General features: G+C 70.1%; 55 protein-coding genes, 1 tRNA gene and 1 pseudogene (1 of these 57 only partly in view). 23 read left to right on the top strand and 34 right to left on the bottom strand.

Features of this window, described 5'->3' with window-relative positions; all coding sequences use genetic code 11:
* Positions 1–529 carry the 3' portion of a nucleotidyltransferase domain-containing protein gene (locus DVK07_RS11270; protein ID WP_121597157.1) on the top strand. The gene continues 332 nt to the left of window position 1, outside the view, so the window shows 529 of its 861 coding nt (coding positions 333–861); the start codon falls outside the window, past its left edge; the stop codon is at positions 527–529.
* Here DVK07_RS11270 and DVK07_RS11265 read toward each other — a convergent pair.
* Together DVK07_RS11265 and DVK07_RS11260 are read right to left on the bottom strand one after the other, a co-directional pair.
* Positions 526–1,617: a hypothetical protein gene (locus DVK07_RS11265; protein WP_121597156.1), complete on the bottom strand. Its 1,092-nt coding sequence runs from the start codon at positions 1,615–1,617 to the stop codon at positions 526–528. The genes DVK07_RS11270 and DVK07_RS11265 overlap by 4 nt on opposite strands.
* A 63-nt stretch (positions 1,618–1,680) precedes the next feature.
* On the bottom strand, positions 1,681–2,952 hold the full coding sequence (locus DVK07_RS11260; RefSeq protein ID WP_121597155.1) for a twin-arginine translocase subunit TatC: 1,272 nt from the start codon (positions 2,950–2,952) through the stop codon (positions 1,681–1,683).
* A 181-nt stretch (positions 2,953–3,133) separates the two neighbouring features.
* Here DVK07_RS11260 and DVK07_RS11255 point away from each other — a divergent pair, with 181 nt between their 5' ends.
* Together DVK07_RS11255 and uvrA are read left to right on the top strand one after the other, a co-directional pair.
* Positions 3,134–5,359, top strand: coding sequence for a twin-arginine translocase subunit TatC (locus tag DVK07_RS11255; RefSeq protein WP_121597154.1), 2,226 nt, complete (start codon positions 3,134–3,136; stop codon positions 5,357–5,359).
* Between the two features lie 107 nt (positions 5,360–5,466).
* On the top strand, positions 5,467–8,418 hold the full coding sequence (gene uvrA, locus DVK07_RS11250; protein WP_121597153.1) for an excinuclease ABC subunit UvrA: 2,952 nt from the start codon (positions 5,467–5,469) through the stop codon (positions 8,416–8,418).
* 731 nt (positions 8,419–9,149) lie between these two features.
* Here uvrA and DVK07_RS11245 read toward each other — a convergent pair.
* Genes DVK07_RS11245 through DVK07_RS11235 form a run of 3 tightly spaced genes read right to left on the bottom strand, consistent with a single transcriptional unit; the run spans position 9,150 to position 13,372 of the window.
* Complete coding sequence (locus tag DVK07_RS11245) at positions 9,150–10,301, bottom strand: ABC transporter ATP-binding protein (protein ID WP_121597152.1); 1,152 nt, start codon at positions 10,299–10,301, stop codon at positions 9,150–9,152.
* Positions 10,291–12,090 (bottom strand): iron ABC transporter permease, encoded by a 1,800-nt coding sequence (locus tag DVK07_RS11240; protein ID WP_121597151.1) that lies wholly within the window; start codon positions 12,088–12,090, stop codon positions 10,291–10,293. Before DVK07_RS11240 ends, DVK07_RS11245 begins: the two co-directional genes overlap by 11 nt.
* Before the next feature lie 28 nt (positions 12,091–12,118).
* Complete coding sequence (locus DVK07_RS11235; protein WP_121597150.1) at positions 12,119–13,372, bottom strand: thiamine ABC transporter substrate binding subunit; 1,254 nt, start codon at positions 13,370–13,372, stop codon at positions 12,119–12,121.
* Positions 13,373–13,456: 84 nt separating this feature from the next.
* Here DVK07_RS11235 and DVK07_RS11230 point away from each other — a divergent pair, with 84 nt between their 5' ends.
* The 3 genes from DVK07_RS11230 (at position 13,457) to hisB (ending at position 16,774) form a co-directional block, all read left to right on the top strand.
* The gene (locus DVK07_RS11230; protein ID WP_121597149.1) at positions 13,457–14,296 is read left to right on the top strand and encodes a hypothetical protein; all 840 of its coding nucleotides are present in this window, start codon (positions 13,457–13,459) and stop codon (positions 14,294–14,296) included.
* Positions 14,297–14,847: 551 nt separating this feature from the next.
* Positions 14,848–15,588, top strand: coding sequence for a 1-(5-phosphoribosyl)-5-[(5-phosphoribosylamino)methylideneamino]imidazole-4-carboxamide isomerase (gene hisA / locus DVK07_RS11220; protein ID WP_121597147.1), 741 nt, complete (start codon positions 14,848–14,850; stop codon positions 15,586–15,588).
* 589 nt (positions 15,589–16,177) lie between these two features.
* Complete coding sequence (gene hisB / locus DVK07_RS11215) at positions 16,178–16,774, top strand: imidazoleglycerol-phosphate dehydratase HisB (protein ID WP_121597146.1); 597 nt, start codon at positions 16,178–16,180, stop codon at positions 16,772–16,774.
* 35 nt (positions 16,775–16,809) lie between these two features.
* Here the strand turns inward: hisB and DVK07_RS11210 are convergent, their stop codons facing one another.
* Entirely contained in the window at positions 16,810–17,031 is a 222-nt protein-coding gene (locus DVK07_RS11210; protein ID WP_121597145.1) for a hypothetical protein, read from the bottom strand.
* A gap of 104 nt (positions 17,032–17,135) precedes the next feature.
* On the opposite strand from DVK07_RS11210, the gene DVK07_RS11205 reads away from it, so the two are divergent.
* Complete coding sequence (locus DVK07_RS11205) at positions 17,136–18,032, top strand: YkgJ family cysteine cluster protein (protein WP_121597144.1); 897 nt, start codon at positions 17,136–17,138, stop codon at positions 18,030–18,032.
* Positions 18,033–18,090: 58 nt separating this feature from the next.
* On the opposite strand, the gene DVK07_RS11200 is transcribed toward DVK07_RS11205, so the two are convergent.
* The 8 genes from DVK07_RS11200 to larE form a co-directional block, all read right to left on the bottom strand.
* Positions 18,091–18,405: a hypothetical protein gene (locus DVK07_RS11200; protein ID WP_121597143.1), complete on the bottom strand. Its 315-nt coding sequence runs from the start codon at positions 18,403–18,405 to the stop codon at positions 18,091–18,093.
* Positions 18,402–19,049, bottom strand: coding sequence for an N-acetyltransferase (locus DVK07_RS11195; RefSeq protein ID WP_121597142.1), 648 nt, complete (start codon positions 19,047–19,049; stop codon positions 18,402–18,404). Before DVK07_RS11195 ends, DVK07_RS11200 begins: the two co-directional genes overlap by 4 nt.
* 71 nt (positions 19,050–19,120) lie before the next feature.
* On the bottom strand, positions 19,121–20,341 hold the full coding sequence (locus DVK07_RS11190) for a Brp/Blh family beta-carotene 15,15'-dioxygenase (RefSeq protein ID WP_121597141.1): 1,221 nt from the start codon (positions 20,339–20,341) through the stop codon (positions 19,121–19,123).
* A complete protein-coding gene (locus DVK07_RS11185; RefSeq protein ID WP_121597140.1) occupies positions 20,334–21,164 on the bottom strand; it encodes a lycopene cyclase domain-containing protein in 831 nt (276 codons plus the stop codon). Before DVK07_RS11185 ends, DVK07_RS11190 begins: the two co-directional genes overlap by 8 nt.
* 105 nt (positions 21,165–21,269) lie before the next feature.
* A complete protein-coding gene (serB, locus tag DVK07_RS11180; protein WP_121597139.1) occupies positions 21,270–21,920 on the bottom strand; it encodes a phosphoserine phosphatase SerB in 651 nt (216 codons plus the stop codon).
* Positions 21,921–21,994: 74 nt separating this feature from the next.
* Positions 21,995–22,183: a hypothetical protein gene (locus DVK07_RS11175; RefSeq protein WP_121597138.1), complete on the bottom strand. Its 189-nt coding sequence runs from the start codon at positions 22,181–22,183 to the stop codon at positions 21,995–21,997.
* An 89-nt stretch (positions 22,184–22,272) separates the two neighbouring features.
* On the bottom strand, positions 22,273–22,476 hold the full coding sequence (locus DVK07_RS11170) for a hypothetical protein (protein WP_121597137.1): 204 nt from the start codon (positions 22,474–22,476) through the stop codon (positions 22,273–22,275).
* A 93-nt stretch (positions 22,477–22,569) separates the two neighbouring features.
* Entirely contained in the window at positions 22,570–23,616 is a 1,047-nt protein-coding gene (larE, locus tag DVK07_RS11165; protein WP_121597136.1) for an ATP-dependent sacrificial sulfur transferase LarE, read from the bottom strand.
* Positions 23,617–23,778: 162 nt separating this feature from the next.
* On the opposite strand from larE, the gene DVK07_RS11160 reads away from it, so the two are divergent.
* Positions 23,779–25,836: a helix-hairpin-helix domain-containing protein gene (locus tag DVK07_RS11160; protein WP_121597135.1), complete on the top strand. Its 2,058-nt coding sequence runs from the start codon at positions 23,779–23,781 to the stop codon at positions 25,834–25,836.
* A gap of 80 nt (positions 25,837–25,916) precedes the next feature.
* On the opposite strand, the gene DVK07_RS11155 is transcribed toward DVK07_RS11160, so the two are convergent.
* Positions 25,917–26,297, bottom strand: a complete 381-nt coding sequence (locus tag DVK07_RS11155; protein ID WP_121597134.1) for a RidA family protein — start codon at positions 26,295–26,297, stop codon at positions 25,917–25,919.
* 160 nt (positions 26,298–26,457) lie between these two features.
* On the opposite strand from DVK07_RS11155, the gene DVK07_RS11150 reads away from it, so the two are divergent.
* A complete protein-coding gene (locus tag DVK07_RS11150) occupies positions 26,458–26,706 on the top strand; it encodes a hypothetical protein (RefSeq protein ID WP_017343601.1) in 249 nt (82 codons plus the stop codon).
* Positions 26,707–27,101: 395 nt separating this feature from the next.
* Complete coding sequence (locus DVK07_RS11145; protein WP_121597133.1) at positions 27,102–27,359, top strand: hypothetical protein; 258 nt, start codon at positions 27,102–27,104, stop codon at positions 27,357–27,359.
* Between the two features lie 46 nt (positions 27,360–27,405).
* Here the strand turns inward: DVK07_RS11145 and DVK07_RS11140 are convergent, their stop codons facing one another.
* On the bottom strand, positions 27,406–29,784 hold the full coding sequence (locus DVK07_RS11140; RefSeq protein WP_121597132.1) for an amino acid permease: 2,379 nt from the start codon (positions 29,782–29,784) through the stop codon (positions 27,406–27,408).
* Positions 29,785–30,015: 231 nt separating this feature from the next.
* On the opposite strand from DVK07_RS11140, the gene DVK07_RS11135 reads away from it, so the two are divergent.
* Positions 30,016–31,125, top strand: coding sequence for an alanine--glyoxylate aminotransferase family protein (locus DVK07_RS11135; RefSeq protein ID WP_121597245.1), 1,110 nt, complete (start codon positions 30,016–30,018; stop codon positions 31,123–31,125).
* Between the two features lie 32 nt (positions 31,126–31,157).
* On the opposite strand, the gene DVK07_RS11130 is transcribed toward DVK07_RS11135, so the two are convergent.
* From DVK07_RS11130 to DVK07_RS11120, 3 genes are read right to left on the bottom strand one after another with little or no spacing between them, the layout of a single operon-like run.
* The gene (locus DVK07_RS11130; protein ID WP_121597131.1) at positions 31,158–31,445 is read right to left on the bottom strand and encodes a hypothetical protein; all 288 of its coding nucleotides are present in this window, start codon (positions 31,443–31,445) and stop codon (positions 31,158–31,160) included.
* Positions 31,446–31,505: 60 nt separating this feature from the next.
* Complete coding sequence (locus DVK07_RS11125; protein ID WP_121597130.1) at positions 31,506–31,805, bottom strand: DUF424 domain-containing protein; 300 nt, start codon at positions 31,803–31,805, stop codon at positions 31,506–31,508.
* Complete coding sequence (locus DVK07_RS11120) at positions 31,806–32,741, bottom strand: tetratricopeptide repeat protein (protein ID WP_121597129.1); 936 nt, start codon at positions 32,739–32,741, stop codon at positions 31,806–31,808.
* Between the two features lie 109 nt (positions 32,742–32,850).
* Between DVK07_RS11120 and DVK07_RS11115 the strand changes: the two genes are divergently transcribed.
* Together DVK07_RS11115 and DVK07_RS11110 are read left to right on the top strand one after the other, a co-directional pair.
* On the top strand, positions 32,851–33,561 hold the full coding sequence (locus tag DVK07_RS11115) for an SdpI family protein (RefSeq protein ID WP_121597128.1): 711 nt from the start codon (positions 32,851–32,853) through the stop codon (positions 33,559–33,561).
* Positions 33,562–33,720: 159 nt separating this feature from the next.
* On the top strand, positions 33,721–34,389 hold the full coding sequence (locus tag DVK07_RS11110; protein WP_121597127.1) for a hypothetical protein: 669 nt from the start codon (positions 33,721–33,723) through the stop codon (positions 34,387–34,389).
* 14 nt (positions 34,390–34,403) lie between these two features.
* On the opposite strand, the gene DVK07_RS11105 is transcribed toward DVK07_RS11110, so the two are convergent.
* The gene (locus DVK07_RS11105) at positions 34,404–35,759 is read right to left on the bottom strand and encodes a M20/M25/M40 family metallo-hydrolase (RefSeq protein WP_121597126.1); all 1,356 of its coding nucleotides are present in this window, start codon (positions 35,757–35,759) and stop codon (positions 34,404–34,406) included.
* 105 nt (positions 35,760–35,864) lie between these two features.
* Between DVK07_RS11105 and DVK07_RS11100 the strand changes: the two genes are divergently transcribed.
* Positions 35,865–35,938, top strand: a tRNA-Lys gene (locus DVK07_RS11100).
* A gap of 393 nt (positions 35,939–36,331) precedes the next feature.
* On the opposite strand, the gene DVK07_RS11095 is transcribed toward DVK07_RS11100, so the two are convergent.
* The 4 genes from DVK07_RS11095 to DVK07_RS11080 form a co-directional block, all read right to left on the bottom strand.
* Positions 36,332–37,153, bottom strand: a complete 822-nt coding sequence (locus DVK07_RS11095) for an alpha/beta fold hydrolase (protein ID WP_121597125.1) — start codon at positions 37,151–37,153, stop codon at positions 36,332–36,334.
* 144 nt (positions 37,154–37,297) lie between these two features.
* Positions 37,298–37,954 carry a lactate utilization protein gene (locus DVK07_RS11090; protein WP_121597124.1) on the bottom strand — a complete coding sequence of 219 codons (657 nt, stop codon included), beginning with the start codon at positions 37,952–37,954 and terminating at the stop codon, positions 37,298–37,300.
* Positions 37,955–38,243: 289 nt separating this feature from the next.
* Positions 38,244–39,896 carry a thermosome subunit alpha gene (gene thsA / locus DVK07_RS11085; protein ID WP_121597123.1) on the bottom strand — a complete coding sequence of 551 codons (1,653 nt, stop codon included), beginning with the start codon at positions 39,894–39,896 and terminating at the stop codon, positions 38,244–38,246.
* Positions 39,897–40,474: 578 nt separating this feature from the next.
* Positions 40,475–41,017, bottom strand: coding sequence for a KH domain-containing protein (locus DVK07_RS11080; protein ID WP_017343573.1), 543 nt, complete (start codon positions 41,015–41,017; stop codon positions 40,475–40,477).
* 180 nt (positions 41,018–41,197) lie between these two features.
* Between DVK07_RS11080 and DVK07_RS11075 the strand changes: the two genes are divergently transcribed.
* On the top strand, positions 41,198–41,569 hold the full coding sequence (locus DVK07_RS11075; RefSeq protein ID WP_121597122.1) for a helix-turn-helix domain-containing protein: 372 nt from the start codon (positions 41,198–41,200) through the stop codon (positions 41,567–41,569).
* The gene (locus DVK07_RS11070; protein WP_121597121.1) at positions 41,566–41,919 is read left to right on the top strand and encodes a type II toxin-antitoxin system PemK/MazF family toxin; all 354 of its coding nucleotides are present in this window, start codon (positions 41,566–41,568) and stop codon (positions 41,917–41,919) included. Before DVK07_RS11075 ends, DVK07_RS11070 begins: the two co-directional genes overlap by 4 nt.
* An 18-nt stretch (positions 41,920–41,937) precedes the next feature.
* Here DVK07_RS11070 and rio1 read toward each other — a convergent pair whose 3' ends face one another.
* The 4 genes from rio1 to DVK07_RS11050 all read right to left on the bottom strand — a co-directional run bounded on the left by rio1 (position 41,938) and on the right by DVK07_RS11050 (position 44,665).
* Positions 41,938–42,936: a serine/threonine-protein kinase Rio1 gene (gene rio1 / locus DVK07_RS11065; RefSeq protein ID WP_121597120.1), complete on the bottom strand. Its 999-nt coding sequence runs from the start codon at positions 42,934–42,936 to the stop codon at positions 41,938–41,940.
* 93 nt (positions 42,937–43,029) lie between these two features.
* On the bottom strand, positions 43,030–43,578 hold the full coding sequence (gene hjc, locus DVK07_RS11060; protein ID WP_121597119.1) for a Holliday junction resolvase Hjc: 549 nt from the start codon (positions 43,576–43,578) through the stop codon (positions 43,030–43,032).
* 90 nt (positions 43,579–43,668) lie between these two features.
* On the bottom strand, positions 43,669–44,040 hold the full coding sequence (locus DVK07_RS11055) for a rhodanese-like domain-containing protein (RefSeq protein WP_121597118.1): 372 nt from the start codon (positions 44,038–44,040) through the stop codon (positions 43,669–43,671).
* Positions 44,041–44,110: 70 nt separating this feature from the next.
* Positions 44,111–44,665 (bottom strand): NADPH-dependent FMN reductase, encoded by a 555-nt coding sequence (locus DVK07_RS11050; RefSeq protein ID WP_121597117.1) that lies wholly within the window; start codon positions 44,663–44,665, stop codon positions 44,111–44,113.
* Between the two features lie 558 nt (positions 44,666–45,223).
* On the opposite strand from DVK07_RS11050, the gene DVK07_RS11045 reads away from it, so the two are divergent.
* The 3 genes from DVK07_RS11045 (at position 45,224) to DVK07_RS11035 (ending at position 47,953) form a co-directional block, all read left to right on the top strand.
* Entirely contained in the window at positions 45,224–46,633 is a 1,410-nt protein-coding gene (locus DVK07_RS11045; RefSeq protein ID WP_121597116.1) for a phosphoglucomutase/phosphomannomutase family protein, read from the top strand.
* Positions 46,634–46,769: 136 nt separating this feature from the next.
* Complete coding sequence (locus tag DVK07_RS11040; protein WP_121597115.1) at positions 46,770–47,147, top strand: hypothetical protein; 378 nt, start codon at positions 46,770–46,772, stop codon at positions 47,145–47,147.
* Between the two features lie 62 nt (positions 47,148–47,209).
* Complete coding sequence (locus tag DVK07_RS11035; RefSeq protein ID WP_004599283.1) at positions 47,210–47,953, top strand: DNA polymerase sliding clamp; 744 nt, start codon at positions 47,210–47,212, stop codon at positions 47,951–47,953.
* Between the two features lie 51 nt (positions 47,954–48,004).
* Here the strand turns inward: DVK07_RS11035 and DVK07_RS11030 are convergent, their stop codons facing one another.
* The 3 genes from DVK07_RS11030 to DVK07_RS11020 are packed head-to-tail and all read right to left on the bottom strand — an operon-like array spanning position 48,005 to position 51,910.
* Positions 48,005–49,834: a histidine kinase N-terminal 7TM domain-containing protein gene (locus DVK07_RS11030; protein ID WP_121597114.1), complete on the bottom strand. Its 1,830-nt coding sequence runs from the start codon at positions 49,832–49,834 to the stop codon at positions 48,005–48,007.
* 58 nt (positions 49,835–49,892) lie between these two features.
* The gene (locus tag DVK07_RS11025) at positions 49,893–51,281 is read right to left on the bottom strand and encodes an MFS transporter (RefSeq protein WP_394338880.1); all 1,389 of its coding nucleotides are present in this window, start codon (positions 51,279–51,281) and stop codon (positions 49,893–49,895) included.
* Between the two features lie 35 nt (positions 51,282–51,316).
* A complete protein-coding gene (locus tag DVK07_RS11020) occupies positions 51,317–51,910 on the bottom strand; it encodes a hypothetical protein (RefSeq protein ID WP_121597113.1) in 594 nt (197 codons plus the stop codon).
* 132 nt (positions 51,911–52,042) lie between these two features.
* Here DVK07_RS11020 and mdh point away from each other — a divergent pair, with 132 nt between their 5' ends.
* The 4 genes from mdh (at position 52,043) to DVK07_RS11000 (ending at position 54,399) form a co-directional block, all read left to right on the top strand.
* Positions 52,043–52,957 (top strand): malate dehydrogenase, encoded by a 915-nt coding sequence (mdh, locus tag DVK07_RS11015; protein ID WP_121597112.1) that lies wholly within the window; start codon positions 52,043–52,045, stop codon positions 52,955–52,957.
* 205 nt (positions 52,958–53,162) lie between these two features.
* Positions 53,163–53,399 (top strand): DUF4242 domain-containing protein, encoded by a 237-nt coding sequence (locus tag DVK07_RS11010; RefSeq protein ID WP_121597243.1) that lies wholly within the window; start codon positions 53,163–53,165, stop codon positions 53,397–53,399.
* A 219-nt stretch (positions 53,400–53,618) separates the two neighbouring features.
* Entirely contained in the window at positions 53,619–53,807 is a 189-nt protein-coding gene (locus tag DVK07_RS11005) for a hypothetical protein (RefSeq protein ID WP_121597111.1), read from the top strand.
* A gap of 13 nt (positions 53,808–53,820) precedes the next feature.
* Positions 53,821–54,399 carry a 2'-5' RNA ligase family protein gene (locus DVK07_RS11000; RefSeq protein ID WP_121597110.1) on the top strand — a complete coding sequence of 193 codons (579 nt, stop codon included), beginning with the start codon at positions 53,821–53,823 and terminating at the stop codon, positions 54,397–54,399.
* 151 nt (positions 54,400–54,550) lie between these two features.
* On the opposite strand, the gene DVK07_RS23630 is transcribed toward DVK07_RS11000, so the two are convergent.
* The 3 genes and pseudogenes from DVK07_RS23630 to DVK07_RS10985 all read right to left on the bottom strand — a co-directional run.
* Positions 54,551–54,718 carry a hypothetical protein gene (locus DVK07_RS23630; protein WP_233565410.1) on the bottom strand — a complete coding sequence of 56 codons (168 nt, stop codon included), beginning with the start codon at positions 54,716–54,718 and terminating at the stop codon, positions 54,551–54,553.
* Complete coding sequence (locus tag DVK07_RS10990; protein WP_121597109.1) at positions 54,715–54,993, bottom strand: ribbon-helix-helix domain-containing protein; 279 nt, start codon at positions 54,991–54,993, stop codon at positions 54,715–54,717. The genes DVK07_RS23630 and DVK07_RS10990 overlap by 4 nt, the downstream gene beginning before the upstream one ends.
* Positions 54,994–55,130: 137 nt before the next feature.
* Positions 55,131–55,245 (bottom strand): annotated as a pseudogene (locus DVK07_RS10985) (IS6 family transposase); the annotation flags it as partial.

The following is a 55,245-nucleotide window of genomic DNA, read 5'->3' as shown; positions in this document are numbered from 1 at the left end:
CGTAACCGAGAGCGATATTGAATGCGGACGTTTTCACGACATCTTCAACACCAGCCGATTGGCGTACGCACTGGCACCGTGGCGGACGGTTCTGCGTGCGGTGTTCACGCAGACCGAAGCGATATACGGTCCGCGCGTAGCTCCGGACTGGTCGGGAGTCACGCCGCCCGAGGCCCGCCGCGGCCGTGAGCTGGCGCGAAGCGCGGGGATGTCGACGCTGTTGGCGGCTGCGCAACTGGTGTACGCGTTCGTCTCGCCACGGGCCGTTCGGTACGCGATGGAAGCGCACAAATGGACGTTGTACAACTGTGCGTTCCACCTCACCGGTAGCCGGGCGCCGACGCTCGCCGCAGCGTCGGACACCGTTCCGGGAATCGCCCGTCTTGATAAATGGTTACTCGACCTCCGAGAGACCCCGCGGGTCGACCGACTGTACCTTCTTTTCGTCGCCCCGTACGTGGCGCTCGTTCACGTTCGAACCCTCCTCGCGGTCGGGGACCCCAACGACGACGCCCGCGACCACGACTAGGGTCCGATAAGCAGCGGAGGAAGCTCGCTGAGCAAGCCGAAGTTCTGTATGAGAAACACGCTCACCGAGATGGCGATGCTGCTACCCAGCTGAAACAGCGAATATAGGTTGATAGGCCACATGTTCATCCGCCTGATCTCGTTGAACATCACCGTCATCGTCATGAGCTGGAGTGCTTCCGACTGGTTGTCGGTGTCGCCGTCGTCGTGGTTCTCCCAGTACTCCTGTTCGATACTGGAAAACTCCATCTGCATCCGAGACACCTTTCGGTCGCGGATAGCTAACAGTTTCATCCGAATAACCAGCGTGACGACGACCGTCCCAGCGATCAAGACGACGAGCTGGAGCAGGTAGATCAGGCCGACGACCTGCTGGAACTGGCTTGCGTCGGTGAAAGCGACGCTGGAGAGGATTACAAAGTCCAGCGTCACGAGGGAGATTCCATAGCTGACGAGGCGGACGAGCGTGTCGCCGATACGCCGGTACCCGCCGACACCGTCCGGATCGAGGAGATTGATATCGACGATATAGGATCGCGCTGCTGTGACGACAAACGCGAACGCACCGGCAGCCGGTGCGAGAAACATCCCATGAGCGGCGCCGAATGCGAAGTTCATCAGCCAGAACGGATAGTTTCCCAGCACTTCGAGCCACGCCATGATACTAACGACCAGTAGCCCTCCGAACAGTGCCCCGACGCCGACCATGGCAGGATGGTACGACTTGGCGAGGATGCGGTCCGTCTCTTGCTCGATGCGATCCGAGGATATCGTTGTCGGCAGCGCGACGCTGACGTCGTGGAGCTGCTGTTCGGTCAGTTCGATTAATTCTTGTTTGACATCCTGGAGACCGGTGTACGTCTGGCGGAGAACGACGGCGCCAGCGACGACGAGCACGATATCGAAGAAGAACGGGTAGTTGAACGGTATCGCCGTCTCCGGGAATCCGGACAGTGTCACGTCGAGGCTCGCACCAAGCACCGTCATCAGGACGACCGCTCGGACGAAGCTGAGCCGATCGTGAACGCGTCTGAACGCCGCGTCTAGCGGGAACGACGCCTCGTCTCTCGCTGCCAAGTCTCCGCTCACACCAGTCCAGTCGATAAGGGGTGGAAAAAAAGATTTTGTCCAGTCCCACAGCAGCGACCGGATCTAGTTTCCGGTCCAGCGCAGTATCGCGAGCGTCCCCTCGAAGAGGACGATCATCGTCAGCGTCACGATGATCGGCGCCATCCCGGTCGGGTCGGGGCTGAACAGGAAGGCGATCCCGAGGAACGACCCCCAGAAGATCAGCCGCTTCGCCTCTAACCACTGCCGCGTGACGAGGTTCATCATGATCGCGAGCATGATGAAAAGCGGGATCTGGAAGACGATCGCCATGAACGCGAGCATGATGACGATCAGGTTGAACGTCTCCGCGAGCCCGAAGGCGATCGTCGCCGCGTCGGCGGTGTAGGTGGTGAAGTACGAGAAGATCGCGGGCAACACGAGGAAGTGCGCGAACGCGATCCCGATCCCGCCGAGCACGAGACTCGTCGGCACCGCGGCGAGGTAATAGCGCCGCTCCGTCTGGTACAGTCCCGGCCGCATGAACCGGTACGTCTCGTAGACGAACGCCGGGAGCCCGACCACGACGCCCGCGAGCCCGGCGACCTTCAGCCGGGTGAGCGGGAGTTCGAGCGGGCCGTACAGCCGCGGCCGGTTCTCCATCGGCGCCGGGATGTGGTAGCTCCAGAAGTAGTTGATCAGCTCCGTCGACTCGGTGACGACGACGAGCGTCGCCAGCCCGCCGAAGAGGAAGACGACCGCCAGCCGGCGCATCATCTCCTCGATGTGGGCCGCCAGCGGCATCTCCTCGTCCGTCTCGGGGCCCTCGATCCCCTCGAACGGCTCGTCGTCGTCGGTCGCCGGCACGCCGGCGGTCGCGGGGTCCGCGGCGTCGGCGGTCGTCGTCGGGGCGCCGCCGTCGCCGAGGCTCTCGGCGCCCTCCGTCGTCGCGTCGTCCGCCGCAGCGGCGTCTGCCGACTCCTCGTCCGCCGCCCCAGCGTCGGGCTCGGCCGCGTCGTCGGATTCGTTCCCGTCGTCGAGCGCGGCCGACCGACCGGCGTCCTCGGCCTCGACCACTTCGTCCGGGTCCGAGAACGTGTCCGACGACTCGGAGTCGGATCCCTCCGCTTCGTCGCCTTCGTCGGAGTCCGCTTGGTCGCTCGCAGCAGACATCTCCGCGTCGCTCGCAGCAGACTCAACCTCGGGTTCGACCTCGGGAGCCACCTCGGATTCGACGCTCTCTGACGACTCCTCGTCGGCGGAGTCGCCGCTCTCGGACTCGGGGTCGACGGCGCCGTCGCTTTCGGGTTCGCCCTCGTCGGTCGACCCGTCAGCGGCGGCCGAGTCGTCGTCGCGCGACCGGTCCGAGTCGTCCATTCAGTTGCCCTACGCGACCGGGCGGTTATCAACCTTTTCGGATAGCGGCGCCGCGCGGGGTCGATCGGCCCCGTTCGCCGGCGCGTCCGGGGGCGTCGGCCGCCGGATCGACGGGGAGCGTCGTCGGCGGGAGCGCCCGCGGTCGAAAAGGTTGATAACGGCGACGGCCTTCGCCCTCCGTATGGCGAGCGCCCTCGACGAGGACACCCAACGGTCGATCGCGGAGGGCCAAGAGACGGCGAAGGCGTTCCTTCGGTCGATCCAGAAGGACCTCCAGAAGGTGTTCGTCGTCTTCCTGATCGGCTTCCTCGCGACGTTCTGGGCGCTCCGGACGTACATCTGGGACCGGCTCCGGGAGGTGACGGAGTCGAACATGAGCGCCGCGGTCGCCGAGGAGGCCGACATCATCGCGACGACCCCGTTCGAGGTGATCCTCCTCCAGGCGAAGATCGGGCTGATCGTCGGCGCGATCGTCGCGGTCCCGCCGCTGATCTACGTCACCCGCGACGAGCTCCGCGCCCGCGGCATGTGGCCGCAGTCCCCGATCGCCCGCTGGAAGCTCGCGCTCCTCGGGCTGCTCGCCGCCGGCCTGTTCTCCGCCGGCGTCGCCTACGGCGTGTTGGCCTTCTTCCCGCTGATGTTCGGCTTCCTCGCGGAGTTCGGCCTGGAGGCCGACATCCAGCCGACCTACGGGATCGTGATGTGGACGGAGTTCATCGTTTTCCTCTCGCTTTCCTTCGGGCTCGCCGGGCAGATGCCGATGGTGATCACCGGCCTCTCGTACGCCGAGATCGTCCCGTACGAGACGTTCCGCGACAAGTGGCGCTACGCGGTCGTCGCCATCTTCGTCTTCGGCGCCGTCTTCTCCCCGCCGGACCCGTTCACCCAGCTGCTGTGGGCGTTCCCGCTGGTCGCCTTATACGGCTTCAGCCTCTACCTCGCGAAGCTCGTCGTCACGGCGAAGCGGAGCTCCGACCGCATCGACGTGCTCGGCGCGGTCCGGAACCACTGGAACGTCGTCGGGGGCGCGACCGTCCTCGGCGGCGCGCTCGTGTACGGCTTCTACGAGTACGGCGGCCGGACCGCGTTCAACGACCTGCTGCGGCTCGCGGGGAGCAGCCGCCGCTTCCTCGCGCCGGGCGAGGGGCTCGGCCTCGACCCCGCGACCGCGCTCGCGATCTACGCCGCGCTGTGGGCGCTCGCGTTCGCCGCCGTCGCGACGCTGTGGGCGGTGTACACCGACCTCGACACGACGAGCGCGGGCCACCAGTACGGCGACCCGACCGCCATCGACGTGAGCGAACTCGACGCCGCGGGCGTCCGAGCGGCCCCCGCGGACGCCTTCGCCGAGATGGAGGAGGAGGAATCGCTCGCGCTCGCGCAGGCCGCGATCGACGACGACGACCCGGAGAAGGCGCAGGCGATCCTCGACCGCTTCGACGAGGTGAACGAGGGGAGCGACGGTGACGGCGACTCCGACGCGAGCGACGCGGCGGGCGCAGACGGCGCGAGAGGCGGCGACGCGGACGAGGGCGGCCTCGTCGGCTCCGTCCAGAACCGGACTTCGCGCGCGAGCTCGACGTTCCTCGCCGAGCTCACGGACGGCGAGGAGGAGGCGGCCGAGGACGACATCGGCGGCTACTACAAGGACCTCAAGTTCATCTTCGACTCGCTGCGCACGCGGTCGTTCCGGATCGTCGCGGTGTTCGGCGCCGTGATGGCGGCCGCGTTCACGTGGCTGTACCTCGGCGGCCTCGGCACGGTGCGCGGCGACCTCGAACGGCGCGTGCCCGCGGAGGTCGAGGGCGGGATCAACATCATCACCCTCCACCCGGTCGAGGCGCTCATCTTCATGGTGAAGTTCTCGGTGATGCTCGGGATCTTCGCCGCGTTCCCCGTGGCCCTCTACTACGCGTGGCCCGCGCTCCGCGAGCGCGGCTTCGTCGCGGGGCGGATCTACCAGGTGTACCTGTGGGCGGGCGCGCTCGGCGCCGGCATGATCGGCGGCTTCGTGCTCGGGTACACGACCATCGCGCCCGGGATCATCGGCTGGCTCGTCACCGACGCGCGCCTCGCCGACATGGTGATCACCTACCAGGTGAGCGACTTCCTCTGGCTCGTCATCTACACCACCATCGGGATCGGCTTCCTCGCCGACATCCCGATCGCGATGGTCCTGTTGAACAACGCGGGCGTCCCGTACCGCGTGTTCCGGAACCGCTGGCGCGAGGTGACGGTCGGGATCATGCTCATCGCGGCCGTGTTCACCCCCGCCGACGTGATCACGATGTTCCTCGCGACGATCCCCCTGATGATCGCGTACGGGCTCGGGGTGGGCGTCCTCTTCCTCGTCACCCTCGGCGGCCGGCGCGACCTCTCGCCGCCCGCCGAGTTCGTGACGCGCTGAGCCGTCCGGGTTCGGCGGCCTCCCCGCCGAGCGATCCCCGGTGCCGACGACAACCGACCCCCGCGACCGACGACTATTCCCGCGCGCGCCCGCAAGGGACGCGTGAAATGAGCAAGGACTACATCGAGGTCCGCGGCGCCGAGGAACACAACCTCAAGGACCTCGACGTCCGGATTCCGCGCGAGGAGTTCACGGTCGTCACCGGGCTCTCCGGGTCGGGGAAGTCGTCGCTCGCGTTCGACACCGTCTACGCGGAGGGGCAGCGGCGCTACATCGAGTCGCTGTCGGCGTACGCCCGCAACTTCCTCGGGCAGATGGACAAGCCGCAGGTGGAGTCCGTCGAGGGGCTCTCGCCCGCCATCTCCATCGACCAGAAGAACGCCGCGAACAACCCCCGGTCGACGGTGGGGACCGTCACGGAGCTCCACGACTACCTCCGGCTGCTGTACGCCCGGATCGGTACCCAGTACGACCCGGTCACGGGCGAGGAGGTCGGCGAGCAGTCGGCGCAGGACATGGTGAACCAGATCCTCGACCTCCCCGAGGACACCCGCGCGAAGGTCGCGGCGCCGGTCGTCCGCGACCAGAAGGGGGCCTTCGAGGAGCTGTTCGAGGAGCTCGTCTCGGACGGGTACAGCCGCGTCGAGGTCGACGGCGAGCCGGTCGATCTGACCCTCGACGACCCCGACCTCGACGAGAACTACGACCACACGATCGACGTGATCGTCGACCGCGTCACCGTCTCGCCGGACGCGCGCTCGCGGATCACCGACTCCGTCGAGACGGCCCTCGAAGAGGCCGACGGCGCCCTCAAGCTGATCGTCCCCGACCCGCCCGAGGACGTCCCGTTCGCGTCGAACGCGCGCTCGACGGGGTCGCTCGCGGCCGACGCCGACGGCGACGACCGGCTGGTCGTCGAGTTCTCCGAGGAGCTGGGCAACCCCAACTCCGACGTCCAGTTCTCCGCGATCGAGACGCGCTCGTTCTCCTTCAACAGCCCGTACGGCGCCTGTCCCGAGTGCGAGGGGATCGGCTCGACGAAGGAGGTCGACGAGGAGCTCGTGGTCGAGGACCCCTCGAAGCCGCTGAAGCACGTGTTCGAGCCGTGGAGCTACGACCGCACCTACTACTCGCGCCAGCTCGACAACGTCGCCGACCACTTCGGCGTCGACCTCGAGGCGCCCTTCGAAGAGCTGGACGAGGAGATCCGGCGGCAGTTCCTCTACGGCACCGACGAGATGGTCCACTTCGAGTGGACCACGAAGAACGGCACCCGCGAGAAGACCGAGCGCTTCGAGGGCGTGATTCCGAACTTGGAGCGTCGCCACGTCGAGACGGACTCCGAGCGCGCCCGCGACCACATCGAGGAGTACATGGCCGTGACGACCTGCCCCGAGTGCGAGGGGACGCGCCTGAAAGAGCAGTCGCGGCACGTCCTCGTCGCAGGCACGTCGATCACCGAGGTGAACGAGCTGTCCATCGCCGACGCCAGGGAGCACTTCGAGGGGATGGAGGCCGAGCTGACCGAGCGGGAGACGACCATCGCCGAGGAGATCCTCAAGGAGATCCGCGCGCGGCTCGGCTTCATGGAGGAGGTCGGCTTAGAGTACCTCACGCTCGACCGGGAGGCCTCGACGCTGTCGGGCGGCGAGAGCCAGCGCATCCGGCTCGCCACGCAGGTCGGGTCGGGGCTGGTCGGCGTCCTCTACGTCCTCGACGAGCCCTCCATCGGCCTCCACCAGCGCGACAACGACCGCCTGCTCGACACGCTCGAAGGCCTCCGCGACCTCGGCAACACGCTCCTCGTCGTCGAGCACGACGAGGAGACGATGCGCCGCGCCGACGAGATCATCGACATGGGGCCCGGCCCGGGCAAGCGCGGCGGCGAGGTCGTCGCGCAGGGCGACTTCGACGACGTGGTCGCGACCGACGAGTCGGAGACGGCCGACTACCTCGCGGGCCGGAAGGAGATTCCGGTGCCCGACGAGCGCCGCGAGCCCGACGGCGAGCTCGTGGTGCGCGGCGCCCGCCAGCACAACCTCAAGGACCTCGACGTGCCGATCCCGCTCGGCACGCTGACGACCGTCACCGGCGTCTCCGGCTCCGGGAAGTCGACGCTCGTCAACGACATCCTCTACAAGGGGCTCGCCCGGGAAATGAACGACAACACCTCGGTCGACCCCGGCGAGCACGACGCGATCGAGGGCCTCGACGAGGTGGAGACGGTGCGGCTCATCGACCAGTCGCCGATCGGCCGGACGCCGCGCTCGAACCCCGCGACGTACACGGACGTGTTCGACCACGTCCGCGAGCTGTTCGCGGAGACGAAGCTCTCGAAGCGCCGCGGCTACGAGAAGGGCCGCTTCTCGTTCAACGTCAAGGGCGGGCGCTGCGAGGAGTGCGGCGGGCAGGGCACCGTCAAGATCGAGATGAACTTCCTCTCGGACGTGTACGTCCCCTGCGAGGAGTGCGGCGGCGCCCGCTACAACGACGAGACGCTCGACGTCGAGTACAAGGGGAAGACGATCGCCGACGTGCTCGACATGAGCGTCGCAGAGGCCCACGAGTTCTTCGAGAGCCACCGCGGGCTCGAACGCCGCCTGAAGCTCCTGAAGGACGTCGGGCTCGGATACATGGAGCTCGGCCAGCCCTCGACCACCCTCTCCGGCGGCGAGGCGCAGCGCGTGAAGCTCGCCGAGGAGCTGGGCAAGCGCGCGACCGGTGACACGCTGTACCTGCTCGACGAGCCGACGACGGGGCTCCACAAGGAAGACGAGCGCAAGCTGATCGACGTGCTCCACCGGCTCGTCGACGCGGGCAACACCGTCGTCGTCATCGAACACGAGCTCGACCTCGTGAAGAACGCCGACCGCGTGATCGACCTCGGCCCCGAGGGCGGCGACGGCGGCGGCGAGCTGGTCGCGGACGGCACGCCCGAGGAGATCGCCCGCGAGGAGGCGTCCCACACCGGGCGCTACCTGCGCGACATGCTCCCGAAGGTCGACCTCGACGGCCCCCGCGACGACCGCCGGAAGCCCGCCGTCGCCGACGACGACTGACGAAAGAGGGGCGCGCCCAGTCGAGATTTGGTATCTCGAACCGAACGGAGACGCAACTGAGATTTCCGGTCGTTGAGCGATACCGAGAAGGGGTATCGCAGATCGCCGGCCGCGATGTGGTATTTAAATAGCCGTGAGCGACTGCGACGAGTGCTTATAAGAAGAAAGTGCGGTGGCGCGCCTGCGAGCGGCCGCCACCGGCGGCCGCGAGCCAGCCCGCGAGGGACGCCGCGAACGCCCGCAGGGCGTGAGCGGCGAGGTTGGGGAGGTGTGAGGCTGCGGTGCTGTGCGGTGTGGGGTGGGACTCAAAGGGGCAGCCGTCGTGGGCGGTGTAGGCGACGTAAGCACCGGAATGAGGGAGCGAAGCGACCGAATGAGGAGCGCAGCGAGCGTACACCGCCCACGACGGCTGGGGCTTTGGAAGCCCTCACCGCAGTAGCATCGATCACTTATAAACAACCGACGGCAACGTCGAGATTTCACTTATAAACTGCCCCACTAAAGATGGTCGCGTTAAGTTAAGCAGAAACGCAAGACGGCAAGAGTATCCCGCGAGTTTTGGAAAGCCGATTTATATACTCAAGATAGGTAGTAACTCCGGGAGAAACTGGATCTGCCTTCTCAGTTCTCCTTCTCGTTGATCCTCAGAACACGATCCGCTACAACATTCCAGAACACTACAAAAAATCGCATGACAGCAGCTAGGTGAGTACTAACTTAACGCGACCCGTTCACCGCGATTCGACCTCGATCACGTGCGCGTCTTCGGGGTCGAACCCGACCGCGACCGCGCCGTCGATCGGGTCGACGACGCGGACTACGAGCTCGCGGTCGCCCCAGTCGAGCGTGACGCGCGTCGTCTCGCCGAGGAACTCCGCGCTGGCGACGGTCGCTCGGAGGGCGTTCTCGCCCGCGGGGGACGCGGCGTCTCCGGGATTCCCGTCCGCGCCCGCGACGCGGAGGTTCTCCGGACGGACGCAGAAGGCGATCCGGTCGCCGACCGACGCGGCTGTGCCGGGGTCGGCGTCGGTTCGCACGCGGAGGGTCTCGTCGCCGCCGTCGACGTCGACCGCGAGTTCGTTCTCCGCGGGCGCGTCGACGACGCTGCCCGCGAACACGTTGTTGTCGCCGACGAACTCCGCGACGAACCGGGTCGCGGGCTCGCGGTAGACCGTTCTGGGGGGAGCCACCTGCTCGGGCGTCCCGTCGTTCATCACCGCGACGCGGTCCGAGACGGCCAGCGCCTCCTCCTGGTCGTGGGTGACGTATATCGTGGTGATACCCAGTTCGGACTGAATCCGCTTCACCTGCGCGCGCAGTCGCTCGCGCAGGCGGGCGTCGAGCGCGCTCATCGGCTCGTCGAGGAGGAGCACGTCGGGCCCGGGCGCGAGCGCCCGCGCCATCGCGATCCGCTGCTGTTGCCCGCCCGAGAGGCTCTCCGGGTCGCGGTCGGCGGCGTCCGGCAGGTCGACGAGTTCGAGCAGCTCCGCGACGCGCTCGTCGCGCGTCGTCCCTTCGGGCGGGTCGGCGAAGTTCAGCCCGTACGCGACGTTCTCGCCGACGGTCATGTGCGGGAACAGCGCGTAGCTCTGGAACACGACGCCCACGTCGCGGGCCTCGGGCGGGACGCCGGCCATCGACTCGCCGGCGAACCGGACCGTCCCCGAGGTCGGCTCCTCGAACCCCGCGATCAGCCGGAGAGTGGTCGTCTTCCCGCAGCCGGAAGGGCCGACGAGCGTGAAGAACTCCCCCTCGCGCACCCGGAGGGTCACGTCGTCGACGGCGGCCGTCTCGCCGTAACGCTTCGTCACGCCGTCGAGCTCGACGGCGACGGGGGCGTCAGTCTCGTCGCCTCTACCCCCCGTGCCGCGCTCAGAGCCCACGGTGTTCACCCCCGAGCCGCTCGATGACGACGAAGCTGAGGCCGGTGACGACCAGCAGGACGACGCCCATGGCGGTCGCCGGTCCGAGCCGCCGCCCGATGAAGCGTTCGATCGCGACGGGCATCGTGTACGCGTGGGCGCCGGTCGCCAGCACGACGGTCGACGTGAACTCGCCGATCGAGATGGCGAACGCGAACGCCGCGCCCGCGACGACCGCGGGCCAGACGAGGGGCAGCTCCACGTCGCGGATCACTCTCGCCCGCGACGCGCCGAGCGCCCGCGCCGACTCGACGAGCGACCGGTCTAACCCGGCGAGCCCGGGCGAGACGGTGCGCACGACGAACGGGTAGCCCGAGACCGCGTGCGCGACGACGATCGCGACCGCGCCGCTCGCGGCGATCCGCCACCCCGCGATCTCGACGCCGAAGACGAGCCCCCGGAGGAGCCCGAGCCCGACGATGATCCCGGACACCGCCAGCGGCGCCATCGCGGCCGCGTCGACCAGCGTCCGCCCGCGGTACCGCCGCGTGGTCAGCACCGCGACGACGACGCCCATCGGGAGCGCGAGCAGCGTCGCCCCCGTCGCGAAGACGAGCGAGTTCCGGATGGCGGGCCACGGCCGCACCTGAAACGCCGCGCCCGTCTGCTGGCGCTCGACGAGGAACCGGTAGTGGTCGAGGGTGAGCGCGCCGTCGCCGCCCGTGACGCTCGCGAGGACCATCGACGCGATCGGCGCGAGGAAGACGACTCCGGCGACGACCGCGTAGGCCCCGAGTCCGGCCCGCGGCAGCAGCTCGCGGAGGGTCGGCGCGGGCGGGAACAGCGGTCGCCGCGGCAGCGGCCGCGCGCCGCGGGTGTTCGTCGAGCTTCGGGCCTCGTACCGGAGGTACGCCAGCAGGACCCCGAGCGAGATCACGAGCTCGACGATCGCTAACGCCGCGGCCTCGGCGTAGCTCAGGTCGCGCACTAAGCGGTAGACGAACACCTCGACGGTCGCCAGCTGGAACCCGCCGAGCGCGAGGACGATGGGGAACGTGCCGAAGGTGAACACGAAGGTGAGCGCCGCGCCCGTCAGCACGGCGGGGTACACCTGCGGCGCGACCACGTCGACGAACGCCCGGACCGGGCCGGCCCCGAGGCTCCGCGCGGTCTCGACCGCGCTCGCGTCCACCGACTCCCACGCCGCGGTCGTCACGCGCGCGACGAGCGGCGCGTTGTAGAACGCGTGGGCGATCACCACCGCTTCGAGAGTGAAAAGCAGGTCGACCGGTGGGAGTCCGACGGCCGTCAGCGCGGCGTTCAGCGTCCCGTTTTCCCCGAACGTGGCGACGAACCCGACCGCGACCATGATCGACGGGAGGACGAACGGGACGATGGTCAGCGAGCGCAGCGTCCGTCGGCCGGGGAACTCGAAGCGCGCGAGCAGGTAGGCGGCCGGGAGCCCCAAGGCGACGCTCGCGAGCGTCGAGAGGACGGCTTGGTAGGCGGTGAAGCCGACGATCCCGAGCCGGCGGTCCGGCGAGAGCAGCGAGCGCGCGACCGCGGTCGGCGACTCGCCGGACAGCAGCCGCGCGAGCTCCCCGAAGTAGAACGGGTCGGTGAGAACGTCGGCGAAGGTTGCGAGGGTGACGGCGCCGTCGACGACGACCGCCTCGATCAGGACGGTCGCGGTCGGGTAGTAGAAGGCGACGACGAGCGCGGCGCTGGTGAGGACCGCGAGCGCGGTCAGCGCGTGCGACTCGACGCCCTCGCGGAGGCGGGTCAACCGCTGGGTATCGGTTCCCGTCACGCGCTCGGTCCCTCGTCGGCCACGGGGCTTAGTTCCCGGCGAACTGCCGCTCCCAGGCCTCCACCCACGCGTCGACCGAGCCCTGGAGCTCGTCGTAGGTGAACGTCACCGGATCGGCCGGTTCCTGCGCCAGCTCGGCGTAGTCGCTCGGGAGCTCTGCGCCGTCGGTCGCCGGGAACGCGACGTTGCGCTGCGCGATCTCGCCTTGGACCGCCGGCTCGAGCATGAACGACATGAACCGCCGCGCGAGGTCCGGCTCGTCGGCGTCGGCGAAGACGGCCATCCCCTCGGGGTTCGCGTACGCCTGGTCGTTCAGGAAGCGGATCTGGTGTTTGTCGAGGTCCTGCCCCTCCATGTCCGCGAACACCTGATCGGTGGAGTAGGAGACGACCATCGGCGCCTCCCCCTCGCTCCACGCCGCGTACGCGTCGTCCCAGCTCCCCAGCACGCGCACGTCGTTCTCTTCGAGGTCCGTCCAGTAGTCGAGGTAGTCGTAGTCGGGGTCGCCGTCCGCGCCCGCGATCGCCTCTCCGTCGCCGTCGCTCGCGACGCCGCCGTCGCCGAATCGGTTGACCGTGTGGAGCAGGAACGCGCGCCCGGTCGAGGAGGCGCCGGGGTTCTGCGCGATGAGCGCGCCCGCGTGCTCGTCGTCGAGCAGCCCGTCGAACGTCCCGGGCGCCTCCGTCGCGGTCCCGTCGTACACGAGGCTCACGTAGCCGGTGTCGAACGGGACGGCCCGGTCGAACGGGTCGAACCGGAGCCCCTCCTTCACCGCGTCGCGCCCCTCGACCTCGCCCGCCTCGGCGAAGAGGTCCCCGTCCAGCTCCTCGTCGACGCGCACGAGGTCCTCCGTCGTGAGGCCGACGTAGAGGTCGGCGTCGATCCCCGCGCCCGACGCCGCGCGCTCGACGTAGTAGTTCACCTCGTTGTCCGGGGTCGCCCACTCCAGCTCGGCGTCGACCCGGCTCTCGAACTCCTCTTTGAGCCACTCGCCCGGGCTCACCGAGGGGGCGTCGATGAAGCTCGTGTACGTGGCGACCGTCAGCGTCGGGGTCTCGTCGCCGCCGTCTCCCTCCCCGTCGCCGTCGTCGGTGTCGGTTCCGTCGCCCGTCCCGTCCCCGTCGCTCCCGGAGCCGTCGCCGCCGTCGCCCTCGTCGCCGGTCCGTTCGGCGCTACAGCCGGCGAGCGCGACGGCTCCCGCCGTCCCGGCCGCCGTCAGGAACCGTCGTCGGGTGCGTGACCGGGAGCGTCGCCGCCGCGTCTCGCTCTCGTCGATAGTCATCACTCGGTTGTTGTACTCGGTGGTTACATAAGCGATCCGTGTCGGCAGCGACACCGATTTCCCGGTCGAGCTCGTCGAATTCGTATGGAAGAGGCACCGACGAACGGTTCCGCGGAGGCTCCGGCGCGGTCCGAGGCGACCACCCGGCGGCGGCTGCTCGCCGGCGGGGCGGCGGTCGGGGTCGCCGGCCTCGCGGGCTGTCTCGGCGGGCGCGACGGGCCGGTGCCGGCCCCCGAGGTGACCAGCGACCGGATCGAGGACTGGCGGCAGACCGACGAGTCGGAGAGCACGGCCTTCGAGCAGTCGTACGGTCCCGTCACCGTTCGGGCGCTCGAACGCACGCGGATCTTCGAGTACGCGCCCGTCGCGGACGCGCTCGCCGAGACGGTCGACGCGTCGGGGTCGCCGGTCGTCTTCTTCGCGACGCGGATCGACCTCCGGCCCGCGATCGACCAGCTCCCGGCCGGGGTCGGCCGCGATCGGGTGATGAGTCGGGTGGAGACGGCCGCGGTCGACGCGTTCCGCGCGCAGCTCCGGACCGCCGGCATCGAGAACGTCGAGGTCGCCGAGGAGATGACCACCACCGTGCGCTCCGGCGGCACCGCGACCGCGTGGCGGCTGACGGGCGAGTACGCGCTCGACGGCGGAATCCCGCTTCCGACCGGGTCGACCGCGGAGATAGACCGCCCCCTCGAGATCGAGGCCCGGCTCGGCGTCTGGCACGACGGGACCGACGTCATCGTCGCCGGCGGCGCCTACCCGACCGAGCCGCTCCTCGAGGTCTTCGACGACGCGCTCCCCGACTCGGTCGACGCGGAGAGCGCGGTGACGCAGCTCGCCGACGCCGAGACCGCCGAGGCGCTCGCGACCGACCCCGCGGCCTTCGACGAGGACGTCTCGCAGCTGCTCATCTCGGTGGCGTGAGGGGGCTACGGATTCCGAATTTCCAGCCCCGTTGAAACGCTGTTGTTTATAAATGGAGACGCGGTGGCGCGTGCCTCCGAGCGCCCGGAGGGCGCGAGGAGCACGCGCGAGGGAGTCAGTCGCCGGAGCGAAGCGGAGGCGACTGACGAGGCTGGGGAGGTGTGAGGCTGCTGTGCGGTTGCGGGCGGGACTCAAAGGGGCAGTCGCGAGGACGCCGTAGGCGACGTAAGCACCACAGCGAAGGAGCGGTAGCGACTGAGCGAGGAGCGCAGCGAGCGTACGGCGTCCTCGCGACTGGGGCTTTGGCGGTGTTCGCGGTTGTTCTCCGGTCAATCACGGATCGCCGAGCGACTGGGGCTTTGGCGGTGTTCGCGGTTGTTCTCCGGTCAATCACGGATCGCCGAGCGACTGGGGCTTTGGCGGTGTTCGCCAGCGATCCTGTCTCAGCTATTTATAAACGAGCGACTGCGTCCTCGGAGACGTCCGCCGCGTAACCCCCCGTTTCGTGTCGAACCGACCCGTTTAATCGGCATCCCCGACTCTCGTGCCGTATGAGCGACTTCCCGGAGTTCGAGGTGATCCCCGCCGTCGACGTGCAGGACGGCGAGGTCGTCCAGTTGGTCGGCGGCGAGCGCGGGACGGGCAAGCGCTACGGCGACCCCGTCGCGGCCGCCGAGCGGTGGATCGAGGCGGGCGCCGGCACGCTCCACCTCGTCGACCTCGACGGCGCGTTCGAGGGCGAGCGCGTCAACGCGGCGGCGATCGAGGCGGTCGTCGAGAGCGTCCCCGACGAGACCGGGCTCCAACTCGGCGGCGGCATCCGGACCGCGGGAGGCGCGCGCGACCTCCTCGATCTCGGGCTCGACCGCGTCATCCTCGGCACCGCGGCGGTCGAGACGCCGGAGATCGTCGCCGAGATCGACGAGACGCACCCGGGCAGCGTCGTCGTCAGCCTCGACGCGAAGGACGGCGAGGTCGTGGTGTCGGGCTGGACCGAGGGGACGGGGCTGGACCCGGCCGAGGCCGCGGCGCGCTACGAGGAGTTAGGCGCCGGCGCGATCCTCTTCACGAACGTCGACGTGGAAGGGCAGTTAGAGGGGATCGACCGCGAGGCGGTCGAGAGCGTCGTCGAGGCCGTGGACATTCCCGTGATCGCCTCCGGCGGCGTGGCGAGCGTCGAGGATGTCGTCAACTTAAAAAAGGCCGGCGCGGCCGCCGTCGTCGTCGGCACCGCGCTGTACGAGGGCGAGTTCACGCTGCGAGAGGCGCAGGACGCGGCCGACGAGATTTAAATAGTGAAATCTTGGCATGCCGCAGTTCATTTATAAGTAGATCTCGCCGGATCGGCGGTGAACACTTGCTTGGCCCCAGCCGCTTGCTTATAAATAACTACCTGTAGCTTGCCGGCGAACACCTCCAAAGCCCCAGCCGGGAGGGCGGCGCACGCTCACTGCGGTCCTCACTCGGTCACTCACTACGTTCGTTCCCTCGTTGCGGTCCTTACGTCGCCTGCGCCGCCCTCCCGGCTGCCCCTTTGAGTCCCACCCCGCCCAGCACCGCACCGCCGGAAGACGGTCCTGCTCGCTCGCTTCGCTCGCTGCGCGGGCTGCGACTTCCGTGCTCCCGCTCGCTCCCTCCGGTCGCTCTCGGGACCGCAGCCTCACGCCTCCCCAGCCTCGCCGCTCACGCCCTTCGGGCGTTCGCGGCGTCCCTCGCGCGTGCGACTCGCGGCCGCCGAGGGCGGCCGCTCGCAGGCACGCGCCACCGCACCGCCCATTTATAAACTAGCTCTCAACGATTCCACCACGTCCGCTCCTCTATCGCGAACTCAAACCCCGCCCCACCCGCAACCGACTTACGAATCCCCCGCGACGGGCCGATATGAGCGACCACGACCGGACCGCGGCCGTCACCCGCGAGACGAGCGAGACGACGATCGAACTCACCCTCGCGCTCGACGGTGACGGGAAAAGCGAGGTCTCGACGGGGATCGGCTTCTACGACCACATGCTCGAATCGTTCGCCAAGCACGGCCTCTTCGACCTGACGGTCCGGTGTGACGGCGACCTCGACATCGACGACCACCACACGGTCGAGGACGTGGCGATCTGTCTCGGCGAGGCGTTCGACGAGGCGCTCGGCGACAAGCGGGGAATTCGGCGCTACGCCGACCGCCGCGTCCCCCTCGACGAGGCGGTCGCGAGCGTCGTCGTCGACGTGGCGGGGCGCCCCTACTACGAGTTCGAGGGCTCGTTCTCCCAGGAGTCGGTCGGGGAGTTCACGAGCGTCATGGCCGATCACTTCGCGCTCTCGTTAGCCCACAACGCCGGGCTGACGCTCCACGCGACGGTCGAGCGCGGGGACAACGCCCACCACGAGGTCGAGGCGCTGTTCAAGGCCCTGGCCCGCGCGCTCGACGACGCCACCCGACTCGACGAGCGCCGCAGCGACACGCCCAGCACGAAGGGAGAGCTCTGAGGCGACGGCCGCGCCCGCGGCGCGCGCTCTCCCCGTCACTCGGGCGCGGCGAACTCGTTGTACTCCCCGAGGTGGTAGACGAGCTCGCCCTCGTCTTCCAGCTCGTGGAGGAGGTCGAACACCTCGCTGTATCCGTGATCGCGGTCGTACTCGACCGCGAGCCGCTGGACGACAATCCCGGGCGTCACCGCCGCCGACTCGTGTTCCTCGACGATCCGGACCGCGAGCCGCCTGAGTTCCTCCGTCTCCGGGTCCATCTCGTGACGCCGTTCGGCCGCCTCCGGCAAAACGGTCCGGGCCCGCTCGCACCCCTCGGGCTCCGCCGATCGCTTATCACACTGCGAACCGTTCTCACGGACGCATGGAACTCGACTGCGAGGGCTGCGCCGGCTGCTGCGTCGACTGGCGCCCGCTCGACCCGGCCGCGGCGGGCTCGGACCGCACCGGCCCGCGCCCCCCGCTCGACGACGCCTACGACCTCGTCCCGCTCACCCGCGACGAGGTCGCCCGGTTCGTCGACGACGGCCTCGGCGACGCCCTGACCCCCCGCCTCTTCGAGCCCGCCGAGCGCGACGACGGCGTCCGGATCGACGGGGTCGACCTCGCCGCCGTCGACGACCGACCCGTCTTCGTCGTCGGCCTCCGGAAACTCCCTAAACCCGTCGCGCCGATCGGGACCGACGAGCCGCGCTGGCTCGACGCGTGCGCCTTCCTCGACCCGACGACGCTCCAGTGCCGGATCCACGACGCCGACCGCTACCCGCGCACCTGTTCGACCTACCCCGGTCACAACCTCGACCTCGGCGCCGAGACGGAGTGCGAGCGCGTCGAGGCCGCCGGCGGCGGCGACCGCCTCCTCGACGACGACCCGCCGGAGGACCTCCCGGCGCCCGCGTTCGGCCCGCAGGCGCTCGGTGCGACGGTGTTCGCCTACCCCGATCCCGACGCGCTCGACGGGGTCGTCGCGCGCCTCCGCGACGGCGAGGCGACCGCCGACGACCGCGCCCGCTTCGCCGGCGCCGCGGTCGGCTCCCGGCCCGGGTCGCTGTCCGTGACCCGCGAGCGCATGGCCGAGGCCCGGGAGCGCGCCCGCGAGGCCGACTCGTGGGTCGGCCGAGCGATCGAGGCGTGGACCGAACGCGCCGGCGGGGACGGAGAGCGCGTCGGACTCGACGCCGACGCCCGCGACCGACTCGTCCGCGAGACGGAGGACGACGCGGGCGCGCCCGGCACGCCGGGCTGGAACTCGGAAGTCTAACGCCGGCCACATGCGAAGCCGAGGCGACCGGCGACCGCTCGCTCCTCTCCCGCTCCCCTCAGCCGCCCCGCTTCCGGTACCAGACGCGCTCGCCGACCGGCGACTCCCCCTCCTCGATCGACAGCCGGCTCACGAACAGGTCTCGCACGGCGAAGGTGATTGTTAGTTCGACGAGTTCGGCGTCGGGCTCGTCCGCTCCGCGCTCGCCCGCCCCGCGCTCGCCCGCCCCGCGATCGTCTCCGTCCCCCGACGCGACCGGCCGCACCGTCACGACGCAGTGGCCGTCGCGCTCGCCGATCGACTCGACGACGCCTTCGGACCACCGGTCGACGTGATGCGACGGCTCCCTCGCGTGGACGCGGTCGTGGTTCACGACCGGAGCGTCCCCGCGCCGCCCTCGTCGTCCCCGACCCGCCGCACCGCGAGCGCGCCCTCGCAGACGCACTCCCCCTCGCACTTCGGGCACTCCGCCGCGGACCGCTCGATCGGGTCGCGGTGGACCGTCTCGTAGCCGTGCGCGTCGAACAGCCTCTCCGGCGAGTCGTCGCCGCCGTGGTACCACGAGTCCGCGAGGAACAGGTCGACGCCGCGCGCCGCGCCGACCGCGTGGAGGCGTTCGAGCAGCCGGCTCCCGATCCCCCGGCCGGTCGCGCCGTCGCGAACGTACCCCATCTCTAGGTGGCCGTACAGCTCCGCGTCGGGGAGCAGGGCGGGGTCGTCGAAGAAGTACATCTCGTCGGCGACGGCGGTCGGGTCGTCGAGTTCGCGGAGCGCCATCACGCCGAGGATCGCGTCGTCGCGGTCGCGCTCGCCCCGGGTCGCTTCCGCATCCCCGGCGTCCGAACCGTCCCCGCTCCCGTCGGCGCCGCCCTCGACCGCGACCAGCACGTGGTACGTCGGGTCGTCGAGGCCGAGGTCGACGCCGTAGGAGCTCCCCTCGCTGAAGTGCGAGGTGATGAGTTCCTCCAGCGGCTCGTCGTCGCCCGGCCGCGGGTCGCGGATCGCGATCTCGTCCATCTGTCGGAGCGACGCGTCCCCCGGCTAAGAGCCGTGCGGTGTCGGAAGCGGGGCGGCTCCCGCGTCCCCGGTCAGCTCCCGGCACCCGGCCGCCAGACGCCCTGCCGCCGGTCGAGCCACGCGACCACGACGACGTGGGGAAGCGTCATGGCGGCGATGGCGACCAGCGACACGGCGAGCAGATCGCCGGGCGCCGCCACCCCCGCGGGCACCGAGAGCCCGACCGCGCCCACCACGAGAAATCCGCCGAGCGTGAGCGGCGCGGCGTCGCGGCCGAAGCGGGCGAGCGCCCCGACGGCGTCGCCGGCGGACGCCGCGCTCGCGGCCTCGGGGTCGACGAGGACGAGCCGCCCGACGTGTCGGAGCGCGTGCCACAGCGCGAAGTACACCCCGATCGCGAACACGGGCGCGGCGAGCAGGAACCACGCCCACAGCACCGCCAGTTCGCCGACGTCGCGCCGCCAGCCGCCCGGGTCTCGCCGCTGGCCGTCCGGGTCACGCCGCCGGCCGCCCGGGTCTCGCCGCCGGCCGTCCGCGTCGCGCCCGGCCCGGACCCGGCGGTAACCGAGGCCGACCGACGCCAGCGTCGCGGCCGCCATCCCGACGCCGACCCCGATCCGGACCGCGGGCGCGAACAGGGGGTCGACCGCGGTCGCGGCCGCGCCCGCGTCGACGAGGAACAGCCCGACGATCCACTCGGCCACCAGCCGGTACTCCTCGGGGTGCGCGAGGAGGGGGACGCCCATCGGAAGCCCGCCGCGGACGACGAGCGCCAGCCACCGCTCCGCCGACGTGGGGAGGTGGTCGACGCCGGCGATCGCGAGCGTCGCCACGTCGCCCTGGCCCCAGTGGAGCCAGGTGAGCGCGATGAACCCGACGAACGCGGCGACGGGCGCGGCGAAGAACGCGGCGACGACCGCGGCGCCGAGGACCGCGTAGACGACCGAGACGACCGCGATCGACCGCCGGAGCGACACGCCCGGCGCGCCCCGGAGGGGAACGAGGTGGTCGACCGCGCCGTGGGCCATCCCGACGGCGAGCGTGCCGAGCGCGAACGTCACGACGCCGACTTCGACCGGGAACAGAGGGGTCACGGCGCCGATCGGCAACAGGGCGGCCAACGCCAGCGCGGGGCGTCGCGCGAACCAGCGGTCGACCCGGTCGGTCGCGGCGTCGGTTCCGGTCCCGCTCCCGGGCCCCTCCGCCGGAGGCGTCACCCCGCCGTTGCGCTCTCGGGCCTCGCCGGAGCCGGGCTCCGCCGGGCTCGCCGACGTCGAGGACGCCTCAGTCATCGACCACGTCGGGGTCGGGATCGGCCGGCGGCTCGGGGCCGGGCACGTCGCGTTCGGTCTCGCCCGCCGAGGTCGTCCCCGCGAGCGCGCCTCGACGGTCGTTCCAGTCGAGCACCCACTCGAAGAGGACGAGGCCGTTGACCGTCATCACGCCCGCGGCGGCGAAGAACAGCATCTCCTCGACCGGAAGCCCGAGGACCGCGACCCCGGTCGTCAGCTCGGGCGAGAGGTACCACGTCCCCATTCCGATCGCGATCCGGTCCGCGATCCAGAAGTACGCCGCCGGGAGGAGCGTCGCGGCGATCCACGTCCGCGGCGTCCGGACGAGGTAGCCGCCGCCGACCGCCCACTGGAGAGCGAGGACGGGGCCGACCCACGCGATCAGGCCGCCGAGGTACAGGAACGAGGGGTCGAGCAGGACGAGGCCCAGCCCGATCGGCACCATCGCGAGCCCGACCGCGACGCCCGCGAACCGCGGCGCACGGTCGAAGTCGCCCTCGCGGAACGTCGGGTCGAACCCGATCAGGTGGAGCGCGAACGCGGTGACGACGGTCTGGATGGTGAAGAAGAGGTACTCGCCGAGCGGGATCGACAGCGCCCGGACGAGCACCGCGCCGTCGGCGTAGCCCCAGGCGCCCCGGCGGATCATGTAGCTGATCCACGGCGTGGTGTAGAGGTACGCGATCGCGACGAGGATCGCGATGCCGACGGTCGCGCGCCGCTGGCGCGTCGGCGCGTACCGCGGGGCGACGTACCACAGAAGCGCCAGAACGGGGAGACTGAAGACGAGATGAAACTGGAGATACGTCAGCGTCGGCAGCATCGGACCACCCCAACGAGGACGCTCATGTATCACGTTACCTCCCGTTTCTCTTTAACCCTTCAGCCGAACGTCGTCAGGTATCGCCGGACCGAACGCGTTCGGGCGTCACTCGTCCGCCGCGAGCACGCCGTGCGACTCCAACACCTTTCCGAGCCGGTACATGGAGGCGACGACCGAGTCGCAGACGGGGCGCACCGCGGACTTGGGGACGAAGCCAACCGCGAGCCCCGCGACCTCCAGCATCGGGAGGTCGTTCGCGCCGTCGCCGACCGCCACCGTCTCCGCCATCGGCACGCCCGCCTCGGCCGCGAGGTCGGCGAGCGCGTCGTCCTTCGTCCCCTCGATGAGCGGTCCCTCGGCCTCGCCGGTGAGCGCGCCGTCCGCGTCGGTCGGCAACCGGTTGGCGACTATCGTGTCGACCGAGACGCCCTCGCGGGCGAGCGCCGCCTCGACGCCGCGCTCGAACCCGCCAGTGAGCACGGCGACGTGGTGCCCCTCGTCGCGTAAGCGCTCGATGAGGCGCGCCGCGCCGGGTCGGATCCGGACCGCGTCGAACGCGTCCTCGACCTCTGTCGCCCCGAGGCCCTCCAGAAGCGCCGCGCGCTGATAGAGGCTCTCGGCGTAGCTGAGCTCGTCGTTCATCGCCCGCTCGGTGATCTCGGCGACCTCGTCGGCGACGCCGGCCCGCTCGGCGAGTAAGACCGTCATCTCGGAGTCGGAGAGCGTCCCGTCGAAGTCGAACGCGATGAGGCTCATGGCCCCCGTTCGTCGCGGCGGGGCCTTGAAGCGCGCGGTCGGCGACGAGCGCTACTGCCGACCGGACCGCCCGCTCACAGCCGCTCGCCGCGGTACTCGAAGTAGGTGACCTCCTCGGCGCACCAGGAACAGCCGCACTCGCTGTAGTAGCCGCTCCGCCCGGTGAGCCGGTCGGGGTGGGTGATCTCGATACCGCGCTGGAACCCCTCCGCGAGCTCGTGGTAGCGGTCACACTCCTCCCAGAACGACGCCGCAGCGACCATCACGTACGGTTACGAGAAACTCGCATTTGAACTTTTTCCCGAAACCGGCCCGCTAAGCCCCGCTGTGGCGCCTTCTCACGCCGCTCCCGTCACTCGCCGTCCGCGTCGGCGAGGAACTCCACGTCGCCGGCGATCACGGCGCTCGCGATGACCCCGACGCCGACGAGGAGCGCGACCCCGAGGGTCGTCAGCGTCACCGAGACCGCGGACCCGCCGACCGCGACGCCGACGAACGCCCCGACGGCACCGCCGACGCCGCCGGCGATCACCGCCAGCGTCTGCGCTTCGCGCATAGATGTCGATTCAGCAACACGGTTTATAAGCCTTCGCGCCGGGTTCTCTCGGGTGATAACGCGGGCCGCGGTTCGACCCCCGTCGATCCGGCTTCAACGCGGGTAGCTGCGGCCGAGGTCGACGCCGCCGGAACCGTCGTCGTCGTCCGCGCCGTCGTCGTCGCCGGTGCCGTCGTCGTTCGCGCCGTCGGCGTCGCCGGTGCCGTCGTCGTCGTCGTCCGCGCCGGCGGCGTCGCCGGAACCGTCGGGGCGTTCGTCGGCCTCGTCCGCCTCGTCGGAACCGCTTTCCTCCTCGCCGCCCGGACTCACGCTCCCGGTTCGGTAGCCCGCCATGTCGAGGGTGACGTACTCGAAGCCGAGGTCGGTGAGGTGTTCGTGGACCGCGTCGGCGAAGGCGGGGTCGAGCGCGCGCTCTAACTCGTCCGGCGCGATCTCGACGCGGGCGAGGCCGTCGTGGTCGCGGACGCGGAACCCCTCGAACCCCCACTCGCGGAGCACCCGCTCGGCCTTCTCCACGCGGGTCAGCCGCTCCTCGGTCACTTCCAGCCCGGTCGGGATACGCGAGGAGAGGCACGCCATCGAGGGCTTGTCGGCCACGGAGAGGCCGTACGCGTCGGCGATCGCGCGGACCTCCGCCTTCGCGATCCCGGCGTCGAGCAGCGGCGAGAACACGTCGAGCTCCTCGACCGCGCGGAGCCCGGGCCGGTGCCCCTCGCCGGGGTCGTCCGCGTTCGTCCCGTCGCAGACCGTGCCGATCCCGAGATCCCGGGCCGTCTCGTACATCTTCCCGAGCCGCATCGTCCGGCAGTGGTAGCAGCGGTCGCCGTCGTTGGCGACGAAGTTCGGGTCGTCCAGCTCGGAGAAGGTGACCGTCTCGTGGTCGATTCCGATCTCCTCGGCGACTCGCTTCGCGTCGTCGAGCTCCGCCGCGGGGAGCGTCTCGCTGCGGGCGGTGCACGCCACGGCGTCGTCGCCGAGCGCGTCCCGCGCCAGCGCCGCGACGACCGCGGAGTCGACCCCGCCCGAGAACGCGACGAGGACCCCGTCGCGCTCGCCGAGCGCGTCGCGGGCGCTCGCCGCCTTCGCCGCCGTCTCGGGTGCGAGCGACCCGTCGTCGGTCGCTCGCGCGTTCCGGCTCATGGCCGGCGTTCGCGGCGGGCGCGAAAAAGCCCGTCGCACGCGGAACGGAGGCCGCGGCGGTTCGCCGGACCCCGGGAACCGGCGCCGCCTCGCGCTCACGCACCGCCGGACCGCGCCATCGACCCGCACGCTTTACATCGTTGCCGCGATACCCGCGGGTAGATGGAGCTGGAGGCGATCCCCGGCGTCGGCGCCAAGACGGCCGCGGCCCTGCGCGAGCTCGACGACCCGGCCGCGACCGTCGAGTCCGGCGACGTGGCCGCCATCGCCCGCGCGCCGGGCGTCAACGAGGCCCGCGCGGCCCGCATCGCCCGCGGGGCGATCCGCCGCCGCCACGATGACGACGGCCGCGTGCTGGCCACCGACCGCGCCCGCGAGCTGTACCGGGAGGCGATCGACCTGCTGCGCGAGCGCACCGTCACCGACTACGCCGCGAAGCGCTTAGAGACGTTCTACCCGAGCGCGTCCGCCTCGCGGATCGAGGAGGCGCAGGCGTTCGCCGCCGCCGCGACCGAGCGCGACCCCGACCCCGAGGTCCGCGAGGCGCTCGCGGACTGCGCGCCCCTCTCGGACCCCCCGACCGTCCGCGTCCGCGACCGCTGTCTCGCGACCGCCGACGCCGAGACGCTCGCGCGCGCCGAGGCGGAGGTGCCGGAGCTCTCCGTCGAGACCGTCGAGGACGCGCGCGACGTCTCCGAGCTCGGCCGGTCGTACGCCTCCGTGATCGTACTCGACGAGTCGTTCGCCGGCCTCGACGTGGAGGGCGACGTGAGCGTGCGCCCGGACGCCCTCGAAACGCCGGCGGAGACGGTCCCCGAGCGCCTGCTCGCCTTCTTCGCCGAGAACCGCGAGCGGTTGGAGGCGGCCGCGGCGGTCCACGAGGCGGCCGCGGCGGCCGGCGACCCCGTCTCCGGCGGCGACCCCGTCTCCGGCGGCGAACCGGACGGCGGGAGCGACGCCGGCGCCGAGCCCCCGGTCGACATCGACCGACTGCGCGACGCGCTCTCGCGGCTCGACGACGACGGGACCATCGCGGGCGACGCGGAGCTGGACCGGCTGACGGCGGCCGTCGACGACCTCGACGCCGCGGTGTCGACGGCGGCGTCCGTCGCCGACGACCGCCTGCGCGAGGCGATCCGCGAGCGCGACGTCACCATCGAGGGCACCGACTTCCTCTCCCTCGTCGAGCAGGGCGCCCGCGTCGACTCGCTGCTCGACCGCGAGCTCGCCGACGAGTACGACGAGGCGGTCGACGCCGCCCGCGAGCACCTCGCGGACGCGCTCCGCCTGGAGCCCGAGGAGGCGGAGCTAGCGGAGCGCGTCTTCGGCGGCGACCCCTCCTTTCCGGTCGACCACGACGAGAGCGCCGTCTCCCGGCTCCGCACCGAGCTCTCCGCGGCCCGCGACCGCCGCGCGGCGAAGCTGAAGGCCGACCTCGCGAGCGATCTCGGCGACCTGCGCGAGCCGGTCGAGGACCTCGTGCGCGACGCCCTCGAACTCGACGTGGAGCTGGCAATTTCGCGGTTCGCGCGCGACTTCGACTGTGCGATGCCCGAGGTGGTTGATCCCGAATCATCCGATCCGGGCTTCCGCATCGAGGGCGGCCGCTCCCCGCTGCTCGACGTCGACTTCGACGAGGTCGAGCCCGTCGACTACGCCGTCTCGGGCGCGACGCTCCTGTCCGGAGTCAACTCCGGCGGGAAGACCTCCACGCTCGATCTGGTCGCCCTCGTCGTCGTCCTCGCGCAGATGGGTATGCCCGTCCCCGCCGAGTCGGCCACGGTCGAGCGGTTCGAGGAGATCCACTACTACGCCAAATCGCAGGGCACCCTCGACGCCGGCGCGTTCGAGGCGACGCTGCGGGACTTCGGCGACCTCGTCGACGGTGCGGACGGCCGGCTCGTCCTCGTCGACGAGTTGGAGTCGATCACGGAGCCGGGCGCCTCCGCGAAGATCATCGCGGGTATCCTCGAGGCGCTCGACGACCAGGACGCGACCGCGGTCTTCGTCTCCCACTTGGCCCGCGAGATCCGCGACGCCGCGGACTTCGCGGTCGCGGTCGACGGCATCGAGGCTGCGGGGCTCGTCGACGGCGAGCTCCGGGTGAACCGCTCGCCGAAGAAGGGCCACCTCGCGCGCTCGACGCCGGAGCTCATCGTCGAGAAGCTCGCGGACGACCGCGGCGGCGAGTTCTACGGCGACCTGTTGGAGAAGTTCTGAGCGGCGGTTCGTCGGCGCCGACTCTACTCGCCGCGTCGTCGCCGGGTCGGTCGACTCGGTCGCCCTCGGATCGGTCGGTCTCAGTCGCCGTCGAGCTCCGCCGTGACCGTGATTTCCACGTCGAGCGGCGCGGGGAGCCGAGACACCTCGACGCAGGTCCGCGCCGGGTACGGCTCCGAGAGGAACGACCGGTACGCCTCGTTCACCGCGTCGTAGTCGTCCATGTCGGTGAGGTACACGGTCGCCGACACGATCGCGTCCGGGGTCGTCCCGGCCGCCTCTAAGATCGCGGCGACGTTCTCGAGCGTCTGCGTCGTCTGCTCGGCCACCGACTCGGGGGCCTCGCCGGTGTCGGGGTCCACGCCCGTCTTCCCGGAGACGTGGACCGTGTCGCCGGAGACGATCCCCTGTGAGTACGGGCCGAGGGCCTCCGGCACGTCGTCCGTCGTGATCTCTCGCATTGCTTGGAGGACGACGCGCCGCGGTATCAAGATGCGGGTCGCGGGGGTCGCCTCGGTCGCTCCGACACCGCCCCGAGGCGGTCGCCCCGGCCGACGGCCCGGTCCGGGTGCTCTTCGCCCCGCCGACATATTCATACAGACTCGGTCGGAATCGGGGGGCATGCCAGCTGTGTCCCCGTTCGGCGTCCTCCTCTTCGCGGCGCAGGTCGGCGTCGGCGCTCAGGTGTCCCGCTCGCTTTCGACCACCGACCGCGCTCGTCGCGCCGCGGTCGGGCTCGCCGTGGCGGTGCTCGGACTGTTGGTCCTGCTCCGTTTCGGCGTCATCGCGACGGTCGCCGTCGATCTGGTCGCGCTCCTCGTCGTTGCGAGAGTCATCGGATCGTCCGGTCGTCGCCCGACTGCGGGGTGACCCACATCTTTAGGGTCGCGTTAAGTTAGTACTCACCTAGCTGCTGTCATGCGATTTTTTGTAGTATTCTGGAATGTTGTAGCGGATCGTGTTCTGAGGATCAACGAGAAGGAGAACTGAGAAGGCAGATCCAGTTTCTCCCGGAGTTACTACCTATCTTGAGTATATAAATCGGCTTTCCAAAACTCGCGGGATACTCTTGCCGTCTTGCGTTTCTGCTTAACTTAACGCGACCGACGTGGGAGCAGCGGTTTATAAACAGCCCACTAGAGTTTAAGAACCGTTCACCGATCCGTTCACGACGACGAGCTATCGGACCATCTCGTCGAATCCGTCCACCTCGTAAACGTATCGAGGCGACACGCCTTACCCCGCGGGCCCAGTAAGGTACACATATGGCCTCCGAGGCGTGCGACGTCTGCGAGCGGTCCGTGCGGATCGCCGGCGGGATCGGCGACCTGTGGAACTTCGCGTTCGAGTCGACGCAGGGGCTGACGCTCGAACTCACCGACGGCTCGGAGTTCTTCCTCTGTTTCGACTGCATGGAGAAACTGCCCGACGACCACGAGCCGACCGCCGAGGACGTCGCAGCCCTCCGGGAGCGCACCGACCCGGTCGAGGACGACGGCAACCACTTCTGGCACTGGGGCTGAGCGGAACAGTCCGGACACTACCTGTTATTTAAAAAGCGCCGCCGCGTCAGTCCGCCTTCGACTCCTCGTCCGCGCCCTCTTCAATCTCGGGCGTGGACGGCGCCGGCTCGACGCCGGTGTCGGCGGGCGTCTCCGCCCCGTCGGTGACGTCGTTCGACCGCGCGCCGCTCCCGAACAGCCGGTCGAGGAGGCCGCGGTCGCTGCGCTTCTCCGCGAGCAGCACGGAGCACTCCACCTCGCCCAGCACGTCTAAGACGAGCGATCCGCGGACCAGCCGCGAGAGCAGCCCCTTCTGCGTCGCGCCGATGATGAGCATCGTCGCGTCGCGGGCGGCGCGCTCGATGCTGGCCTCGACGTCGCCGGTCTCGATCCGGAGCGTCGCGTCCGAGAGGTCGTGCGCGTCGGCCCAGTCGGCGAGGAAGGCGCGGCCCTCCTCCTCCTCGCCCGGCTCGGCGACGTGGAGCAGCGTCACCTCGCCGTCGAACTCGGCCTGGAGCATCTTCGCGACGGCGCCGGAGAGGTCCGAGGCCGGGCCGCCCGCGGTCGGCACGAGGATGCGCGAGGCGTCGAAGCCGCGGTCGCGGAACACGAGGAAATCGGAGGGGAGCGAGTACGCCAACTCGTCGATCGCGGACTCGGCGCGCCCGGGCGCGCCGTGGGAGTCCTCGCCCCAGCCCATCACGGTCATGTCGGCGCCGTAGGTGCGCGCGGCGTCGAACACCTCCTCGAACACGCGGTGCGAGAGCACGACGTGCGTCTCCACGTCGACGCCGAACGTCTCGGCGTCCTCGCGGGCCTGATCCAGCAGGCCGTGCGCCGCCTCGTGGGCGCCGCGGTCGCGGGCCGCCTCCAGCGAGGTCTGGTCGGGGACGTTCGCGATGTTGACCGCGACGACCGTCCCGTCGCGCTGCTTGGCGATGGCGGACGCGAGCGTGATCAGGTGCTCCTCGGTCTTGGGGTTCGCGAGCGGCACCATCACCCGGTAGTCGCCGCCGCTCGGCTGGACGGCGGTCGCCGCCGAGACGGCCTGCTCGGGCAGGTCCTCGGAGCGGTCGAGGATCCACGTCCCGAGGACGCCGCGCGACTCCACCTTCCCGCGGGCGTACAGCAGGTACCAGAGGACGGCGAAAGCGACGAGTCCGCCCGACAGCGCGATGATCCGCGGCTCGATGTAGTAAATCAGCGCGAACGACGACACCGTCCCGATTATCGGGACGGCCGGGTAGAACGGGACCTCGAAGTCGGGGTCGTACCCCTCGACCTCGGACTCGCGCATCACGATGAGCGCGAGGTTGAGCAGGCCGTACACCACGAGGTGTAACACCGACCCCATCGTCGACAGCGACTCGACGCTCCCGGCGACGAGGAACACGAGGATGAGCGCGCCGGTGAGCGCGATCGATTTATAAGGAGTGCCGAACCGCTCGTGGATCTCGTTGAGCGACGGCGTGACGATCTTCTCGCGGCCCATCGCGAAGTTGATCCGCGACGACGAGAGGATCGAGGCGTTCGCGGAGGAGGCGGTCGCGAGCAGCCCGCCGATCAGGAGCATGCCGGCGCCGACGGCGCCCAGCGAGTAGCCGAACACCTCGTACTGCCCGAACAGCAACCTGGCGGCGTCGACGACAGCCGTCTCGTTGTTCGCGACGAGCTCGTTCGGGACCGCCGCGAGCAGCACGAGGAGGAACAGCGCGTACACGACCGTGACGATGATAACCGACCCCAGCACCGCGAGCGGGAGGTTCCGCCCGGGGTTTTTGATCTCCTCGGCGACCGAGGTGATCTGGACGAAGCCGAGGTACGAGACGAAGATGATCCCCGTCACCGGGAGCACCTGGCTCGTCGTGCCCGGCGGCGCGAGGGGGCGCAGCGACGACATCTCGGCGTTCAGCAGCCCGACGACGGTGAAGACGGCGAGGATACCCAAAAGCGACATCACGATGACGATCTGGAGCCCCCCCGTCTCCTTCGCGCCGAAGTAGTTGACCGCGATGAAGAGCAGCGCGCCCGCGAGACCGATCACCTGCGCGGCCTCCAGCGTCACGAAACCGAGCCCGACCGGGTCGAGGCCGACGAGGGCGTTGACGTACTCGCCGAAGCCGTACATGTAGAACGCGGAGGCGAAGGCGAGCCCGAGCCAGTTCGCCCAGCCCGCCACGGAGCCGAACATGGGCCCGAGCGCGCGGTTGACGTAGAAGTACGCCCCGCCCGACTTCGGCATCGCGGTGCCCAGCTCGGAGGCGGACAGCGCGGTGAACAGGGCGATCACGCCGCCGAGGACGAACGTGAACGCCGCGAGCGGCCCGGCGCGGGCGACCGCGGTGCCGGGCAGCACGAAGATCCCGGCGCCGATCATCGTCCCGATCCCGATGGTGAGCGCCGCGAGCGGCCCCAGGTCCTTCGCGAGCTCCTCGTCGCCGCTCACGGCGGCCCACCTCGGTCGGTTGTGACTCGTCGGGCGTGTATCATACGTTCTTTCTCTCCTCCGTTCGTATAAACCCGGTTGATCCGGGCGACGGCGCCGTTTCCGGAAGGGAGCGCGGGATTCGGCGGTCCGGAGCCGCCCGGTGACGGAGCGTTCGACCGTCGCGCCTTTTGAACGGAACACAAGGTCCATACCCTCACGCGTCCCGGTACGATCCATCAGGTGGATACCGTGACGAAGAAACGCGAATACCGCGACGACTACGACGACAAGACGCTGTACATCCCCGGCCCGACCGAGGTCCGCGACGACGTCATCGAGGCGATGACGGAGTCGACGTTCGGCCACCGGATGGACCGGATGACCGACCTCTACACCACCATCGTCGAGGACACGAAGGAGTTCCTCGGCACCGACAACGAGGTCGTAATCTTGACCGGTTCGGGCACGGAGTTCTGGGAGGCGACGACGCTGAACCTCGTCGACGAGCGCGTACTCGTCCCGACCTGCGGCGCGTTCAGCGAGCGCTACGCCAACGTCGCCGAGCGCCTCGGCAAGGACGTCGACCGGCTGGAGTACGAGTGGGGCGAGGCGGTCAAGCCGGAGGACGTCCGCGAGGCGGTCGAGGCCGCCGACGCCGAGTACGACATGGTCGCGGGCGTGATGAACGAGTCCTCGACCGGCGTCCGTAACCCGATCGAGGAGATCGGCGACGTCCTGAAGGAGTACCCGGACACCTACTTCGCCGTCGACGCCGTCTCCTCGCTCGGCGGCGACTACGTCGACATCGACGCCCACGGCATCGACGCCATCTTCGCGTCCACCCAGAAGGCGTTCGCGATGCCGCCGGGGCTCGCGGTCTGCGTCGTCAGCGACGACGCCTACGACCGCGAGGTCGAAAAGGGCGACTCCTCGTGGTACGGCGGCTTCCGCCGCACCATCGACTACTACGACCGGAAGGGACAGACCCACTCGACGCCCGCGATCCCGATCATGTTAGCGTACCGCAAGCAAATGAAACACATGCTGGAGGAGGGCCACCGCGCCCGCGACGAGCGCCACCGCGAGATGATGACGTACGTCCACGACTGGGCCGACGAGCACTTCGCGATGTTCCCCGAGGACGGGTACGAGTCGCAGACGGTCGCCTGTATCGAGAACACACAGGGGATCGACGTGGCCGCGACCATCGAGGAGGTGAACGAGGAGTACGACATGGCCTTCTCGAACGGCTACGGCGACCTCGGCGAGGAGACGTTCCGGATCGGCCACATGGGCGAGCACACGGTCGAGAGCGTGAAAGAGCTCACCGACGCCATCGAGGACGTCGCGGACCTGTAGTCCGGCCCTCCACCGACCGAATTCGAGCCGCTTCAGCCCTCGTCGCGGTCGGCGACGCGTTCGATCCGATAGATCCGGCCGCCGCCCTCCGTCCGCTCGGCGCCCACGACGACGAACGCGCGGTCGCCCACGTCGACGATGTCGCCGGTGGCGAGCGGCTCCGCCGCTTCTCCGGTCTCCCCCGCCGTTTCTCCGTCGACGGCGTCCGCGCCGACCCCGAGCGCGGCCTCCCCGCGGTCGATCGCGCGCCGCCAGAAGGCGTCCGAGGGCGGCCGCGGCCCCACCCGCGACGCCAGCTCGCTCCGCGTGAGTCGTCTCATCGGGTTCGAATCGTCGCGCGCGCCCTTAGCCGGTTCGGAATCCGGCGAAATCGGAGCCCGCTACAGCCAGAGCAGCTGCGCGTGCCGCGTCTCCTCGAACTCCAGGACGGTCTCCTCGTCGACGAGGCCGGCCTCGACGGCGACGCCGACGGACTCGGTGCCGACGATGTTCGCGACCTGCGCGCGCTGAAGCCCCGCAACGACCTCCTCGGCGGTCGCCTCGACGGCGTCGTCGCCGCCGTAGAACTCCTCGCTCACGGTGAGCGTGACCGGCCCGTCCTCGTACGTCTCGCCGAGGCAGTCGGGGTCGCAGACGGAGACGAGCCGGCCCTCGGCGGTCTCGCGCTCGCGCAGCAGCATTCAGAAGCCCTCGGGCCCCTCGCCCTGAAGCTCTCGCTCCGGGCCCTCGGCCTCGCCGTCCTGGCCGGTACGGTCGCCGCGACGACCGCCCTGCCCGCCGCGGCCGCCGGGCTGGCCCCCGGGACCGCCGGCACCGCCCTGTCCGCCGCGACCGCCCTGCGGAGCCTGCCCGCCGGGGCCGGGCGCCTGCCCGGTCTGCTCTTCGATCATCTGTTCTTCGGTCTCGCGGCGGAGCTCCTCGGCGCGGTCGGCGACCTCCTCGGCCTGCTCGTGCTCGCCCGCCTCTTCGAGCGCCCGCGCCTTCTCTTCGAGGACGCCCGCGTCGCGGTAGCCGAGGCGGATCGCGTTGTCGAAGCACTTGACCGCGTCCTCGGCGAGCCCGCGCTCGACCAGCAGGAACCCGCGGTTGTACCACGCTTCCGCGAAGCGGGGGTCGGTCTCGACGGCGCGCTCGGCGTGTTCGAGCGCCTGCTCGCCCTGCCCGGACTCCCAGAGCGCGTACGCGAGGTTCGTCTCCGCGGTCGCGGCGTGCTCCGACTCCTCGTCGATGCGCAGCGCCTCCTGGTACGCGCCGATCGCCTGGTCGAACTCCTCCAACTGGGCGTGTGCGGCGCCCTTGTTCACCCACGCCTCCTGGGCCTCCAGCGAGTCCTCCTCGGCGAAGTTGGCGGCGCGCTCGAACGTCTCCGTCGCCTCCTCGAAGCGGTTGATCCCCATGTACGAGAGGCCCACGTCGATCAGCTGCTCGACGTCGACGTCCTCGCTGCCGATGTTCCGGCGGTCCAGCTCCTCGGTCAACACGCGGGAGTCGACGGGGTCGACGCGGCTCGGGTCCTCGCCCAGCTCCGGCGGGTCCAGCGTGAACGCGTCGTAGTCGGCGTCGACGCCCTGCCCCGAGGAGAACTCGTGGCCGTCGTCGTCGCGTTCGTCGGTCATGCCCGCGGATTGGCGGTCACGACGCGTAAGGGTTGCGTCGCACCGGGTCCCACGGGGGCGACTCCCACGGGTGGACGCTTTTACCGCTGCGGACCGTTGCTCCGCGCGCATGCCCTCCGAATCCCCGCCCGCCACGCCTCGACTCTCCACGCGGCTCCGGTTCGGCGTCGCGGCCCTCCTCGTCGCCGTCGGCGCCGCCGCCAGCCTCGCGGTCGCGCCGGACCTCCCCGCGCGGATGGTAACGCGGTGGAACGCCGCCGGCGAGCCGACCGGAACGCTCCCCCGAACCTTCGGGATGTGGCTCGTCCCCGGGCTCGCGGCCGGGCTGCTCGGCCTGTTCGCGCTGCTCCCGCGGATCGACCCCCTCGGCGAAAACATCGCCGCGTTCCGGGTCCACTACGACCGGTTCGTGGTCGTGTTCACGGCGTTTCTCATCGCACTCCACCTCGCAGTGCTCGCCGTCAACCTCGGCTACGCGGTCGACGTGACGACGCTCGCGCTGGCGGGCGGGGCCGCGCTGTTCTACTACGTCGGGACGCTGCTCCCGCACGTCGAGCCGAACTGGTTCGTCGGGATCCGGACGCCGTGGACGCTCAGCGACGACGCCGTCTGGAAGCGGACCCACGCGCTCGGCGCCCGGCTGTTCAAGCTCTCGGCGCTGATCGCGGTCGCCGGCCTCTTCGCCGGCGAGTACGCGGTCTACTTCCTCGTCGGCCCGGCGCTCGCGACCGCCGCGGCCACCGTCGCGTACTCCTACGTCCTGTACGCGAGGGGCGTGGGCGAGGAGGACGACGACGCGGCGCCCCGGACCGCGAAGTAGGGCGAGGCGCGGACGACCGGCGAGGCGCAGACGACCGGCGAGGCGCCGACGGCCCGCGAGGTGGGAGAGAGCGTCGACGGCCGGCGACGGGCGTCCGGCGTTCGGGCGAGTTCCGCCCCGGTGCCCGGCGTTTATACCCGCGGCCCCGAAGGGAGTGGTATGACCGAGGAGTCACGCGCTGACCGGCGGTCCCCCGTCGGCGAGCCGGTGGTCCGGTCGGACCCGGCGGTGACGGGCGACCGGGCCGCGGACGCGGTGGGGTTCGACCCGAACGACCCCGACAGCGTCGCCGAGGCCGCGGAGACGGTGGCCCGCTTCGCGGCCGGCGACGTGGGCGACGGCGACAACGTCCTGATGCTGCGCGGCGCCGCCGCCTGCGCCGCGCTCGTCCGCGGCGTCGGCTCGTACAAGGAGGCCGCAGAGCGGGCGGGCGAGGACGTCTCCGTCGCGTTCATCCGCAAGTGGGCCCGGGTCCACGACCTCCCGCAGGCGATCCGCAGGCAGGTCGCCAACGGGCGGATCGCGCCGAGCGCCGCGAAACACGTCGCGCGGCTCGGCGGGCGGGACCGCTACCTGCTCGCGTGGGCGGCGATAGACGGCGGTCTCACGGTGCGGGAGGTCCGGGCGATCGCGTCCGCGGTCAACGACGGCGCCGACGTCGAGGCCGCCGTCCGCGAGGCGGGCGTCGAACTCGGACGGCTCCAGCTCCGGCTGCCGGCCGACACCTACGTGGAACTGCGCCGCCGCGCCTCGATGGAGAACGTCGAGCCGGGCGAGATCGTCGCCGACGCGGTCGACGAGTACCTCGACGACGAGCGGGGAGACTGAGCGCCGCCGATCGACTACGCCGCGTAGTCGACCGCGAACCGCGCCGCGGCCGCGGCGATCGCCGCCCGCGCTCGGACCACCTCGCCCCACGCGATCGTCTCGTCCGGGTAGTGCGCCTCGTCGATGGTTCCCGGGCCGAACAGCACCGCCGGGATCCCGGCCGCGACGAGGTGTCGCGAATCCGCGCCGTACGTCGCGCCCCGCGGTTCGACGTCCGGGAGCCCGGTCGCGACGAGGCCGGCGCGGACCGCCTCGACGACCGGCTCGTCGACCGCGATCTCCGCGGGCTCGAACTGGACCGAGAACCGCTCGAACCGGGGCGGATGCTCCCGGAGCCAGGGGTCCTCGGCCGCGACCCGCTCCAGCCGCTCGCGGAACGCCGCCTCCACCTCGGCGACGGTCTCGCCGGGCGCGACGCCGATCCGGAACTCCGCGTCGAGCGTCGCCGGCACCGTCGACGCCCACGATCCGGCCTCGACCCGGCCGCAGACGACCGGCCACGGCACCGGGAACTCCCCGTACAGCGGGTGCGAGACCGACTCGCTACGCTCCGTCTCCAACTCCATGAACGCCTCTCGAATCGCCTCGAACCGCGGGAGCACGTCCTCGCCGCGCCAGCGCGTGGCGGCGTGCGCGCTCCGCCCGTCGATCTCCAGCCGGGCCATGAGCGACCCCTCGCAGGCGACGACGGGACGCAGCTCGGTCGGCTCGGCGACGATCGCCGCGTCGCGCTCGAAGGGATACGGGTTCGCGAGCGCGGCGGTCGCCGCGCCGTAGCCCCCGTCCTCCTCGCCCGCGACGGCCTCGACGACGAGCCGGAGGCCGGCCCGTGGGAGGGTAACGGCACCGTCCGCGACGCCGTCCCGCAGGTCCACGGCCGCGCCGACGCAGGCCGCGAGTCCGCTCTTCATGTCGGCCGCGCCGCGGGCGGTGAGCGTCTCGCCGGACGCGTCGCCGCCGGCGTCCGCGTTCGCGGACGCGGTCCCCGCGTCGTCGCGCCATACCGGCTCGAAGGGGTCGCTCGACCACTCGGACGGCTCGGCGGGGACGACGTCGAGGTGGCCGTTCAGGACGAGCGTGGGGGCCGGATCGTCGCCGCCGCTCTCGCCGCCCGCGTCGCCCGCGTCGGCCGCGCCGCCCAGTTCGAGGACGCCCGCGACGCTGCGCCGTCCCTCGACGGCCGCCGCGTCGAGGTCGTCCGGGAAGGAGGGGTGGTCGGCGAGGACGGCGGGGTCGGCGTCCCAGGCGTACGTCTCGAAGCCGAGGTCGGCGAGTCGCTCCGCGACGAACGCGGCCGCGGCCGCCTCCTCGCCGGCGGTCGAGCGGTGCCGACAGAGGTCGGCCGCGAACGCGCGCATGTCGAACTCCATGATCGCGGCGACGGCTGGGGCCGGGAAACCGTTTCGGGTGGCGACGTCGACCCCTGCCGCGGTTCTAAACGTTTATCCCTCGGCTGACCCTACCCGGAGTCGTCTGGGCCGGTAGCTCAGTTAGGGAGAGCGTCCGGCTTTTAACCGGACGGTCGGGGGTTCGAATCCCTCCCGGCCCGCTGTACCGCCGCGAGCAAAATCGCGAGCGGCGGTGCTGTGCGGAGGGAGTGTTCGAACCCTGCCAGAGGCAGCCCGCGCAGCGAAGCGAGCAGGAACCTCTGGCTTTGGTTCGAATCCCTCCCGGCCCGTGTACCGAACCGCCGAGCGACAGCGAGGAGGTGAGGGAACCGGTCGGGAGGGATTCGAAGAGACCAGTCGCGCGCAGTGAGCGAAGCGAACGAGCACGTCTGGGCGTAGTTCGAATTCCGTCGCGTCCGTTCCCTTCACTTCGCTCGGTCACGGACGCGACTGACCCACGCTCGCTGCGCTCGCGTGGATCCCTCCCGGCCCGCTGTCGCCGCCGCGAGCAACACCGCGAGCGGCAGGGCTGTGCGGAGGGGTTTAAATAGCGGTCACTCCTCCCGACCGATCCACTCCAACGCTGCCCGCCGACGGTCGAGCAGCGTCCCGAGGTGGTCGGCCTCGACGGTCTCCAGCGTTCCGTCGGTCGCTTCGACGAGCGAGCGCACGGGCGAAAGCGGCGTGTTCTCGTCGCTCGTGCCGTGCCACGCGCGGACCGGGACACCGACCGAATCGGTGTCGAGCGACGCGCTCGCGAACGCCCGGTTCTCGCGTTCGACCGCCCGGGCGCCGCGGTCGAGGGCCTCGTGGAAGTCGGCCGCCACCGCCTCGGCGACCGGGTCGGAGACGGAGCGGTCGGTGTACTGCGAGACGACCGCGCTCGGTCCGGAGAGAGACGCGACCACGTCGGAGATTCGGAACACGGCGCGCAGCGCGAACGGGACCGACGCGAGCGTCGCGAGGGCGTTCTCGGCCGGGGGAACGACGCTGCTCACCAGCCCGACGCGGCTCACTCGGTCGTCGCGCGCGGCGGCGAGCGCGAACGGGCCGCCGCCGGAGAAGCCGAGGGCGCCGGCCCGGTCGACCGACTCCGCGTCGAGGAGCGCGCCGAGGTCGGCCGGCCAATCCGTCCACGACCAGTCACCCGGCGGCGGCGACGAGCGGCCGTATCCCGGGCGGTCGGGGACGAGGAGCCGAACGCCGACCTCGGCCGCGGGCTCCGACAGCAGGGCCCCGAACAGCCGCGATCCGGGGGTGCCGTGGTGGACGACGACCGGGATTCCGTCCGGGTCGCCGCCGGTCGCGTACGAGAGGGTTCGTCCGTCGGGGAGGGTACACGCGTCCGTCGAGAGTTCCGCTGTGGCGGGCGCCATGGTGGGACCTAGGCGGGGGTTCTCGGAGATAGTAAAAACGGATTGCGGTGTCGGTCGTCGCGCGGCGGACGCTAACGGTCGTCGAAAGGGGGAAGAAAGCGTGTGACGCGTCGGCACGTGCCGCTCGCGAGTGACGCGAACCGCTCAGTACCCGAGCTGCTCGCGCACGAGGACGACCGTCGTGCGGCCCTCCTCGGTCTCGCGCCGGTAGATCAGCTGCTTCGCGATGGCGGACTCGACGCCGTACGCCTCCTGCGCGCGCTCGTTCTCCAGCGGGTACGCGACCGACTCAAGGCGGTCGAGCGCGTCGTCGAGCGTCGGGACGATCTTGTTGGTCCCGGTGACGATGACGACGTTGCCCGCGGCGAACGGGTACGCGCCGATCCGGCTGCCGGAGAGGTCGGCGGCGACGAGCTCGCCCGTCTGCGCGACCGCGTTGATCCCGCCGAGGAAGTAGTCGGCCGTCTGCGACTCGCGGCGCGCGGCCTGTCGCTCCGCGTCGTCGTCGATGCCCCAGATCTGGTCCGGGAGGCTCTCCCACTCGTGGTCGCCCTCGCTCAGGAACTCGTCGAACCCGATCTCTTCGAGCGTCGTCGAGTGCCCGTTCATCACCGAGACCCCCGCGGGGATCCGCGACGTCACGGCCTCCAGCGCCTCGTCGGCGTCGTCGACGACGATCACGTCGAAGCCGCGCTCCTCTAAGTTCGCGACCGTCTCCTCGACGGTCTCGTCATCGGGAAGCTCGTCTAATTCCGCGTCGATTTCCGTCTCGTCTGCGTAGTCGGCCTTCTGCTGTGGCATGGTGAACGTGAGAACCTCGTCGGAAGATCGGAGGACCGGGAGTCACTTAACCGCTCGCGGACACCGCCGTCCCGTGGTTACGCGGGTGTTACCCTCGTGTCGTCGTCGACGAATATGTGGCTCGATACCGATGAACGCGGACGCTCGACGAGCGCGTCGCTCCGCGGTCGAGTCGTCGATAAAAGTCGCGTGTCGTCGGGGCCCGAAGGGGCGCGCGACGGTCGGTCGAGAGGCGGTGCGGTTCGGCGTCAGGTCGGTATCGGGGGGTTGTGTGAGTTCTCGCCGAACTTCACATCGCGCCGCCCATACCGCCCATGCCGCCCATGCCGCCGCCCATGCCGCCGGGCGCGCCGCCGGGGCCGCCGTCGTCGCCGCCGTCGTCCGTGCCGCCGCCCTTGAGGTCGCCGGCCGCGATGACGTCGTCGATGCGGAGGATCATGACGGCCGCCTCGGTGGCGGACTCGATGGCCTGGGTCTTGACGCGGAGCGGCTCCACGACGCCCTCGGCCTCCATGTCGATCACGTCGCCCGTGTAGGCGTCGAGACCGGCGCCGAACTCGCCGCCGTCGTGGCGGGAGCGGAGGTCGACCAGCGAGTCGATGGGGTCGAGACCCGCGTTCTCGGCGAGGGTGCGCGGGACGACTTCCAAGGCGTCGGCGAACGCCTCGACGGCGAGCTGCTCGCGGCCGCCGACGGAGTCGGCGAAGTCGCGGAGCTGGAGGGCCAGCTCGGCCTCGGGAGCGCCGCCGCCGGGCAGCACCTTCCCGTCGAGCAGCGTCGTGCGGACGACGCCGAGCGAGTCGTCGATGGCGCGCTCGACCTCGTCGACGACGTGCTCGGTGCCGCCGCGGAGGATGAGCGTGACGGACTTCGCCTCCTCGACGTCCTCGACGAAGATGCGCTCGTCGCCGCCGATGTCCTTCTGGGCGACGGAGCCGGCGAAGCCGAGGTCGTCCGTCTCGATGTCGTCGAGGTTGGAGACGACGCGGCCGCCGGTCGCGCGGGCGAGGCGCTTGAGGTCGTCGGACTTCGCGCGGCGGACGGCGAGGATGCCCTCCTGCGCGAGGTAGTGCTGGGCCATGTCGTCGATGCCGTCACCGACGAAGACGACGTCGGCGCCGATGTCGGTGAGGTGGTCGACCATCTCGCGGAGCTGCTCCTCCTCCTGGTCGAGGAACTGCTGGAGCTGGTCGGGGTCCGTGACGTTGACCTCGGCGTCGATCTCCGTCTCCTTCACTTCGATGGCGCCGTCGAACAGCGCGACGTCGGCGTCCTCGACCGCGAAGGGCATGTTCTCGTCGACGCGCTCTTTGTCGACGATGACGCCCTCGACGAGCTCGGACTCGTCGATGGAGCTGCCGACGACCTTCTCGACGGAGACGTTCTCCGTGTCGATGCCGTCGTCGTCCTGCACCGCGAGGACGGCGTCGACGACGAGCTCGGCGAGGAGGTCCTTGGAGTTCTCCGCGCCCTTGCCCGTCATCGCCGTCTCGGCGATCTCGACGAGCGTGTCGCGGTCGTCCGCGGAGACGTCGATGGCCTCCTCGTCGAGGATCTCCTTGGCCTTCTCGGCGGCCTGACGGTACCCCTGGGCGAGGGTCGTCGCGTGGATGTCCTGATCGAGGAGCTCCTCGGCCTGGTCGAGGAGCTCACCGGCGACCACGACCGCGGAGGTGGTGCCGTCGCCGACCTCCTCCTCCTGCGTCTCGGAGACCTCGACGATCATGTTGGCCGCCGGGTGGTCGATGTCCATCTCCTTCAGGATGGTGACGCCGTCGTTCGTGACGACGACGGACCCGCCGGAGTCGACGAGCATCTTGTCCATCCCTTTCGGGCCGAGCGTGGTGCGGACGGACTCCGCGACCGCCTTGCCGGCCGTGATGTTCATGTTCTGCGCGTCCTTTCCGGAGGTACGCTGCGACTCTTCAGAAAGTACGATCATGGGCTGATTGCCCATCCGCTGACGCTGTGACATTACAACCATTGATTGATTGTGATTCTATATAAACCCTTCGCTCGGGTCGTGCGAAACCGCAACACGGTGGGGGAGTATCGGCCGGTGTGCGGTGCGTTCACACGGCTCTTTATATAGAACTCCAGATCAACTGCTGGACGCACATTGCTTATAAACGGACCGCGGTGGCGCGTGCCGACGAACGCCCGAAGGGCGTGAGTCGCACGCGCGAGGGAGTCGGCCGACCGCAGGGAGGCCGACGAGGCTGGGGAGGCGTGAGGTGCGGTTGCTGTGCGGTCGGGGTGGGGCTCAAAGGGGCAGCCGCGAGGACGCCGTAGGCGACGCAAGCACCACAGCGAAGGAGCGTTAGCGACTGAGCGAGGAGCGCAGCGAGCGTACGGCGTCCTCGCGGCTGGGGCTTTGGAGGTAGTCACCGTCGATATACAGTCGACCACGTACAGCCGACCAACTGGGGCTTTGGAGGTAGTCACCGCGGAGTCGATAACAGTTACAAAGAAACGAACAGCGACGGCGACGCCAACCGCACCACCGGAGGATCTGCTCGCTTACTGAGGAGCGTTGAAGCTCACGTCGTCGTCGAGCTCGTTCGACATGCGCTCCAAGTAGGAGTACACCGCGCCGTGGGGCGCCCCATCCAGCAACATGCCGACGGCCCGCCGAACCACTTCGAGCTCCTCGGGCTGGCCCACGGCGCCCACGGTCGAGCCGTAGACGACGACGTTCGCGCCCGACAGCTCCTCGATGAGCTCCCGAGTCCGACCGTTCTCGCCGATGATCCGGCCCTTCTTGCGCTGGAGGTCGTTGTCGTTGCGGGTGTGTTCCGACAGGTCGATCAGGTCGAGCGTCCGGAGGTCGTGGTCGAGGATCGACAGCGCGGTCTCCGGCTTGAAGCCGCGGCCGATCGCCTTGATGATGTCCGGGGCCACCATCGCCGCGACCGGGTCGTCGCGCTCCTCGATGGCGACGCTCCCCGACTCCGAGTCGATGTCGAGCCGCACGTTCGCCCGCTCTTCGATCTCCCGCATCGTCTCGCCGCCGGCGCCGATGACGACGCCGATACGGTCCTGCGGAACCGTCACGTGTTGCATATCACGGAGTACCCGGCGGAGCCTTTTAAGCGTGTTCCGCGGCGGGCGGTGTGTGGCCGCGTGACGAGGGTTTGCGGCGCTCTGCGGGTCGTTTTTGTTCGGCGCGGTCCAAAATCACACTGTTCACAGTACTTTCAGCGCGAACGCTTTTATCACTTCACGTCGAATCACCGATCGACCATGTCCATCGACAGGGACACCTTCGAGGACGCGAGCGAGGAGGAGCTCGCCGGCCTCTCCGCCCCGGAACGCGTGCTCGGGTTCCTCGCCGCCCACGACGACCGCGCGTTCGAAGCCCGCGAAGTGGCCGATCGGATCGACCTCGACGCCGGCGCCGTCAGCACGGCGCTCTCGCGGCTGAAGGGTCGCGGGCTCGTCGAGCACAAGGCGACCTACTGGGCGATCACGGAGGACTCGGACCGATTGTCGGAGTACGACGGGTACAACCGCGCGACGGCCCTGTTCAACGACCGACTCGGCGAAGAAGACGAGTCGGTGTGGCGCGAACGCGCTCCCGACGAACCGCATCCGAACGTCGGAGACGAAGCGTGACGAGCGACGACGAACCGGTCTACGAGCGTGGTGACGTGGTGTACGGCGACGATCCGTTCAAGTTAGCCGAGGCGGCGCGTCCGTGGCTCGTCGTGTCGAACCACGAGGGGCGTCCGTTTTACGGCGAGCAGTACCTCGCGCTCACGCTCACGACGCGCTCGTGGATGGACGGACTCGTCGAAATCCCCGACCCGGCGTGGGTGCGCGGCGGAACCCCGAAGACGAGTCGGATCGTTCCGTGGGGAGTTCAGTCGCTCTCGCGGAGTGACGTCGACCGATGGCAGGGGCGACTCCGCGAGGACGTCGTCGACGAGGCGGTCGACGCGCTGGTCGCGGAACTCCGTCGGTGAGCGCTTCGTCGCCGCGGCCTACGCGTCGGACTCTCCGTCCGCTTCCGGTTCCCCGTCGGCCTCCCCGCCCGACTCCGACTCTCCGTCTGCTCTCGGCTCCCCCGTCGGGTCCGGCTCCGGCTCCGTCACGTACGCGCGGAGGTCGTCGGGGTCGACGTCGATCCCCTGCCGCGTAAAGAAGGTCGCCACGTTCTCGCAGTCGCGCTTCAGGAACTCCCCGGCGTTGGGGTGGTGGACCGTCACGGCCTGTCCGAGGTCGATGACCACGAGCTCGCCCTCGTGGATGATCATGTTGTACTCCGAGAGGTCGCCGTGGATCAGCCCGGCGCCGTACAGCCGGCGCATGTACTCGCGGACGACCTCGTAGGCGGTCTCCGGGTTCTCCACGTCAACCTCGCTCAGCCGCCGGGCGCGGTCCTCGGCGTGGCCGACCAGCTCCATCACGAGGACGTTGCGCTGGACCGCGATCGGTTCGGGCACCCGGACGCCCGCCTTCCGCGCCCGTTCGAGGTTCGCGAACTCCTTGCGGGTCCACGCCAGCACGACCGCCTTCTTGTCGCTCGCGATCCCCTCGAAGCGCGGGTCGCCCTCCAAGTAGTCGCGCATCTGCCGGAAGTTCGAGGAGTTGATCCGGTACACCTTCACCGCGACCTCGCGCTCGGGCGTGACGCCCTCGGGGCCGCCGCCGGCCGCTTCCGAGCCCGGCTCCGGCCGCTCGCCAGCCTGCCCGCCGAGCGCCTCGAAGACGCTCGCCTCCTTCCCGGTGGACACCGGCCCGCCGAAGGCGTCGACGTAGCCGTCCTGGACCAGCTTGTAGACGGCCGCCAGGGTGGCGTCGTCGAACACCGACTCCTGCAGCTTGAACTGCTCGGTGTCTTTGATCCGCTTGCGGAACTCGTCGAACTCGCGGTCCTGCCGCCGGGCGATCCGGTCGGCCTCGGTGTCGGAGACGTCGAGCTGCTCCCACTCGTCGCCGGGCTGGTCCGCGGGTTCGAGCAGGCCGAAGTCCTCGCTCATTCGTCGCAGGGTTCGGCGCCGCGAGGGATAAGCGAGGGGGTCCGCGGCGGCGAGCGGGTCTCGCGGGCGAAGCGGGAGCGGCGCCCCGCTCGGCTACAGCACGTCGAGCGCGTCCTCGACCGGCATGTGGCCGTCGCGGACGGCCTCGAGGATCGTCCGCCGCTCCTCGGTCTCCGGGTCGGTCGCGTCCGCGTCGTCACCGCCGTCGCCCACCTCCGCGAGCGTCACCTTCTCCGTCTCGCCCACGAACTCGGGGAAGTCGGTGCCGTCCGCGAGCGCTTTCTCTTTTTTGACGCGGTAGGAACCGGCGTCGGTGGTGTAGAGGTCGCCGGGGTGGAAGAAGAACCAGTCCTCGCGGTCGAACCGCACCGCGATCCGGGCCTTGGCGCCGAAGTTCCGCGCAAAGAAGAGGAGCGCCTCCACCTCCTCGCCGGTGAGGTAGATGGGGTCGCCCGCGCTCGACTTCGCCTCGATGGCGTAGAACGTCTCGCCGTCGCCCGCGAGCACGTCGGGCAGCTCGCGCTCCGTCGCGGAGCCGCTGGCCGGCGCGCGCATCACGGCGAACCCGGCCTCGTCTAAGGCGTTCACCAGCTCGCGCTCGCGGCGGTCACCCTTCCGGTTAGCGGACACGGTCGTCGTCACCCGGTTCGGTCATACGCGTCGTAGCGGGGAGCCGGGCAAAAGCCCGGCGGGTCGCGGCCCCCGACTGCCCCGGTTCCGCGCGGCCGGCCGTCACCCTCGGAGCCGCCACCACAGCGACCTGATCCTGTAGCCGAGCGACCCCCGTTCGTACCCGTTCCAGCCGCTCATCCCGCCGGAGAGCGTCGACGCCTCGTAGCCCGCCTCGTCGAGCACGCGAGTCGCGCGCTTGGCGACGATCCCCATCTTACAGACCGTGACGACCTCGCGGTCGTCGGGGACCTCGTCGAGCCGGCGGCGGAGTGCGGCGTCGTCGCCGCCGCGGAGGTCGTCGTACACCGGCACGTTCCGGCTCCCGTCGATCGCACCGGCCTCGAAGTCCGCCTCGGGGCGGATGTCCAGCAGGAACGGCTCGTCGTCGGTGCCGAGGCGCTCGTCCAGTTCGTCCGGGCGGATGCGACTCATCGGCGGAGGGTCGGTCTCGCGGGGGAAATCCCTGCCGACCGCGGCCGGTACTCGGCGACCGGCACCACCCTCACTTCCGCACCCGCTCGGCGTGTTCGAGGACGACTCGCCCGAGCCGCTCGGTGCGGCGGCGGAGGTCCGCGTCGGTGATCCGGGGGCCGGCGTCCGGATCGGTCGCGCCCGTCTCGATCTTCGAGGAGGCGCCCTGAATCCCGACCTCGTGGGGCACGGTCCACGCGTGGACGTTCCGGAACGTCGACCGGAGGTGTTCTAAGGTTCCGCCGTAGGAGCCGCCGCCCGCGGTCGCGAGGAGGCCGACGGCCGTGTTCGCGTACTCGTCTGAGCCGCAGAAGTCGTGGAAGTTCTTAAACGTCGACGAGTAGGAGCCGCGGTAGACGGGCGTGCCCGCGAGGACGCCGTCCGCCTCGCGGACGCGACGTTTCAGCGCCTCGCTGTCGCCCTGCGCGCCCTCGTCGGGGTGGTACAGCGGGAGGTCGACGGCGGCGAGGTCGATCAGGTCGGTCTCCGCGCCGGCGTCGGCCGCGGCGCCGAGCGCGACGCGGAGCGCGGCCCGGGTGGTGCTGTCCGCGCTCCGACTGCCGGAGACGGCGACGATTCGGGTCATAATCCGGGTTCGGGGGCGAGTAATAAAAACGGAGGCGATCGAAGCGGTCCGGGTACGAAGTTCTGATCGGCGCCAGTTCGTCAGCGGCGCTGGGGAGCGTTTCGTGTTTTTAAATCCCAGTCGATTGTTTATAAGTGGGTGGCCACGGACCGGCGGCGACCACCTCCAAAGCCCCAGCCGCTCGGCTATACGCTGACACCTCCTGATCGACGGCGACTACCTCCAAAGCCCCAGTCGGGAGGACGCCGTACGCTCGCTGCGCTCCTCACTCGGTCGCTCACTTCGTTCGCTTCCTCGTTGCGGTGCTTACGTCGCCTACGGCGTCCTCCCGACTGCCCCTTTGAGTCCCGCCCCGCGACCGCACAGCACCTCACACCTCCCCAGCCTCGTCGGCCTCCCTGCGGTCGGCCGACTCCCTCGCGCGTGCGATTCGCGCCCTTCGGGCGCTCACCGGCACGCGCCACCGCGGTTGATTTATAAACAGCCGCTATCGATTTGGCCGCGCAAGCCTCGCGACCGACACCGGGCATTATTGTCCCCGCCGCCGACGTGGCCGACATGGACCAGATCTCCTTCGGCACGGACGGCTGGCGCGCGACGCTCGACACCTTCACCGACGAGCGCGTGCGGATCGTCGGACAGGCGGTCGCGGACCACCTCGACGCGGCGGGCCACGACGAGCCGGTCGCCGTGGGGTACGACGCCCGCGAGACCTCGGAGGGGTTCGCCGAGAGCCTCGCCGAGGTGCTCGCCGGCAACGGCTTCGACGTACTCCTCCCCGAGCGCGACGCGCCGACGCCCGTCATCGCGTACGCCATCGTCGATCGCGGACTCGCCGGCGCGTGTATGGTCACGGCCTCCCACAACCCGCCCGAGTACAACGGCGTGAAGTTCATCCCGCACGACGGCGCCCCCGCGCTGCCGGACGTGACCGAGGACGTCGTCGACCGCCTCGCGGAGCCCGACCTCCTCCCCGAGGCCGAGCGCGGCGAGATCGAACGCGTCGACCTCGTGAGCGACCACGCGGACGCGGCCCGCGACCTCGTGGGGCGCGTCGCCGCCCCCGGCACCGGCGACGCGCTCGACCTCTCCGGGCTCACGGTCGCGTACGACGCGATGCACGGGAGCGGGCGCGGCGTCACTGACGCGCTGCTGGAGTCGGCCGGCGCGGAGGTCGTCCGCCTGCGCTGCGAGCGCGACGTGACCTTCGGCGGCGACTCACCCGAACCCTCGGCCGAACACCTCGAAGCGCTGGCCGACCGCGTCACCGACCCCGACAGCGACGTCGACCTCGGGGTCGCCAACGACGGCGACGCCGACCGGATCGCGGTCGTCACGCCCGAGCGCGGCGTCCTCGACGCGAACCTCTTCTATTCGGCCTGCTACGACCGCCTGCTGGAGACCGACTCCGGGCCCGCGGTCCGCACCGTCTCGACGACGTTCCTCGTCGACCGCATCGCGGAGGCGCACGGCGAGGACGTGTACGAGACGCCGGTCGGTTTCAAGTGGGTCGCCGAGGCGATGGGCGAGCACGACGCGCTGTTCGGCGGCGAGGAGTCGGGCGGGTTCACCCTCCGCGGCCACGTCCGCGAGAAGGACGGCGTGCTGATGGCGCTGCTCGCGGCCGCGACCCACGCCGCCGAGCCGTTCGACGCGCGCGTCGACCGCCTGCTCGACGAACACGGGCAGATCGCGGCCGGGAAGGTGTCGCTCGACTGCCCCGACGACCGGAAGGCGGGCGTCCTCGACGAACTGGAAGACCACATCCCGGAGTCCGTCTGCGGCTCCCCCGTCGCGAAGGTCGTCACCCTCGACGGGTTCAAGCTCCTCTTGGAGAGCGGCTCGTGGCTGCTCGTCCGCCCCTCGGGCACCGAGCCGAAGCTGCGGGTGTACGCGGAGGCGGACTCCGAGGAGGCCGTCGACGACCTGCTCGACGAGGGACGCGACCTCGTCGAACCCCTGATCTGAGGGAGAGAAACCGACCGGCTGTGACGGGCGGGACCCGTCCGCCCGGACGAGTTTCAGTTCCGCCTTGCGTTCGGCTCGACTATTTATAAATTAACCCCGTATCGTCGCGTACGGCCTCCCCCGGCCGAGAGCCCACATGATCGACGAGCCACTGCCGACGCCGGACGACACCGACGCCGAACCGAAGCGGACCGAGCGCGACGAAATCGCTCGCGACGAGCCGCCGGACCGCGACGCGACCGACCGCGACGCCCCCGACTGCGGCGCCTCCGACCCGTCCCGCGAACCGTCGGCGCCCGACCGGGACTCGCGGGAGGAACCGGACCGAGCGACCGATCCGCCGCCCGACCGGTCCGACGGCGACGCGGCCTGCGAGTGCGACCGCGGACCGGACGGCGAGGCAGACGAGGCGGACGAATCCGACGCGCGCGAATACCGGCTCGAACGGCTCCGGCTGTGGCGAACCGTCGTCACGCTCGCGGTCGTCGTCGCCCGCCTCATCCGGTCGCTGTGAGCGGGTCGGTCGCCGCTCCGATCGGGTGCCTTTTTAGGTGATACCGCCCAAGCTGAACGTATATGTTCAAGGCCATCGTGGGCGCGTCGACGTTTCAGGACGCGCTCGATTCGGTGAGCGTGTTGGTCGACGAGTGTAAGATCCGCCTGAACGAGGAGGAGCTCTCCATCCGGGCCGTCGACCCCGCCAACGTCGGCATGGTCGACCTCACGCTGGAGGCGGCCGCGTTCGAGTCGTACGACGCCGACGGCGGCGTCATCGGCGTCAACCTCGCCCGCTTGGAGGACATCGCCGGCATGGCCAACTCCGGCGACCTGATCCACCTCGAACTCGACGAGGAGACCCGCAAGCTCCACATCGAGATCGACGGCCTGTCGTACACCCTCGCGCTCATTGACCCCGACTCGATCCGCCAAGAGCCGGACATCCCGGACCTCGATCTCGCCTCCGAGATCGTCGTCGAGGGCGCCCAGCTCGACCGCGGTATCAAGGCCGCCGACATGGTCTCCGACCACATCCGCCTCCGCGTCGACGAGACCGACGAGGCCTTCTTCATCGAGGCGGAGGGCGACACCGACGACGTGAACCTCAAGCTCGACCGCGAGGACCTCATCGCGCTCACCGCCGGCCCCGCCGACTCGCTGTTCAGCCTCGACTACCTGAAGGACATGAACAAGGCGATCCCCTCCGACGCCGAGGTCACCGTCGAGCTCGGCGAGGAGTTCCCCGTCAAGCTCCACTACGGGTTCGCCGAGGGACTTGGGAATGTGACATTTATGTTAGCCCCCCGCATTCAGAGCGACTGAGGAACCCAAATACGGCGTTTTTGAAATTGTAAGTAATCTAATTTTCTCGGTTCACTCCGCCGCGACCACCGGAACCGACACCGTCACCCGCGTCCCCCGGGGCCCCCGGTCCGCGTACTCCACGTCCGCGCCGACCGCGGCGGCGCCCCACGCGACGACCCACAGCCCCAGTCCCGACCCGTGTTCGAGGGCGGTCTCCCGCCCGGACTCGACCGCCTCGACCTCGTGGTCCGGGATCCCGGGGCCGTCGTCCTCGACGGCGAGGAGGAAGCGGGCGTCGTCATCTCTCACGGCGTCCTCCCTACGGAGCGAGGCCCGTACCCACGTCCCGCCGTCCTCGCGCTCGACGCCCTCGCCGTCGTGGTGGTCGACCGCGTTCTCCACGGTGTTCTCGACGACCGCGCGGAGCGCGTCGGGCCTGACGCGCGTGGTCCAGTCGACCTCTCCGCCGCCGTCGGCCGCCGCGCCGCCCTCGTCGCCGACGTCGAGTTCGAGCGTCGCCGCGTCGTCGCGCCCGCGGGCGTCGGCGACGACCGATTCGAGGAGCTCGCGGACGTCCGTCGGTTTGGGGTCCCTGTCGGCGAGGAGCCGCTCGACGGTGCCGGCCTTCTCGCCGAGCGCGGCTAACGCGCCCGCCCGGCGCTCGACGGCGTCGGCCATCCGGACCAGTTCCGGGTCGTCGAGGCGATCGCGGAGGATCTCCCCGTAGCCGTGGACGACGCCGGCGTCGTTGCGGAGGTTGTGGCGTAAGATTCGGTTCAGTACCTCTAACTGCTGGCGCCGGCGCTCGCGCTCGGTGACGTCCGAGAGGACGACCGTGTACCCGACGTGGGTGCCGTTCGGGTCGGTCAGCCGGGAGACCGACACCGCGTACGTGCGGCGGCCGGCGCCGTCGGCGGCGTCGATCCGCACCGTCTCGCGGGAGCCGCCGTCGTCGGAGTCGGCGTCGCCGGACTCGCCGCCGTCCGGCTCGGCTGCGTCCTCCTCACCGACCCCGACCGGCAGGTCGAGGAAGTCCGCGAGCGGCCGGTCGCGGGCGGTCTCAGCGTCGACGCCGAGGACCGCCTCGGCCGCGGGGTTGAGCCGGACGACGCGGCGGTCGAGCGCGAGCGCGACGATGGGGTCTCGCAGGTCGTCGATCGCGGTGCGCTCGGCGGCGCGGCTTGTCGTCGGGTTCCGGTCGAACATCTCCGCGCGGTCGAACGCGTACGCATCCATGATGACGTGCGGGACGAACATCAGCGGCGCGAGCTGGAGCTGCGGGACCGGGCCGATCTGGAGCGCCCACGCGACCAGGGCGAACCCGGGCGGCAGCGAGCTCAGCGCGACCGCGGCGCTCTCCCGGCGGTAGAGGGGGCCGTAGCTGAGCAGCGTGTCGACGAGGAGGAAGACGGCGCTGGCGACGAGGACGGTCTCCGCGGCGACGGTGAGGTACGCCCACGGCCCGAACGCGTACGAGACCGTCTCGACGCCGAAGACGGGGTCGCGTCCGAATTCGGTCCAGAAGGCGCCGTGGAGCGGGTTCGTGGGGACGAGCGCGGACGAGAGGAGGCCGAACCCGACGATCGCCCCGAACAGGCGGCTGCGGACCACGTCGCTCCGGCCGGTGTACTCCAAGGCGAACCCGAGGAAGGCGATCCCCGTCCAGATCACGCCGAGCCAGGTCGTCGCCTCCAGCGCGGCGCGGAGGGTCGGGTCCGAGACGAGCAGCCCGATCCCGTACGAGAGGCACCACGTCGCCTGCGCGGCGAACACGCCGAGGAACCAGTCGACGCCGGGGCGACCGCGGTGTTCGCGGACCGCCCACGCGAGCGCGAGCGCCCCCGCCCCGCCCGCGAGCGAGCCGACGACGGGCCACGCGGGGACGAGGTCGAGGGCCATGCGTGGGGTACGACGGCGACGGCGGGCGTAAAACTGTCGTGCGGAGGCGGCTCGGCACTCAGTCCCCGGTCCGGCGCCCGAAGGCCACGGCCACGGGCGCGAGGAGCAGCGCGCCGATCAGGAACGGCGACGCGACGGCGACCGTGTAGAGGACCGCCATCAGCGGGGGCCCGACGGTCCGCCCGAGACTCGACGCGCCCTGCGTCACGCCGAAGGCCGCCCCCTGCGCCGCGTCGTCGGCCGACGCGGAGACGAGGGTCGCCAGCGAGACGTTGACGAGGGCGTTGCCGAGCGACAGCGCGGCGAGCGCGGCGAGCAGCGCGACCAGCGGGAGCGTGAGCCACCCCGGGCCGCCGAGGGCGACGTCGCCGGCGACTTGGTCGACGAGCCCGGTCGCTGGGATCGCCGCGAGCGCGACCCCGAGGACGACCGCCCCGGCCGCGACGAGCGTCCGCGAGGAGACGACCCGCGAGAGCCGCCCGACGAGGACGCCCTGATTGATCGCGCCGAGGACGCCGACGTAGGTGAGGAGGAGCGCCGCGCTCGTCGCGTCGTAGCCGAACGCGTCCGCGACGTACGGGATGAACATCACCTGAACGCCCGCGAACGCGACGGCGACGACGAAGTACGCGACCGTCAGCGGCCGGAGCGACGCGGAGGCGAGCGCGTCGCGGAACTGGCCGATCGCGGTGGTGCGGGCGCTCCCGGCTCCTTTCGCATCTCCCGCCGGTCGCGTCCGCGTCGGCTCTTCGAGGAGGACGAACCCGACGGCGACCGCGAGGAAGCTCATCCCGGCGGCCGCGAAGCTCGGCAGCGAGTACGGAGTCGCGGGGACGAACGACGGAAGGAGCGCGTCGGTGCGGGCGACGACGGGGTCCGCGGCGAGCAGCCCCCCGATCGCCGGTCCGAAGACGAACCCCAGCGCGAACGAGGCGCCGACGAGGCCGAGCGCGCCCGCCCGCCGGTCCCGCGGCGTGATGTCGGCGACGTACGCCTGCGCGGCGGCGATGTTGCCGCCCATCGCGCCCGCGAGCGTTCGGGAGGCGAACAGGGTCGCCAGCGCCGCGACGGGCCCGAACCGCGCCCCCGCGGGCCCGGCGTAGCCGAACGTCACCCACGCGACGCCGGCCGTCGCGAGCGACGCGAGCAAGACGGGACGGCGCCCGATCCGGTCGGAGAGCCGGCCGAGCGTGGGCGCCGCGAGGAACTGCGCGAGCGAGTACGAGGCCGCGAGCAGTCCGATGAAGGCGTCGCTGACGCCGAAGGACCTGACGTAGAAGGGGAGGATGGGGATCACGATCCCGAAGCCGACAAGATCGATGAACACGACGCCGATCACGACCGCGAGCGCGCGCCGGGGGTTGGCGACGGCCGGGGATCGGTCGGGGCCCCCATCGGCATCGGGATCGTCCCCGGTCGACACGGCCGCGGCCTCCGGATGCGTCACGGTGGCGAAACGTCGCGCGGAGACTTAAACGGGCGCTACAGGTGCCGCTCGATGACGCGCTTCGCAGACTGTCCCTTCTCCTTCCAGCCGTACCCCTCGTCGTACACGTGGCGCTTGGCGTCGACGAGCTCTTCCGGCGTCGACTCCTCGAAGCCGCCGCGGTCCCACGCCCCGGATTGGCGGAGCCACTCGACCACGTTCTCGCGGGTCTCGGGCCACGAGAGGCCGACCATCTCGTACCACGCCACCATCGCGAAGACGGCGTTGTCGTGGCAGCCGGGGACGGAGCCGTGCTCGTAGACGGTCCGCATCGGCTCGCGGGTGGGCTCCGAGACGCGCTCCTTGAACTCCGCGGCGGTGAGCAGGCGGAGGCGGTCGCCGTCCTCGACGACGCGCTGGTCGCGGCGGAGCGCGGCGAGCGCGGCCTTGTGGAGCCCGCCCCAGTCCGCCGGAATCGCGTCCCGCAGCGCCGCCTCGGAGAGGCCGTCCGGCTCCGCGGACAGCACTGACAGGAGGTCCGTGTACGCCTTCTCGACGGTCGGCCAGCTCACGCCCTCGAACTCGCAGTCGGCGTCGTGAAGGCTGTTCGTCGTCCGACAGCCGGGACACGGGTAGCGGAACGTCGGCACTGGATGGGTGTGAGCGGCCGTCGGAGTTAGGGTTTTCGCGACGGTTCGGCGGGAGCGACGCGCCGGAACCAGCACGGACGTTCGTGGGGTTCCGAAACGTTTACTCGCCGCCCCGCCCCGACTTCAGACGGTATGACAAAAGTGAGCGTCATCGGTGCGGCGGGGACCGTCGGAGCCGCGGCCGGCTACAACCTCGCGCTGCGCGACGTGGTCGACGAACTCGTCTTCGTCGACATCCCGGACCAGCGCGAGACGACGATCGGTCAGGCCGCCGACGCGAACCACGGCGTCGCCTACGACTCGAACACGACCGTCCGGCAGGGCGAGTACGAGGACACCGCCGGCTCGGACGTCGTCGTGATCACGGCCGGTATCCCGCGCAAGGAAGGGCAGACCCGGATCGACCTCGCCGGCGACAACGCGCCGATCATGGAGGACATCGGCTCCTCCATCGCCGAGCACAACGACGACTTCGTCACGGTCACCACGTCGAACCCGGTCGACCTGCTCAACCGCCACCTCTACGAGGCGGGCGACCGCGACCGCGGCAAGGTGGTCGGGTTCGGCGGGCGGCTCGACTCCGCGCGCTTCCGCTACGTCCTCTCCGAGCGCTTCGACGCCCCCGTCAAGAACGTCGAGGCGACGATCCTCGGCGAGCACGGCGACGCGCAGGCGCCCGTCTTCTCGAAGGTGCGCGTCGACGGCCGCGACCCCTCCTTCGACGCCGACGAGAAAGAGGAGATCCTCGCGGACCTCCAGGAGTCGGCGATGGACGTGATCAGCCGGAAGGGCGCCACGCAGTGGGGGCCCGCCACCGGCGTCGCCCACACCGTCGAGGCGATCCTCAACGACACCGGCGAGGTGCTCCCCTGCTCGGTCGTGCTCGACGGCGAGTACGGCTACGACGACACCGCGCTCGGCGTGCCCGCGAAGCTCGGGTCGGACGGCGTGGAGGAGGTCGTCGAGTGGGACCTCGACGAGTACGAGGCCGAGCTGCTCGACGAGGCCGCCGAGAAGCTCTCCGAGCAGTACGAGAAGATCGCGTAACGGAGCCTCTCGCCGTCGCCGCCGGTCGCGTTAAGTTTGACGTGAATTGTGTAGACGGCGACGGCTTCAAGCCAGTTTTGAGCGGTCTCTAGCGCGACATTGCTAAACGGCGTTTCCCGCCGGAATAAGCGCGTCATACCGTCATATAGGCCTCTATAACTAACCGTGGGTGTTCCCCATATCAACGCGTACCATGCCACTCTATATGGACGTTCACAGGGATGTCGATGCAAGCGTTGAGGACGTTGTAGATGCCCACAGAAAAGATATCGAAGCGCAGGAGAAACACGGCGTGAAATACCTGAATTACTGGGTGGATGAGGACGAAGGAGCCGTCTTTTGCCTCTTCGAAGGCCCCAGCAAGGAAGCGGGTGAGAAAGTCCACAAAGAAGCGCACGGTCTCACTGCAGACGAGATCTTCGAAGTCGAACAGGGAGAGTGAACCAGGCCTCCCGAAACACCCACTTGTGACAACTCGACCGAACGTTCTCTGTGTTTCGCACGCAGCCTCTGACACGACTCTGCCAGATTGTGCTCTAAACCAGCTGAGGCGGTCGAATTCTGGCATAGACACTCAGAAATCGTCCGCCTCATCCTCTAACGTAACGCGACCTCGCCGCCAGCCACCGGATTTTTACCGCTGCCGCGCGCCCCTCAGAGCATGAACCGCGCCGAGATCGACACCGACGACCTCCTGAAAGTCGTGCTGCTGCTCGTCGTCGTGTGGCTTCTCCTCGAGATCGTCGGGGCCGTCCTCGATATCGCCTTCTGGCTGCTCGACGCGCTCCCGACGCTGATCGGGATCGCGCTCGTCGTCGTGATCGCCTTACACCTCACCGATCGGATCTGAGGCGGGCGGCGACGTGTTCAGCCTCAACGTTCCGCTGCCGCCCGCGGTCGACCGTCTCGCGACCGATCTCCACCCGAAACTAACGGGGTTCGACCGCGTTCGTGAGCGTCACACGCTCGTCTGTAAGCGGTTCGGGGTCGGAGACGTGCGAGGCGAGGAGGCGGCCGAGAGGGGCGAGGGAGACGGGCGTGGAGGGGATCGAGACGTGCCGCCCCGACAGGAGGCGGTTGACCGCCTGCGCGGGAGGCTCCACCGTCCGCTCGCCGCGGTCGAACCCTTCGAGATCGCCGTGACGGGAATCGACGTCTTCGATGCGCCGCGGTCGGGGTCGCGGCCGGTCGTTTACTTGGCGGTCGAGAGCGGCGGGCTGATCCGGATTCACCGGCGGCTCTGTTCGGTGTTCGGCCCGATCGAGGGAATTGAGGGCGACGAGTACGTGCCGCATATCACACTGGCGCGTGGTGGTAATCCGGCACCCGGCGTGGTCGCTGAGCTCGTCGACGCCGAGTTCGACCCGATCCGGTGGCGCGTCCACGCGCTCGACGTCTGGGACCCGGAGTACCGAGAGGTCGCCGCGACCGTCGATTTGTAAATCGATATGGCCCGTTCGTGGGGATCGCACCAGAAATTCAATCGTCGTCTCTGTATGCGTCCCCGCCGCGCTTCCGGATCGCGACCACGAACAGTATCTCTCGGTCACGATCGGCCCGGCAGGCGAGCCGAAACTGACCGATACGGAGTTTCTAGTGCGGAGCGCCGGCCAGCGGTTCGAGGTGATCCGTCGGGTCCCGCCACTGGTCGGTGACTACCTCGTCGAGGTTGGCGAGAATCCGATCGCGGGCGTGGTCGTCGAGCGCCGCGACCTGTCGCTCGGACCGATCGGTGAACCGCCAGTCCCACCCGTCGTTCATCGATCGCCGTCGTCACCGCTACCGTACTCGGCTTTGATCGCGTCGCTGTCGCGGGTACGGCCCTGCTGGATGTCGACCTCGCTCGCGGCGACCGCCTTGAGGTCGGCCCGATCGAACTCGGGGTGTTTCACCGCGTCGCGAAGCACGTCGCGCACGAACTCACTCCGGCTGTTGTAGCCGAGATCGGTCCACGTCGCGTCGACGTCTGCGAGGAACGATTCCGTCATTCGGATGTTGACCGTCGTCTTCTCCGGCGGCGAACTCGCTTCTGACATACGTCTGTGTTGAAATTGTGTACGAATAACGGTTACGCCGACGACCGCATCTCACTCGTGTTCGATATTCGGGGGCGACGAATAACCGGCAGACGGCCGATCGACGGTGTGTACTTCAAAAACTCCGTCGTGTTAACTTAAGCATGATTCCACCAGACGGCGTGGGCTTGTAACCACGTTTCCGCGGTCGGTGGATCGACGTGGCTGAAACAGTTTGAAAACGAAGAGGTTCGTCGTTCTACTTCTCTAAAA

Origin of the sequence: Halorubrum sp. Atlit-26R, assembly GCF_003666015.1 — an archaeon.
In the GTDB taxonomy this organism is placed as follows: domain Archaea; phylum Halobacteriota; class Halobacteria; order Halobacteriales; family Haloferacaceae; genus Halorubrum.
The sequence above is the reverse complement of the archived record's forward strand: the minus strand, read 5'-3'. Positions and strand labels throughout refer to the sequence as shown.

Bases quoted from the DNA above. Each gene is read 5' to 3' on its own strand.
- DVK07_RS11260 (WP_121597155.1), bottom strand. From the start codon at position 2,952: ATGGACGACTCGGACCGGTCGCGCGACGACGACTCGGCCGCCGCTGAC.
- DVK07_RS11255 (WP_121597154.1), top strand. From the start codon at position 3,134: ATGGCGAGCGCCCTCGACGAGGACACCCAACGGTCGATCGCGGAGGGC.
- uvrA (WP_121597153.1), top strand. From the start codon at position 5,467: ATGAGCAAGGACTACATCGAGGTCCGCGGCGCCGAGGAACACAACCTC.
- DVK07_RS11235 (WP_121597150.1), bottom strand. From the start codon at position 13,372: ATGACTATCGACGAGAGCGAGACGCGGCGGCGACGCTCCCGGTCACGC.
- DVK07_RS11230 (WP_121597149.1), top strand. From the start codon at position 13,457: ATGGAAGAGGCACCGACGAACGGTTCCGCGGAGGCTCCGGCGCGGTCC.
- hisA (WP_121597147.1), top strand. From the start codon at position 14,848: ATGAGCGACTTCCCGGAGTTCGAGGTGATCCCCGCCGTCGACGTGCAG.
- hisB (WP_121597146.1), top strand. From the start codon at position 16,178: ATGAGCGACCACGACCGGACCGCGGCCGTCACCCGCGAGACGAGCGAG.
- DVK07_RS11210 (WP_121597145.1), bottom strand. From the start codon at position 17,031: ATGGACCCGGAGACGGAGGAACTCAGGCGGCTCGCGGTCCGGATCGTC.
- DVK07_RS11205 (WP_121597144.1), top strand. From the start codon at position 17,136: ATGGAACTCGACTGCGAGGGCTGCGCCGGCTGCTGCGTCGACTGGCGC.
- DVK07_RS11195 (WP_121597142.1), bottom strand. From the start codon at position 19,049: ATGGACGAGATCGCGATCCGCGACCCGCGGCCGGGCGACGACGAGCCG.
- DVK07_RS11190 (WP_121597141.1), bottom strand. From the start codon at position 20,341: ATGACTGAGGCGTCCTCGACGTCGGCGAGCCCGGCGGAGCCCGGCTCC.
- DVK07_RS11185 (WP_121597140.1), bottom strand. From the start codon at position 21,164: ATGCTGCCGACGCTGACGTATCTCCAGTTTCATCTCGTCTTCAGTCTC.
- serB (WP_121597139.1), bottom strand. From the start codon at position 21,920: ATGAGCCTCATCGCGTTCGACTTCGACGGGACGCTCTCCGACTCCGAG.
- DVK07_RS11175 (WP_121597138.1), bottom strand. From the start codon at position 22,183: ATGGTCGCTGCGGCGTCGTTCTGGGAGGAGTGTGACCGCTACCACGAG.
- DVK07_RS11170 (WP_121597137.1), bottom strand. From the start codon at position 22,476: ATGCGCGAAGCGCAGACGCTGGCGGTGATCGCCGGCGGCGTCGGCGGT.
- larE (WP_121597136.1), bottom strand. From the start codon at position 23,616: ATGAGCCGGAACGCGCGAGCGACCGACGACGGGTCGCTCGCACCCGAG.
- DVK07_RS11160 (WP_121597135.1), top strand. From the start codon at position 23,779: ATGGAGCTGGAGGCGATCCCCGGCGTCGGCGCCAAGACGGCCGCGGCC.
- DVK07_RS11155 (WP_121597134.1), bottom strand. From the start codon at position 26,297: ATGCGAGAGATCACGACGGACGACGTGCCGGAGGCCCTCGGCCCGTAC.
- DVK07_RS11150 (WP_017343601.1), top strand. From the start codon at position 26,458: ATGCCAGCTGTGTCCCCGTTCGGCGTCCTCCTCTTCGCGGCGCAGGTC.
- DVK07_RS11145 (WP_121597133.1), top strand. From the start codon at position 27,102: ATGGCCTCCGAGGCGTGCGACGTCTGCGAGCGGTCCGTGCGGATCGCC.
- DVK07_RS11130 (WP_121597131.1), bottom strand. From the start codon at position 31,445: ATGAGACGACTCACGCGGAGCGAGCTGGCGTCGCGGGTGGGGCCGCGG.
- DVK07_RS11125 (WP_121597130.1), bottom strand. From the start codon at position 31,805: ATGCTGCTGCGCGAGCGCGAGACCGCCGAGGGCCGGCTCGTCTCCGTC.
- DVK07_RS11120 (WP_121597129.1), bottom strand. From the start codon at position 32,741: ATGACCGACGAACGCGACGACGACGGCCACGAGTTCTCCTCGGGGCAG.
- DVK07_RS11115 (WP_121597128.1), top strand. From the start codon at position 32,851: ATGCCCTCCGAATCCCCGCCCGCCACGCCTCGACTCTCCACGCGGCTC.
- DVK07_RS11110 (WP_121597127.1), top strand. From the start codon at position 33,721: ATGACCGAGGAGTCACGCGCTGACCGGCGGTCCCCCGTCGGCGAGCCG.
- DVK07_RS11105 (WP_121597126.1), bottom strand. From the start codon at position 35,759: ATGGAGTTCGACATGCGCGCGTTCGCGGCCGACCTCTGTCGGCACCGC.
- DVK07_RS11095 (WP_121597125.1), bottom strand. From the start codon at position 37,153: ATGGCGCCCGCCACAGCGGAACTCTCGACGGACGCGTGTACCCTCCCC.
- DVK07_RS11090 (WP_121597124.1), bottom strand. From the start codon at position 37,954: ATGCCACAGCAGAAGGCCGACTACGCAGACGAGACGGAAATCGACGCG.
- thsA (WP_121597123.1), bottom strand. From the start codon at position 39,896: ATGATCGTACTTTCTGAAGAGTCGCAGCGTACCTCCGGAAAGGACGCG.
- DVK07_RS11080 (WP_017343573.1), bottom strand. From the start codon at position 41,017: ATGCAACACGTGACGGTTCCGCAGGACCGTATCGGCGTCGTCATCGGC.
- DVK07_RS11075 (WP_121597122.1), top strand. From the start codon at position 41,198: ATGTCCATCGACAGGGACACCTTCGAGGACGCGAGCGAGGAGGAGCTC.
- rio1 (WP_121597120.1), bottom strand. From the start codon at position 42,936: ATGAGCGAGGACTTCGGCCTGCTCGAACCCGCGGACCAGCCCGGCGAC.
- DVK07_RS11055 (WP_121597118.1), bottom strand. From the start codon at position 44,040: ATGAGTCGCATCCGCCCGGACGAACTGGACGAGCGCCTCGGCACCGAC.
- DVK07_RS11050 (WP_121597117.1), bottom strand. From the start codon at position 44,665: ATGACCCGAATCGTCGCCGTCTCCGGCAGTCGGAGCGCGGACAGCACC.
- DVK07_RS11045 (WP_121597116.1), top strand. From the start codon at position 45,224: ATGGACCAGATCTCCTTCGGCACGGACGGCTGGCGCGCGACGCTCGAC.
- DVK07_RS11040 (WP_121597115.1), top strand. From the start codon at position 46,770: ATGATCGACGAGCCACTGCCGACGCCGGACGACACCGACGCCGAACCG.
- DVK07_RS11035 (WP_004599283.1), top strand. From the start codon at position 47,210: ATGTTCAAGGCCATCGTGGGCGCGTCGACGTTTCAGGACGCGCTCGAT.
- DVK07_RS11030 (WP_121597114.1), bottom strand. From the start codon at position 49,834: ATGGCCCTCGACCTCGTCCCCGCGTGGCCCGTCGTCGGCTCGCTCGCG.
- mdh (WP_121597112.1), top strand. From the start codon at position 52,043: ATGACAAAAGTGAGCGTCATCGGTGCGGCGGGGACCGTCGGAGCCGCG.
- DVK07_RS11010 (WP_121597243.1), top strand. From the start codon at position 53,163: ATGGACGTTCACAGGGATGTCGATGCAAGCGTTGAGGACGTTGTAGAT.
- DVK07_RS11005 (WP_121597111.1), top strand. From the start codon at position 53,619: ATGAACCGCGCCGAGATCGACACCGACGACCTCCTGAAAGTCGTGCTG.
- DVK07_RS23630 (WP_233565410.1), bottom strand. From the start codon at position 54,718: ATGAACGACGGGTGGGACTGGCGGTTCACCGATCGGTCCGAGCGACAG.
- DVK07_RS10990 (WP_121597109.1), bottom strand. From the start codon at position 54,993: ATGTCAGAAGCGAGTTCGCCGCCGGAGAAGACGACGGTCAACATCCGA.